This is a genomic window from Arthrobacter sp. Y3221087 (assembly GCF_059089905.1).
Window position 1 is genome coordinate 1 of sequence record NZ_JBNHFE010000003.1, and the last position, 55,844, is coordinate 55,844.

General features: G+C 65.2%; 54 protein-coding genes and 1 pseudogene (1 of these 55 running past the window's edge). 30 read left to right on the forward strand and 25 right to left on the reverse strand.

Annotated features, from left to right (window positions below; translation table 11 throughout):
- From AC5RUO_RS11795 to AC5RUO_RS11820, 6 genes are all read right to left on the reverse strand, one after another.
- On the reverse strand, positions 1–583 hold a 583-nt coding region (locus tag AC5RUO_RS11795; RefSeq protein ID WP_494103588.1), incomplete at its 3' end, for an aldehyde dehydrogenase family protein.
- Between the two features lie 31 nt (positions 584–614).
- Entirely contained in the window at positions 615–2,318 is a 1,704-nt protein-coding gene (gene betA, locus AC5RUO_RS11800) for a choline dehydrogenase (RefSeq protein ID WP_494011245.1), read from the reverse strand.
- Between the two features lie 361 nt (positions 2,319–2,679).
- A complete protein-coding gene (locus AC5RUO_RS11805; protein WP_494011246.1) occupies positions 2,680–3,273 on the reverse strand; it encodes a TetR/AcrR family transcriptional regulator in 594 nt (197 codons plus the stop codon).
- Positions 3,274–3,342: 69 nt separating this feature from the next.
- Positions 3,343–3,672 (reverse strand): DMT family transporter, encoded by a 330-nt coding sequence (locus AC5RUO_RS11810; protein ID WP_494052780.1) that lies wholly within the window; start codon positions 3,670–3,672, stop codon positions 3,343–3,345.
- Positions 3,669–4,022 carry a DMT family transporter gene (locus tag AC5RUO_RS11815; protein ID WP_494011248.1) on the reverse strand — a complete coding sequence of 118 codons (354 nt, stop codon included), beginning with the start codon at positions 4,020–4,022 and terminating at the stop codon, positions 3,669–3,671. The genes AC5RUO_RS11810 and AC5RUO_RS11815 overlap by 4 nt, the downstream gene beginning before the upstream one ends.
- Positions 4,019–4,561, reverse strand: coding sequence for a TetR/AcrR family transcriptional regulator (locus AC5RUO_RS11820; RefSeq protein ID WP_494052778.1), 543 nt, complete (start codon positions 4,559–4,561; stop codon positions 4,019–4,021). The genes AC5RUO_RS11815 and AC5RUO_RS11820 overlap by 4 nt, the downstream gene beginning before the upstream one ends.
- 263 nt (positions 4,562–4,824) lie before the next feature.
- Here AC5RUO_RS11820 and AC5RUO_RS11825 point away from each other — a divergent pair, with 263 nt between their 5' ends.
- Positions 4,825–5,955 carry an ABC transporter substrate-binding protein gene (locus AC5RUO_RS11825; RefSeq protein WP_494103784.1) on the forward strand — a complete coding sequence of 377 codons (1,131 nt, stop codon included), beginning with the start codon at positions 4,825–4,827 and terminating at the stop codon, positions 5,953–5,955.
- Between the two features lie 87 nt (positions 5,956–6,042).
- Here the strand turns inward: AC5RUO_RS11825 and AC5RUO_RS11830 are convergent, their stop codons facing one another.
- Both AC5RUO_RS11830 and AC5RUO_RS11835 read right to left on the reverse strand, forming a co-directional pair.
- Entirely contained in the window at positions 6,043–6,981 is a 939-nt protein-coding gene (locus AC5RUO_RS11830) for a carbohydrate kinase family protein (protein ID WP_494103589.1), read from the reverse strand.
- A gap of 42 nt (positions 6,982–7,023) precedes the next feature.
- Entirely contained in the window at positions 7,024–7,824 is an 801-nt protein-coding gene (locus tag AC5RUO_RS11835) for an alpha/beta hydrolase (RefSeq protein ID WP_494103590.1), read from the reverse strand.
- A 101-nt stretch (positions 7,825–7,925) separates the two neighbouring features.
- On the opposite strand from AC5RUO_RS11835, the gene AC5RUO_RS11840 reads away from it, so the two are divergent.
- Together AC5RUO_RS11840 and AC5RUO_RS11845 are read left to right on the forward strand one after the other, a co-directional pair.
- Complete coding sequence (locus AC5RUO_RS11840) at positions 7,926–8,246, forward strand: hypothetical protein (RefSeq protein WP_494103591.1); 321 nt, start codon at positions 7,926–7,928, stop codon at positions 8,244–8,246.
- Between the two features lie 52 nt (positions 8,247–8,298).
- A complete protein-coding gene (locus tag AC5RUO_RS11845) occupies positions 8,299–8,955 on the forward strand; it encodes a cyclodeaminase/cyclohydrolase family protein (protein ID WP_494103592.1) in 657 nt (218 codons plus the stop codon).
- Between the two features lie 64 nt (positions 8,956–9,019).
- Here AC5RUO_RS11845 and AC5RUO_RS11850 read toward each other — a convergent pair whose 3' ends face one another.
- Positions 9,020–10,408 carry an APC family permease gene (locus AC5RUO_RS11850; protein WP_494103593.1) on the reverse strand — a complete coding sequence of 463 codons (1,389 nt, stop codon included), beginning with the start codon at positions 10,406–10,408 and terminating at the stop codon, positions 9,020–9,022.
- A gap of 301 nt (positions 10,409–10,709) precedes the next feature.
- Here AC5RUO_RS11850 and AC5RUO_RS11855 point away from each other — a divergent pair, with 301 nt between their 5' ends.
- Entirely contained in the window at positions 10,710–11,816 is a 1,107-nt protein-coding gene (locus AC5RUO_RS11855) for a GTP pyrophosphokinase (protein ID WP_494103594.1), read from the forward strand.
- On the opposite strand, the gene AC5RUO_RS11860 is transcribed toward AC5RUO_RS11855, so the two are convergent.
- Positions 11,779–12,876 (reverse strand): LacI family DNA-binding transcriptional regulator, encoded by a 1,098-nt coding sequence (locus AC5RUO_RS11860; RefSeq protein ID WP_494103595.1) that lies wholly within the window; start codon positions 12,874–12,876, stop codon positions 11,779–11,781. The two genes, AC5RUO_RS11855 and AC5RUO_RS11860, sit on opposite strands and share 38 nt — an antisense overlap.
- Positions 12,877–13,111: 235 nt before the next feature.
- Between AC5RUO_RS11860 and AC5RUO_RS11865 the strand changes: the two genes are divergently transcribed.
- The 12 genes from AC5RUO_RS11865 to AC5RUO_RS11920 all read left to right on the forward strand — a co-directional run bounded on the left by AC5RUO_RS11865 (position 13,112) and on the right by AC5RUO_RS11920 (position 25,050).
- A complete protein-coding gene (locus AC5RUO_RS11865) occupies positions 13,112–14,440 on the forward strand; it encodes an extracellular solute-binding protein (RefSeq protein ID WP_494103596.1) in 1,329 nt (442 codons plus the stop codon).
- Complete coding sequence (locus AC5RUO_RS11870) at positions 14,437–15,372, forward strand: carbohydrate ABC transporter permease (protein ID WP_494103597.1); 936 nt, start codon at positions 14,437–14,439, stop codon at positions 15,370–15,372. The genes AC5RUO_RS11865 and AC5RUO_RS11870 overlap by 4 nt, the downstream gene beginning before the upstream one ends.
- A 79-nt stretch (positions 15,373–15,451) precedes the next feature.
- Positions 15,452–16,279, forward strand: coding sequence for a carbohydrate ABC transporter permease (locus AC5RUO_RS11875; RefSeq protein ID WP_494103785.1), 828 nt, complete (start codon positions 15,452–15,454; stop codon positions 16,277–16,279).
- 14 nt (positions 16,280–16,293) lie between these two features.
- Positions 16,294–17,487, forward strand: a complete 1,194-nt coding sequence (locus AC5RUO_RS11880) for a Gfo/Idh/MocA family protein (RefSeq protein WP_494103598.1) — start codon at positions 16,294–16,296, stop codon at positions 17,485–17,487.
- Positions 17,488–17,525: 38 nt separating this feature from the next.
- On the forward strand, positions 17,526–18,530 hold the full coding sequence (locus tag AC5RUO_RS11885; protein ID WP_494103599.1) for a sugar phosphate isomerase/epimerase family protein: 1,005 nt from the start codon (positions 17,526–17,528) through the stop codon (positions 18,528–18,530).
- 24 nt (positions 18,531–18,554) lie between these two features.
- Positions 18,555–19,253, forward strand: coding sequence for a ThuA domain-containing protein (locus AC5RUO_RS11890; protein WP_494103600.1), 699 nt, complete (start codon positions 18,555–18,557; stop codon positions 19,251–19,253).
- A complete protein-coding gene (locus tag AC5RUO_RS11895) occupies positions 19,238–20,362 on the forward strand; it encodes a Gfo/Idh/MocA family protein (RefSeq protein ID WP_494103601.1) in 1,125 nt (374 codons plus the stop codon). The genes AC5RUO_RS11890 and AC5RUO_RS11895 overlap by 16 nt, the downstream gene beginning before the upstream one ends.
- Before the next feature lie 2 nt (positions 20,363–20,364).
- Complete coding sequence (locus AC5RUO_RS11900) at positions 20,365–21,366, forward strand: sugar phosphate isomerase/epimerase family protein (protein ID WP_494103602.1); 1,002 nt, start codon at positions 20,365–20,367, stop codon at positions 21,364–21,366.
- A gap of 53 nt (positions 21,367–21,419) precedes the next feature.
- A complete protein-coding gene (gene dhaL, locus AC5RUO_RS11905; protein WP_494103603.1) occupies positions 21,420–23,204 on the forward strand; it encodes a dihydroxyacetone kinase subunit DhaL in 1,785 nt (594 codons plus the stop codon).
- Entirely contained in the window at positions 23,201–23,695 is a 495-nt protein-coding gene (locus AC5RUO_RS11910) for a ribose-5-phosphate isomerase (protein WP_494103604.1), read from the forward strand. The genes dhaL and AC5RUO_RS11910 overlap by 4 nt, the downstream gene beginning before the upstream one ends.
- A gap of 2 nt (positions 23,696–23,697) precedes the next feature.
- A complete protein-coding gene (locus tag AC5RUO_RS11915) occupies positions 23,698–24,684 on the forward strand; it encodes a 3-hydroxyacyl-CoA dehydrogenase family protein (RefSeq protein ID WP_494103605.1) in 987 nt (328 codons plus the stop codon).
- A 117-nt stretch (positions 24,685–24,801) separates the two neighbouring features.
- A complete protein-coding gene (locus tag AC5RUO_RS11920) occupies positions 24,802–25,050 on the forward strand; it encodes a hypothetical protein (RefSeq protein WP_494103606.1) in 249 nt (82 codons plus the stop codon).
- Positions 25,051–25,074: 24 nt separating this feature from the next.
- Here AC5RUO_RS11920 and AC5RUO_RS11925 read toward each other — a convergent pair whose 3' ends face one another.
- Positions 25,075–25,503 (reverse strand): CBU_0592 family membrane protein, encoded by a 429-nt coding sequence (locus AC5RUO_RS11925; RefSeq protein ID WP_494103607.1) that lies wholly within the window; start codon positions 25,501–25,503, stop codon positions 25,075–25,077.
- 280 nt (positions 25,504–25,783) lie between these two features.
- Here AC5RUO_RS11925 and AC5RUO_RS11930 point away from each other — a divergent pair, with 280 nt between their 5' ends.
- The 5 genes from AC5RUO_RS11930 to AC5RUO_RS11950 all read left to right on the forward strand — a co-directional run bounded on the left by AC5RUO_RS11930 (position 25,784) and on the right by AC5RUO_RS11950 (position 31,000).
- Positions 25,784–26,173, forward strand: a complete 390-nt coding sequence (locus AC5RUO_RS11930) for a helix-turn-helix transcriptional regulator (protein WP_494011419.1) — start codon at positions 25,784–25,786, stop codon at positions 26,171–26,173.
- Positions 26,161–26,580 carry a VOC family protein gene (locus AC5RUO_RS11935; protein ID WP_494103608.1) on the forward strand — a complete coding sequence of 140 codons (420 nt, stop codon included), beginning with the start codon at positions 26,161–26,163 and terminating at the stop codon, positions 26,578–26,580. Before AC5RUO_RS11930 ends, AC5RUO_RS11935 begins: the two co-directional genes overlap by 13 nt.
- Positions 26,581–26,656: 76 nt before the next feature.
- Positions 26,657–29,047, forward strand: coding sequence for an ATP-binding cassette domain-containing protein (locus AC5RUO_RS11940; protein ID WP_494103609.1), 2,391 nt, complete (start codon positions 26,657–26,659; stop codon positions 29,045–29,047).
- Between the two features lie 34 nt (positions 29,048–29,081).
- A complete protein-coding gene (locus AC5RUO_RS11945; protein WP_494103610.1) occupies positions 29,082–29,654 on the forward strand; it encodes an MOSC domain-containing protein in 573 nt (190 codons plus the stop codon).
- A 287-nt stretch (positions 29,655–29,941) separates the two neighbouring features.
- Positions 29,942–31,000 (forward strand): TerC family protein, encoded by a 1,059-nt coding sequence (locus AC5RUO_RS11950; protein WP_494103611.1) that lies wholly within the window; start codon positions 29,942–29,944, stop codon positions 30,998–31,000.
- Between the two features lie 129 nt (positions 31,001–31,129).
- Here the strand turns inward: AC5RUO_RS11950 and AC5RUO_RS11955 are convergent, their stop codons facing one another.
- The 3 genes from AC5RUO_RS11955 to AC5RUO_RS11965 form a co-directional block, all read right to left on the reverse strand.
- Positions 31,130–32,089, reverse strand: coding sequence for a 2-hydroxyacid dehydrogenase (locus AC5RUO_RS11955; protein ID WP_494103612.1), 960 nt, complete (start codon positions 32,087–32,089; stop codon positions 31,130–31,132).
- Positions 32,086–33,285, reverse strand: a complete 1,200-nt coding sequence (locus AC5RUO_RS11960; protein ID WP_494103613.1) for a pyridoxal phosphate-dependent aminotransferase — start codon at positions 33,283–33,285, stop codon at positions 32,086–32,088. Before AC5RUO_RS11960 ends, AC5RUO_RS11955 begins: the two co-directional genes overlap by 4 nt.
- A gap of 189 nt (positions 33,286–33,474) precedes the next feature.
- A complete protein-coding gene (locus AC5RUO_RS11965) occupies positions 33,475–35,691 on the reverse strand; it encodes a catalase (protein WP_494103614.1) in 2,217 nt (738 codons plus the stop codon).
- 356 nt (positions 35,692–36,047) lie between these two features.
- Here AC5RUO_RS11965 and AC5RUO_RS11970 point away from each other — a divergent pair, with 356 nt between their 5' ends.
- The gene (locus AC5RUO_RS11970; protein ID WP_494103615.1) at positions 36,048–36,602 is read left to right on the forward strand and encodes a hypothetical protein; all 555 of its coding nucleotides are present in this window, start codon (positions 36,048–36,050) and stop codon (positions 36,600–36,602) included.
- Here the strand turns inward: AC5RUO_RS11970 and AC5RUO_RS11975 are convergent.
- A complete protein-coding gene (locus tag AC5RUO_RS11975; protein WP_494103616.1) occupies positions 36,599–37,066 on the reverse strand; it encodes a GNAT family N-acetyltransferase in 468 nt (155 codons plus the stop codon). The two genes, AC5RUO_RS11970 and AC5RUO_RS11975, sit on opposite strands and share 4 nt — an antisense overlap.
- 381 nt (positions 37,067–37,447) lie before the next feature.
- Between AC5RUO_RS11975 and AC5RUO_RS11980 the strand changes: the two genes are divergently transcribed.
- Positions 37,448–37,846 carry a VOC family protein gene (locus AC5RUO_RS11980; protein WP_494103617.1) on the forward strand — a complete coding sequence of 133 codons (399 nt, stop codon included), beginning with the start codon at positions 37,448–37,450 and terminating at the stop codon, positions 37,844–37,846.
- On the opposite strand, the gene AC5RUO_RS11985 is transcribed toward AC5RUO_RS11980, so the two are convergent.
- Positions 37,797–38,495, reverse strand: a complete 699-nt coding sequence (locus tag AC5RUO_RS11985; protein WP_494103618.1) for an IS110 family transposase — start codon at positions 38,493–38,495, stop codon at positions 37,797–37,799. The genes AC5RUO_RS11980 and AC5RUO_RS11985 overlap by 50 nt on opposite strands.
- Positions 38,468–38,653, reverse strand: a complete 186-nt coding sequence (locus AC5RUO_RS11990) for an IS110 family transposase (RefSeq protein ID WP_494103619.1) — start codon at positions 38,651–38,653, stop codon at positions 38,468–38,470. Before AC5RUO_RS11990 ends, AC5RUO_RS11985 begins: the two co-directional genes overlap by 28 nt.
- A 274-nt stretch (positions 38,654–38,927) precedes the next feature.
- On the opposite strand from AC5RUO_RS11990, the pseudogene AC5RUO_RS11995 reads away from it, so the two are divergent.
- The 6 genes and pseudogenes from AC5RUO_RS11995 (at position 38,928) to AC5RUO_RS12020 (ending at position 44,625) form a co-directional block, all read left to right on the forward strand.
- Positions 38,928–40,177 (forward strand): annotated as a pseudogene (locus tag AC5RUO_RS11995) (IS256 family transposase).
- A 279-nt stretch (positions 40,178–40,456) separates the two neighbouring features.
- On the forward strand, positions 40,457–40,588 hold the full coding sequence (locus tag AC5RUO_RS12000) for a hypothetical protein (protein WP_494103620.1): 132 nt from the start codon (positions 40,457–40,459) through the stop codon (positions 40,586–40,588).
- Between the two features lie 816 nt (positions 40,589–41,404).
- Positions 41,405–42,169, forward strand: coding sequence for a CHRD domain-containing protein (locus AC5RUO_RS12005; RefSeq protein WP_494103621.1), 765 nt, complete (start codon positions 41,405–41,407; stop codon positions 42,167–42,169).
- A gap of 18 nt (positions 42,170–42,187) precedes the next feature.
- Positions 42,188–42,889 carry a class F sortase gene (locus AC5RUO_RS12010; protein WP_494103622.1) on the forward strand — a complete coding sequence of 234 codons (702 nt, stop codon included), beginning with the start codon at positions 42,188–42,190 and terminating at the stop codon, positions 42,887–42,889.
- Positions 42,890–42,936: 47 nt separating this feature from the next.
- The gene (locus AC5RUO_RS12015; RefSeq protein ID WP_494103623.1) at positions 42,937–43,578 is read left to right on the forward strand and encodes a hypothetical protein; all 642 of its coding nucleotides are present in this window, start codon (positions 42,937–42,939) and stop codon (positions 43,576–43,578) included.
- 495 nt (positions 43,579–44,073) lie between these two features.
- Positions 44,074–44,625 carry a hypothetical protein gene (locus tag AC5RUO_RS12020; protein ID WP_494103624.1) on the forward strand — a complete coding sequence of 184 codons (552 nt, stop codon included), beginning with the start codon at positions 44,074–44,076 and terminating at the stop codon, positions 44,623–44,625.
- Positions 44,626–44,653: 28 nt separating this feature from the next.
- On the opposite strand, the gene AC5RUO_RS12025 is transcribed toward AC5RUO_RS12020, so the two are convergent.
- The 7 genes from AC5RUO_RS12025 to AC5RUO_RS12055 all read right to left on the reverse strand — a co-directional run bounded on the left by AC5RUO_RS12025 (position 44,654) and on the right by AC5RUO_RS12055 (position 54,332).
- A complete protein-coding gene (locus AC5RUO_RS12025) occupies positions 44,654–45,745 on the reverse strand; it encodes a saccharopine dehydrogenase family protein (protein WP_494103625.1) in 1,092 nt (363 codons plus the stop codon).
- Positions 45,746–46,124: 379 nt separating this feature from the next.
- Complete coding sequence (locus AC5RUO_RS12030) at positions 46,125–46,556, reverse strand: acyl-CoA thioesterase (protein WP_494103626.1); 432 nt, start codon at positions 46,554–46,556, stop codon at positions 46,125–46,127.
- Positions 46,557–46,759: 203 nt separating this feature from the next.
- Positions 46,760–48,292 carry a carboxyl transferase domain-containing protein gene (locus AC5RUO_RS12035; protein WP_494103627.1) on the reverse strand — a complete coding sequence of 511 codons (1,533 nt, stop codon included), beginning with the start codon at positions 48,290–48,292 and terminating at the stop codon, positions 46,760–46,762.
- A gap of 2 nt (positions 48,293–48,294) precedes the next feature.
- On the reverse strand, positions 48,295–49,557 hold the full coding sequence (locus AC5RUO_RS12040; protein WP_494103628.1) for a CaiB/BaiF CoA transferase family protein: 1,263 nt from the start codon (positions 49,555–49,557) through the stop codon (positions 48,295–48,297).
- Positions 49,558–49,752: 195 nt separating this feature from the next.
- Positions 49,753–51,435, reverse strand: a complete 1,683-nt coding sequence (locus tag AC5RUO_RS12045; protein ID WP_494103629.1) for a thiamine pyrophosphate-binding protein — start codon at positions 51,433–51,435, stop codon at positions 49,753–49,755.
- A 117-nt stretch (positions 51,436–51,552) separates the two neighbouring features.
- Positions 51,553–52,989 (reverse strand): amidase, encoded by a 1,437-nt coding sequence (locus AC5RUO_RS12050; protein ID WP_494103630.1) that lies wholly within the window; start codon positions 52,987–52,989, stop codon positions 51,553–51,555.
- Between the two features lie 23 nt (positions 52,990–53,012).
- The gene (locus AC5RUO_RS12055; RefSeq protein WP_494052717.1) at positions 53,013–54,332 is read right to left on the reverse strand and encodes an Nramp family divalent metal transporter; all 1,320 of its coding nucleotides are present in this window, start codon (positions 54,330–54,332) and stop codon (positions 53,013–53,015) included.
- Positions 54,333–54,453: 121 nt separating this feature from the next.
- Between AC5RUO_RS12055 and AC5RUO_RS12060 the strand changes: the two genes are divergently transcribed.
- Positions 54,454–55,440: an Lrp/AsnC family transcriptional regulator gene (locus tag AC5RUO_RS12060; RefSeq protein ID WP_494011318.1), complete on the forward strand. Its 987-nt coding sequence runs from the start codon at positions 54,454–54,456 to the stop codon at positions 55,438–55,440.
- 91 nt (positions 55,441–55,531) lie between these two features.
- On the opposite strand, the gene AC5RUO_RS12065 is transcribed toward AC5RUO_RS12060, so the two are convergent.
- Positions 55,532–55,844, reverse strand: partial view of a RidA family protein gene (locus AC5RUO_RS12065; RefSeq protein WP_494011319.1) — the 3' portion only. It continues 71 nt past the right edge of the window; 313 of the gene's 384 nt are visible here — the last part of the coding sequence; its start codon lies beyond the right edge, outside the window; it ends in the stop codon at positions 55,532–55,534.

The following is a 55,844-nucleotide window of genomic DNA, read 5'->3' on the forward strand; positions in this document are numbered from 1 at the left end:
TGAGCTCGCTGGGCTTCAGCACGAACGAGTTGCCCGCGACGAGCGCCGGGGCCACCTTCCAGGCCGCCTGGAGAAGCGGGTAGTTCCACGGGGCGATGAGGGAACAGACGCCCAGCGGCTCGTACACCACACGGCTGATGGCATCCTTCCGGCCCGTGTCGATGACCCGGCCGGCATCGAGCCCAGCGATCTTCCCGTAGTACCGGAAGCACGCGGCAATGTCGTCAATGTCGTACTCCGCTTCGACGAGGCGCTTGCCGGTATCGAGCGCCTCGGCCCGGGCATAGGCGGCCTTGTCCCGCTCCAGCAGTTCGGCCACGCGGAGCATGACCGCCCCGCGTTCAAGGTCGGTGAGCCGCCGCCAGGGGCCGCCATCGAAGGCTGCACGTGCACTGGCGATGGCCCGCTCCGCGTCCTCCGCCGTCGACTTGGCGACAACTGCCACCTCGCTGCCGTCCGCAGGGCAGCGCACGACAGTTGTGCCGCCGTCGGACGCCTCCTGCCAGGCGCCGTCGATGTACAGGCCTTTGACAGTGTCGTGCCCCTGCCCGGCCTGGTGGACCTGCTCAACGGTGGCTGTCATTATTTCTCCTTTTCCTGTGCATTAATCATGCCTAGGCCCTGCCTGCCGGGGCAGCGGCGGCGTTCCGATCCAGCGGGCTGATGCCGTGGCGGTAGAACTCCGCCTGTTGCGGCGCCAAGGGTGCCTTGCCGGCGATCAGGTCGGCGGCCTTTTCCGCCAGCATCATCACGGGTGCGTAGATGTTGCCGTTGGTGACGTAGGGCATGGCGGAGGCATCCACCACGCGGAGGCCCCGGGTGCCGTGCACGGTCATGTCCAGGGGGTTTACCACGGCCATCGGATCGGAATCCGGGCCCATCTTGGCGGTGCAGGACGGGTGCAGCGCCGTCTCGGCGTCGCGGGCTACCCAGTCCAGGATCTCGGCGTCGGTCTGGACCGCACGCCCGGGCGAGAGCTCACCGCCGTTGAAGGGGTCCATGGCGGACTGGCCCAGGATGTCGCGGGCCACGTGGATCGCCTCGACCCACTCACGGCGGTCCTGGTCCGTGGACAGGTAGTTGAACACCATGGAGGGATGCACCGTGGGGTCCGTGGACTTGATCTTGAGGGTGCCGCGGGCGTCGGAGTACATGGGCCCGATGTGCACCTGGTAGCCGTGCTTGGCATCCGCCTTCTGGCCGTCGTAACGGACGGCCACCGGGAGGAAGTGGAACATCAGGTTGGGGTAGGCCACGTCCTCGTTGGAGCGGACAAAGCCGCCGCCCTCGAAGTGGTTGGTGGCGGCCGGGCCCTTCCGGCCAAACAGCCACTGCATCCCGATCCACGGCATGCGCCAGACGTCCAGGGCCGGCTGCATGGACACCGGCTGGGTGCAGGCGTGCTGGATGTAGACCTCGAGGTGGTCCTGGAGGTTTTGTCCGACGCCGGGCAGGTTCACCACGGAGTTGATGCCCAGGGAGTTCAGGTGGGCGGCGTCGCCCACACCGGAGAGCTGGAGCAGCTGCGGCGTGTTGATGGCACCGCCGGCCAGGATAACCTCGCCCGCGTTCACCTGGTGGGTCTTGCCGTTGCGGCGGTAGGTGACGCCGGTGGCCACGTTGCCCGTGAAGTTGATCTTGGTGGCCAGAGCCCGGGTCAGGACGGTCAGGTTGTTCCGGCCGAAATTGGGCCGCAGGTAGGCTCGCGACGCCGAGAGCCGCTGGCCCTTGTGCACGTTGCGGTCAAAGGCTGCGAAGCCTTCCTGGCGGTAGCCGTTGACGTCGTCCGTCAGGGGATATCCGGCTTCCTGCGCGGCGGCGAAGAACGCCTGGAAGAGCGGGTTCGTGGCCGGACCGCGTTCCAGGACCAGCGGGCCGTTGTGACCGCGGAGTTCGTCGTCCGGGTCGGCGGCGAGCGCGTTTTCCATCCGGTTGAAGTACGGCAGGCAGTGCGCAAAGTCCCAGGTCTCCATGCCGGGGTCGGCGCCCCACCGCTCGTAGTCGAGGGGGTTGCCTCGCTGGAAGATCATGCCGTTGATGGAGCTTGAGCCGCCCAGGACCTTGCCGCGGGCATGTGCCACGCGGCGGCCGCCCATGTAGGGCTCGGGGTCCGACTCGTAGCGCCAGTCATAGAGCGGGTTGCCGCTGGGGAAGGTGAGCGCGGCGGGCATCTGGATGAAGAGGTCCCAGGGGTAGTCGCTCCGTCCGGCCTCGAGGACCAGGACGCTGGACTGGCCGCCGTCGCTCAGCCGGTTGGCGAGCACGGAGCCCGCGCTTCCGCCGCCGACGATGACGTAGTCGTAGTGGGTTTTTGTCATGCTGCAAACTCTCCTTCTACCTGGCACCGGTCAGTGGCCCAGGGCAGGTCGTCGTTTCTTCCGAATACGAAAGGTTGACCGTGTTAGCCGGAGAATCCGCGGTATTCCCTGGTGTGGCGTAGGTCATAACCAAGGAGAGTAGTGCAGTTTGAACAAGTGTTCAATAGGAAAACTGGACATTTGTTCAAAAATTAACGGCGCCGAAACATCCGGCTGCGTTTGGGTGCGGAAAGAGGGCGGCGGGATGTGGCATATGTCGGACTTCCGCCCGAATGTGACAGCGCCATGACGGGGGCAAAAGGGCGCCGGCTTACGCCATGGAGGCCGGGCCTCTCCAGGTGACGGTGCCGCGTAGAGACTGCTAGGCGGCGAAGGCGATCTCTTCGGTGCGGGTGATGCTCCGCCGGATGGATTCCTTGTCCACGCCGAGGAGCGCAGTCAGCCACATGCCGTTCTGCACAACGACGATGTCGGCCGCACGCTCCCTGCATTCCTTGCCGGACAGCTCCGGCCTGGCATTGGCTATCAGGGCTGCGAGCCCGTCCAGGTAGCGGTCAAAGGCCGCCGCGTTGATCAGGGCAAAGTCTTCGTGGGCCCTCGCGAGCGCCCACAGGTGAAGGCGCAGGGACAGGTACCGTGTGGTCAGGAGTTCCGGGCCGGCAACGCGTCGAAGGGCGTTCTGGAGCTGCTCGTCCGGAGGCAATGCAGGGTCCGGCGCAACGAGCGCGAGGTCGTGTTCGTCGACGCTGTGCAGCACGGCACGGATCAGGCTCGACTTGTCTTCGTAGTAGTAGTTCACCAGCCCGAGGGCGACCCCTGCCTCCCGGGCCACGGCACGCATGTTCACACCTGAAATCCCGTGGCGGGACAGCAGGTCTAGCGCCGCTTCAAGAATGCGCTGCTGCCGGTCAACCTGCTCGCCCTGTTCACGGGAGTTCACGGTGCTTGTGTCCACCCGGCCAGAATATGGGGAAACCGCGGCTGCTGCACCTCGGCGTGCCCGGTGATGATCCCGCCCCTGCCACTAATGCGCCTGGCCGGCGCCTATTTCGACGATAAGAACGCCGGCGGAAATGAGCAGGATCCCGAAAGCCATGGTGGGCGTCAGTGGCTCCTTGAACAGCACACGGCTGGCCGCCGCTGTCAACGCCACGCCGCAGGCCACCCAGATGCCATACCCCACGCCAAGGGGCATCCCATGGTCGAGCGCCAGGCTCAGGAAACCGAAGGCGGCAACATAACCCAGGACGATGGGAACCAGCCACAGCTTCTTTTTCAGGCCCTCCGAGGCGCGCAGGGACATGGTTGCCGCAACTTCGGTGAGGATGGCCAGGCCGAGGAAAAACCAAGTCATGCCTGCTCCTCCCCGCGGCCTGCACGGTGCGCTTTTTGCGACCCGGCTTCGACCGTGATGACGCCCGCCAGGATCAGCGCGATGCCGAAGCCCATCAGCCAGGTCAGCGGCTCGTCGAAGATCACCGCCGACAGCACCGCAGTCGCGGTGACGCCGCCGGCGCCCCAGGCGCCGTAGGCGACGCTGATGCTCATTCCCAGCCGCAGGCAGACGGTCAGCAGGAAGAACGCGGCGGCATACCCGGCCACAACCAGGACATACCAGCCCGGCGCTTCCAGGGCCGCCTTCAGGGCAAGGGTGGCACTGACTTCCGTGACGATGGCCCCGCCGAGGTAAAGCCAGCGCTTCACTCCGTTCCCCCTTCACCGATCAGGCCGAGGAGGTGGGCCACGATTGCCGCCCTGTCCGCTTTCCCGGGAGCACCCACGCCGCTGGCCTGGGCAGCCCACAGTCCATCCGCCGCCAGCCGGGCAGTCAGAAGCCTCGTCCGCTGTGCAGGTGGCGTCCCGTCAGGGATCAAGAGCCAGTGATCCAGATGCCGGGCCCAGGCCTCCTGCAGGTCAGTCCGGCATGATGAGTGGAACCACAAGGCCCACTCCGCGCGCATGTTCTGCCCGTCAGCCGCCGCCTGGACATAGGAGCGGTACCGTTCCTCCACCGTTCCTTCGCTGCCGCCGACGAGCGCGGCCATTCTGCGCTCCAGCTGGCAGGCAGCGTACTCGACCAGGGCGACCATCAACGCATCCCGGTTTGGAAAGTGGTACATCAGACCGGGCTTGGTGACGCCTGCCTCCGAAGCCACTGCATCGAGGGTGATGGCGGCACCCTGGCTGCGCGAGGCCACGCGCAGGCCCGCTTCAAGGATTTGGGGACGCTGGCTCTCTCTCACACTCAAACTTTACCATCTGGACGGTAAAGTTTGAGCGCCGTTCACGCCCTCTGCAAGCCGTCCCAAAAAGACGCAGCGCGACGTTTCTTGACGCTCCACTACGCCGTGTTGAGCGTCCGCGTCGTCCCGTGAACGCCTGCTACAGGAACGATTGTGGCCCCGCTGGGGGCTCCGTACTCTCAACTCAGCATCAGACCCAGCAAAGGAATTCCAATGTCAAAACCAACAGAGAAGAGCCCGCAGAACGCGGGAAACTCCACCGCATTGTCGCCGGCCAGGCAGCACCCAAGCGGCCCCTTGGGCTGAAGATCGGTATCGCCGCAGCAGTCCTCGCCCTCGTTGGCGGAGGCGCCGCCGTCGCCTCCGCCGTCAGCAGCAACAACTCCGGCACTGCCCCGGCCGCCGAGGCCGCCCCCGCCGGTAACCCCGCAGCCGAACTCAAGCTTGGCTACTTCGGCAACGTCACCCACGCTCCGGCACTGGTGGGCGTGAGCCAGGGCCACATCGCCAAGGAGCTCGGGGACACCAAACTCAGCACCCAAGTGTTCAACGCGGGCCCCGCAGCGATCGAGGCGCTCAATGCCGGAGCCAATAACGCCACCTACATCGGCCCCAACCCGGCCATCAACTCGTTCGTCAAGAGCCAGGGCGAGTCGATCCACATCATCGCCGGCGCAGCCGCAGGAGGCGCGCAGCTGGTGGTCAAGCCTGAGATCAACTCCGCGGCCGACCTTAAGGGCAAGACGCTCGCATCGCCGCAGCTCGGTGGCACGCAGGACGTGGCCCTCCGCGCCTGGCTCGCCTCCGAGGGCTACAAGACCAACGTGGACGGCAGCGGCGACGTCGCGATCAACCCGACCGAAAACGCCCAGACGCTCAAGCTGTTCCAGGACGGAAAGCTCGACGGCGCGTGGCTGCCGGAGCCGTGGGCGTCGCGGCTCGTGCTGACCGCCGGAGCGAAGGTGCTGGTTGACGAAAAGGACCTCTGGGACGGTTCCCTTTCCGGCAAGCCCGGCGAGTTCCCCACCACCATCCTCATCGTGAACCAGAAGTTCGCGGCCGAGCACCCGGACACCGTGAAGGCGCTCCTCAAGGGCCACGCGAAGTCGGTGGAGTGGCTGAACAGCGCGTCCGGCGCCGAGAAGGCCAGCGTCATCAACGCCGCCCTTAAGGAGGCGGCCGGCGCGGAGCTGAAGGCGGACGTGATCGACCGCTCGCTGAAGAACATCGTGTTCACGGTGGACCCGCTGGCCGGAACCTACCAGAAGCTCCTGGCCGACGGTGTCACTGCCGGGACCACCAAGCAGGCCGACATCAACGGCATCTTTGACCTCACAGCACTCAACGAGGTGACGGGCGGGAAGACCTCCGCGGCCGGCCTCGGCAAGGAGTAGCGGCGGCAAGACAGCGTTACCCGAACAGCGCCCGCTTTGGCAGGACGGTAAGCCGTCTCTGCTGAAGCGGGCGTTTGCCGCTCCGCCCTACCCGCCCAGGCCCCCGTTCATCTCAGCACGCGTGGGCGGATTGGCTCCGCGGCGGGAGACGGTAACGGCGGCTGCCCGGGCAGCGTGCTCAAGCAGCTCGGCGAGGCTTTCGGCAGGCAGTTCGCGGAGGTCCTTGCGGTTTTGGGCGCCGTCCAGGCCGCGGTCCACGATGCCGGACAGCAACGCGGCCATGAAGGAATCCCCTGCGCCCACGGTGTCTGCCACGTCCACCTTCGGGGCCGGGCACTCCGCCTCGCCGGCCGCCGTGATGCCCCAGGGCCCGGCCTCACCGCGGGTGACCACCACCATTGACGGCCTTTCGGTCCTGCCGAGGGTCATCCACCGGCGGGCCGATTCCAGCACATCCTCCCCCGGGTACAGCCAGGCCAGGTCCTCGTCGGAGGCCTTGACCACGTCCGCGAGGGACACGAACTTCTCAGTATGGCGGCGGGCGTAGTCCACGTCCGTGATGATGCTGGGCCGGCAGTTGGGATCAAAGCTGATGGTGGCGGACGGGTGCGCGTATTCGACGGCGGCGAGGACGTCGGTTGCGCCCGGCGCCAGCATCGTGGCAATGGACCCGGTGTGCAGCAGGGTGGTGCCTTGCAGCATGAAGCCCAGCCGGTCGGCGATGCCGGGAAGCTCCCAGGCGAGGTCGAACGTGTAGGTGGCGGCGCCGTCGTCGTCCACCAGGGCGGTGGCCACGCTGGTGGGCAGGTCATCCGGGCCGAGCGGAAGCATCACTGAACTGGCGCGCAGGTGCGCAGCCACGGAATCGCCGTAGGCGTCCCGCCCGTAGCGGCCGATGAACTGCACCGGGTGGTCCAGACGGGCCAGGCCCACCGCGACGTTGAGCGGGCTGCCGCCCACGTGTGCTTCGATTCCCGAGGCGCGCTGGACAACGTCAACAAGGCCTTCGCCAATAACAGTGAGCATGGTCATACTCTGCCAGACATGGGCCGCTGCCAGCAGTTCGTGTCAGCGCAGCAGCGCCGCCACCAGTTCCCGGCACGTCCGGTAGGCCTCCGCGCCGGGATCGATCAGCGCGAAGTGGTCGCCGGGGACGCTAACCAGCTGCGGGGGCACCCTGCTGGAGCGGCCCGCGTCAACATACGCTGCGGACATGGCCGGCGGGACGTCGTCGTCATCCTCGGCATGGACGGCGAAGACGGGGACGTCCAGCGGCAGCGCGGCCACCGGATCCGCGTACCGGTACCGGCCGGGAAAGTCCGACGGCGGTCCGCCCAGCAGGTTGGCTACCGCACCGTCGCTGAGGCGGAGCCTTTCGGCCCCGGCCAGATCCAGGACGCCGGACTGGCTCACCACGCCGGCGAGCCGGACGCCCGCGTGGTCCGCCCGGACCTCCCGGTCTTCTTCCGGCAGGCCCAGAAAGCCCAGCCTGTCCCTTCCCGCCGCCCAGACCGCGAGGTGCCCGCCCGCCGAATGGCCCAGTGCCACGACCTTTGCCAGGTCCAGTGAGTGAGGCCCCGCCAGTTCACGCAGGTTGTCGATGCCGGCCAGGATGTCCTGGAAGGTGCCCGGCCAGCCGCCGCCGTTGCCTGCCCGCCGGTATTCCAGGTTCCAGGCCGCGACGCCATGCTCGGCCAGGTCCAGCGCCAGCGGTTCGCCCAGTTCCGCGCCGTACGTTGCGCGCCAGTAGCCGCCATGGATGACCACCACCACGCCCAGCGGCCCCGTGCCGGCGGGCCGTGCGGGCAGGAAAAGTTCGCCCCATTGACTGGAGTCCGGGCCGTATTGGTAGCGGTGGCGCTCGATCATGAGCCGAGACTACAGCGGGCGCGGCACCTCCGCCGTGCCTTGCCGGGGCTTGCCCTGCATGGTTAGCTGGGGGTCCATCCGGCACATCATTGGGGGGAATCATGAGCCAGGTCCGCACCTCGTCTTTGTATACGCGCACGCTGTTCAGCGGCATCGCCCTCGGCGTGCTCGCAGTTCTCATCATGTTGTCCTCGAACTGGTTCATGCAGGGGATCGGCATCAACGCGCTCAACAGCGGCAACCCCGTGGCGGCCTTCCTCGCCCAGCTGTACGGGTTCCTGGCACTGGCGTGCCTGCCGTTTTCAGCCGCGCTTATTTCCGCTGCACTGGTGATGCGGTTCCTGGACCTCCGGCTGCTCAGCCATGGACTGCCCGCACCGGCCGCCGGCCGCGAAGGCGTGCCGGACGGCAACGGCGAGTAACGCCGTCGTTCTTTAGCGTTTGGCAGGGGACCTTTGTGGGCACGTTTCTGTCATGGATTCCTCTGAAACGGTCACCACCCACGATTCGACGGTCGTCGACTGGACCCGCGCCCTGGCCGAGTCCACCGGCTCGCCCGGTGGCGGCGCCGGCACGGGCGTCATGCTGGCCATCGCTGCGTCCCTGACCTCTATGGTGGCCGGCTACTCGGAGAAAGAGGACAACGGCGGCATGGTCGCCTCCATCAGGGAACGCGCCCAGCAGCTCCGCCGGGAGGCCCTCAAACTTGCCGATGACGACTCCGCGGCATCCCGGGCCTTCGGCGCCGCGTTCCGGCTGGACCCGGGACCGGAGCGGGACGAGGCCATCCGCAACGCATCCGTGGACGCTGCCAAAGCCTCGGCCGTCCTCGGCGAGCGCGCCATCGAAGCCATTGATGACCTCGCCTGGCTGGCGGACAAGGGGAACCCTGCCTTGGTCGCGGACGTCGTCGTCGCGTTCGGCGCCCTGCGCGCGGCGGTGGCCGGGGCGCGTACAAACGTCAGCTTCGACTTGGGGTCGCTGCGGTCCGCCGGCACCTCGCTGGAGGATGTCCGGGAGCAGCACCCGGACCTGTGGGCCAATGTGGAACGCCTCACCGCCGCCCTGGACCGGATCGACGGCCTGGCAGCCCGGATTGATGACCGCGCCGCCCCCACCGATAGCATCTGAGGCGGGGGTGGTCACCTCGGCCCTGGCCGTCCCGCTGCTGGGGGCGGCGTGGGTGTTGAACTAGTTAGGCGTCCTCAAGCTGCAGGTGTGGTGTGGGCCGGCGGAACCCGCGGGTCAGGAACGCCAGGTACACCAGCCCGAGCCCTGCCCAGGCCAGGCCCAGTGAGAAGGACAGGCTGCTCAGGCTTGTCCAGAGCCAGACGGTCAGCACCAGCCCGGTACCGGGCAGCACCAAATTGTTGACCAGGCCCTTGGGTCCCCGCTCCTTCCGGTTGATGAAGTAGTGCTTGATGACGGACAGGTTAACCACCGAGAAGGCAACGAGGGCGCCGAAACTGATGAGCGACGAAACAGTGGGGAGGTCGAGCACCAGGGCAAGCAGTGCCACCGCTGAGGTCAGGACGATCGGGACCACCGGTGTGCGCAGCCGCGGGTGGAGCCGTCCCAGGACTGCGGGCAGGACGCGGCTGCGGCCCATGGAAAAGATGATGCGGGAAACCGACGCCTGGGACGTCAGCGCCGACCCCAGGCTGCCCGCAATGTAGGCGGCGGTAAAGAATGCCACCAGGAAGTTGCCACCCGCAGTGCCCACTACTTCAATCGCCGCGGAGTCCGGGCTGGTGAAGGTGCCCACCGGAAGAAGCAGGTGGCTGATGTAGGCAAGGCCCAGGAAGATCAGGCCGGCCAGGACGGTGGTCAGCATGATGGCCCGGGGGATGCTCCGCTGCGGGTTCCTTGTCTCCTCGGCGAAGGTGGAAACCGCGTCAAAGCCCAGGTAGGACAGGCACAGGATGGCGGCGCCGGCCAGGATGGGTGACAGTCCGCCCGCACCGTCCACTCCCGTGAAGGGGGCCAGGAGGTCAACTGTTCCCGAGCCGCTGACCGAGACCCAGGCGAGGACAACGAAGAGCACGATGAACAGGCCCTGGAGTCCCACCACCACGAAGTTGGCCCGGGCCACGGCGGTGATGCCGACGATGTTCAGCACGGTGACGGCCACGATTGAGACAACGATGAACAGCCAGGCCGGCACGCCCGGGAAGGCAGCGTTCAGGTAGATGCCGATCAGCAGGTAGTTGATCATCGGCAGGAGCAGATAGTCGAGCAGCAGGGACCATCCGGCCATGAAGCCCAGCCCCGCACCGAATGACCTCGTTGCGTACGTGTAGGCGGAGCCGGCAAACGGGAAGGCCTTGGCCATCCGCCCGTAGGAACGGGCGGTAAAGAGCATAACCACCAGCGCGGCAGCGTAGGCCGCCGAGAGGCGCCCGCCGGTCAGTTCGACGACGATTCCGTAGGTGCTGAAGATGGTCAGGGGAACCATGTACACCAGGCCGAGCAGCACCAGCGAAGGAACCCCCAGCACGCGGCGCCAGCCGGTTCCGTTCCTTTCGGCCTCAGTTTCGGGCGGGCTCCCCTTCGCGGGGTTCTGGGTATCAAAGGCGGAGGTCATGGGGGGTCCTAAAGGTTCAGGCCTGCGAAGTCGGGGCGGTACAGGGAACGGGAACGATCTGGGGAGGACGGGCGCCCGGGATTCTGGCCGCGCCGTTCGTGGCCACTTTCCTTCTGTTGACTTCGATGCTTGCGAAAGTCCAACCGGCACTCCATAAATGAATGGTGTTCATTTAGTAAACCAGTGACGCCGGTCACGGGTCAAGAGCCTGCGTCGTGTTACGTCCGCGTCATGCGGGGCGGGCCAAGGCCTCCAAGTCGCATTCCCGTCCCCCGTCCTGCCCCCGCCGTAAGCTGGGAGCATGCCTAGTAACTGGGAAAGCCTTGACGCGCCGCTGCGTGATTCCGTGCAGCACAACGTGGAGATCTACCAGCGCGTCCGCCCCGCCCTGAAGCTTGTCACCAAGGACGTCCTGCTGATCATGCGGGACATGTTGAAAGACACCGAGGTCACCCCACTCTTCGTCACCGGCCGGACCAAAACGGTGGAATCGTTCAAGGAAAAGATCTCCCGGACCGAGGAGCCCCTGGAGCCGGGCGGGCCCCGCGTCCTGAAATTCCCGGACCCATTCCGGACCCTTAATGACATGGTGGGGATCCGGGTGATCACCAGGCTGCCGGCCGAGAACGCGACCGTGGCCAACCTGATCAAGCGCCAGCGCCAGCTGTTCGACTGCCGCGGCGACCGTGAGAAGGACATCGGTTCCATCGAATCGGGCACCTACGGGTATTCCAGCCGGCACCTGATCCTGCGGACCATCCAGAACGAGGCCGTGAAGGAATACCAGCAGGTCTTCAACCCGGACGCCCAGCCCAACGGCAGCTACTTCTTCGAGTGCCAGATCCGCACCATCTTCGCCCATGCCTGGAGCGAGATCGAGCACGACATCCGCTTCAAAGCCGAGGACCCGCGTGCCTGGACGCCGCACTTCGACCGCCAGTTCACTGCCACCGCCGCCATGCTGGAAACGGTGGAGACTGCCTTCGCGGACCTGCATGAACGCTATGAGGAAGTCCGCAGCTTCTGGGACATGGACGGCGAGGGTGCCGCACCGCTCACTCCCAACCGGATCCGCGACGTCTGGCGGACCCTGCTCCCCCACGTCGACCGCAAGGTGGACGACGACTGGGGCTGGGCTGCCGAACTCCTCGCCGCGCACAGCCTCAACCAGACCATGCAGCTGGCCGGACTGCTCAGCGCCAACCGCATCACTGAGGTCCGTAAAGCGCTGGACCACCGCTACTCCCCCGGCCCGGACCGCCTGCTCGATGACCTGCTCTTGTGGCAGTACGGCAAGAAGCACATCGAACTCACCGCGGAGGCGCCCGACGTCGTCCCGCACCCCCGGCGCGACAGCCTCCTGCGCCGGCTCAAACAGATCGAGCGTTACCGACTGACGAAGAAGTAGGGCCGCGGCGGGCCGGGGTGCCCGCAGGAGGGGCGGTGGAGTCCCGGACTATCAGGTGGGTGGCAAGTTCAACGCGGTGGGAATCCAGGACTTCCCCGCGCGCCTGGCGCAGCAACGACCGGAGCGCTGCACGCCCCATCTCCTCCAACGGCTGGGCCACGGAGCTCAGGGCAGGCACGGATTCCTCGCCCTGCTTCGTGCCGTCAAAGCCAATCAGGCTCATATCTTCCGGAACGCGGATGCCATGGCGGCCTGCCTCGCCCAGGACCCCGAGCGCGATGGCGTCGCTTCCGGCGAATATGGCGGTGGGGCGCTTTTCCAGCTGCAATAACGCTTTCAGCCCGGCAACTCCGCTCTCCCTGCGGAACCGGCCGCCGGAGACAATGTAGTCGGGGTCCACCGTAAGGCCACGGGCCATCAGGGCGGCCATGTAGCCGTGCAGCCGGGCCTGGTTGCATTCGGCCCTTTCGATGCCTCCGATGTAGGCGATGCGCTGATGCCCTAGTTCGAGCAGATGTTCCGTTGCGGCCTTGCCGCCGGCCCAGTTGGTTGCCCCTACGCTGACGACATCGGCCGAAGGCGGGTTCAGCGGGTCGATCACGACGACGGGAATCTTTCGGCGCCGGAAGGCCTGCAGCTGCCCGGTGCTGAATGCCGAGGTGACCACGATCATCCCTGCCCTGCCTTCTTCCAGCATGCGCTGGGCACGGCGTTCCGGGCTCTGCAGGTTCGAGGGTGACGGTCCGGTGACGCTGACCAGGATCTCGACGTCGGCGGCTGCGGCGGACTGCAGGATGCCGTTGAGGACCTCAATCATGTAGGCAGAGTCGAGCACGTCGATCACCACCTCGATGACGGTTCTTACTTCCGCAGCGGACCGGCGCTGCAGCGGGGACTGGTATCCGGCCTGCTCCAGCGCGGCCAGGACGCGGGCACGCGTTTCCGGTGCCACGTCTTCACGGCCGTTCACCACCTTCGAAACGGTCGGGGCCGAGACGCCGGCCTGCAGCGCCACCATCGCGAGCGTGGGCTTGGCCCGCTCCGGAATCTTCATTGACATCGAGGCTCGCAACCTTTCGAAATTTTCGTGAGCTTCATTCTGCAGATGCATCCGCAACACCGTCAAGAGCAGCACCGGGCGCGAGAGAATTTCGCCCTGAACCTCTTGACCTTAGGCTATCCGGCCCTTTAGTTTAGAGCGTGATCTAAATCACGCGTTCGAAATATTTCGAACAAGGTCATTCTGAGCCTACCCCCCAAATATTTGCGAAGAAGCAATTTCAGATGGAGAAGCAATGAAGCAGCCCCAGACCTCCCGCCGCTCTTTCCTCGCCCTTGCAGCCCTTACTCCGTTCGCCGTCGCAGCAACCAGCGCGTGCGGTACCTCCGGGCCGGGAACCTCGAGCGCAGGCGGGGGTGCCAGCATGTGGTACCTGTCCGGCGAGCCGAACCAGACCACCATGCAAAAGGCCGTTGACGCCTTCAATTCGGCGAACCCGGACAACAAGATCCAGGTCACCTATTTCCAGAATGACGCCTACAAGACCAAGATCAAGACCGCTATCGGAGCCGGCCAGGCACCCACCATCATCTACGGCTGGGGCGGCGGCACGCTGAAGACCTACGCGGAAGCCAGCCAGGTGGAGGACCTGACCAGCTGGTTCGAGGAGAACAAGGACCTGAAGGAAAAGTTCTTCCCCTCCTCCTTTGGCGCAGCCACCGTGGACGGCAAGATCTACGCACTGCCCAACCAGTACGTTGCCCCGATCGTCCTGTTCTACAACAAGGAACTGTTCGAGAAGGCAGGCGTGCAGCCACCCAGGACCTGGGACGACGTCATGTCGCTGGTCAAAACCTTCAATGACATGGGCGTGGCCCCCTTCTCGCTCGGCGGGCAGTCACGCTGGACCTCCATGATGTGGCTTGAATACCTGCTGGACCGCATCGGCGGCCCGGAAGTCTTCAATGCCATCTTCGAGGGCAAGCCGAACGCCTGGATGGATCCCGCAGTCATCGAGACCGGCACCAAGATCCAGGAGCTCGTCTCGGCGGAAGGCTTCATCAAGGGCTTCTCCTCCATAGCGGCCGATTCCAACGCGGACCAGGCCCTGCTGTTCACCGGCAAGGCGGCCATGATGCTGCACGGCTCCTGGACCTACGGTGCCATGAAGAAGGGCGGCCAGAACTTCGTCCAAGACGGCAAGCTCGGCTTCGTCCACTTCCCCACGGTTGCCGGCGGCAAGGGCGACGCCAAGAACGGCGTCGGAAACCCTGCCCAGTACATGTCCATCTCCTCCAAGGCCACGGATCAGGAAAAGGAGTCCGCCAAGAAGTTCTTCAAGGACGGGATACTGACCGAGACGGTCATCGACACCTACATCAACTCCGGCTCCGTTCCCATCGTCAACGGCATCGAGGACAAGCTGGACACGTCCGAGGACAAGGAATTCCTGAACTTCGTCTACGACCTGGCCAAGAACGCCCCGAACTTCCAGCAGTCGTGGGACCAGGCCCTGAGCCCCACCGCAGCCGAGGCCCTGCTGAACAACATCGACCAGCTGTTCCTGAAGTCGATCACGCCGCAGCAGTTCGCCGAGAACATGAATGCCACCCTCGGAAAATGAGTAACGCCGTCTCCACCGCGCCCCGGACCCCTGGCGTAAGGGGTGAGTCCGAGCAAACCGAAAAGCGCAAGGCCGCCCTCGCGTGGCTGACCGTGCCCGCTTTGTTCTTCTTCCTGGTCTTCGCCGTGGTGCCGCTGGCCGGCGTGTTCATCCTCAGCTTCGCCGAATGGGACGGGATCGGCGCCATTGGCGTCGCAGGCATGGCCAACTGGTTCTCCGTCCTCGCGGACCCAGGCCTGTACAACGCCCTGGGGCTGACCTTCCTGATCATGATCGCCTCCTGGCTGGTGCAGACTCCGATCAGCCTCCTCCTGGGGGTCTTCACGGCAGGAAGCCAGCGTTACCGCGCAGCCCTGGCAGTGCTGTACTTCCTGCCCCTGCTGCTCTCCTCAGCGGCGGTAGCCATTGCGTTCAAGGCCCTGCTGGATCCGAACTTCGGCCTGGCCACGGGTCTCGGCCTGCCGTTCCTTGCGCAGGACTGGCTTGGTGTCCCGCACCTGGCCCTTGGCCTGGTCATCTTTGTGATCGCCTGGCAGTTCGTGCCGTTCCACACGCTGATCTACCAGGGTGGCGTGCGGCAGATCCCCAAGTCCCTGTACGAGGCGGCGGAGATCGACGGCGCGGGCATCATCAAGCAGTTCTTCCACATCACGCTGCCCCAGTTGAAGTACACCATCATCACCTCGTCCACCCTGATGGTCGTGGGATCGCTCACCTACTTCGACCTGATCTTCGTGCTCACCGGCGGCGGGCCCGGAAACTCCACCCGGATCCTGGCCCTGGACATGTACCTGCGGGGCTTCCGGGCCAACCTGATGGGCCCGGCGAGTGTCATCGCCGTCATTCTCGTCATCATCGGCCTTGCCCTTGCCTTGCTCCTCCAGCGCCTCGGAGGCAAGGACAAGCAGGGCAGCCAGTTGGAAGGTCTGTAGCGTGAGTACCGTCTTGAACACCAGCACGGAGGAAGCTAGGGCGGGTTCCCCCGCCAACTCACCAGCCCGCACACCCGGCCTGAGCTCCAGGCTCCGGCGGCTCAACATCCCGGCAGGGCTGGGCGGCTGGTTCTGGCTGGCCATCATCATCATCCCGGTCTACTACGTGGTGATTACCAGCCTGAAGACCCAGGAGGGCTACTTCGGCCAGAACCCGCTGGCGCTTCCCACCTCGCCCACGCTGGAGAACTACCAGCTGGTCCTTGAGGCGGATTTCGCCAGGTACTTCATGAACAGTGCCATCGTCACCATCGGTGCCGTGGCCCCCGCGGTGCTGATTTCCTTCATGGCCTCCTTCGCCATCGTGCGGGGCAACGGCAGGTTCCTGAAACTGGTCAACGGCATGCTCCTGATGGGCCTGGCGATTCCGCTCCAGGCGACGATCATCCCCATCTACCTGATGATCATCCGACTCAACCTGTACGACAGCCTCCTGGCACTGATCCTGCCGTCCATTGCCTTCGCCATCCCGCTGACGGTCCTGATCCTGTCCAACTTCATCCGCGACGTACCGAACGAACTGTTCGAATCGATGCGGCTGGACGGCTGCAGCGAATGGCAGATCATGTGGCGGCTGGCCCTCCCGCTGACCCGTCCGGCCATCGTGACCGTCGCCATCTACAACGGCCTGCACGTCTGGAACGGATTCCTGCTTCCGCTGGTCCTCACCCAGAGCCCCGAACTGCGCGTCCTGCCCCTGGCCCTGTGGACCTTCCAGGGTGAGTACAGCGTCAACATTCCGGCGGTGCTCGCCTCGGTGATGCTGAGTACGCTGCCCATCCTGGTGCTCTACGTCGTGGGCCGCCGCCAGCTGCTCAGCGGCCTGACCGCCGGCTTCAGCAAATAGAAAGGACTTCTCCTATGACCACCGCGAAACCCCTGCGGGTAGGCATGGTGGGCTACGCCTTCATGGGCGCCGCCCACTCCCACGCCTGGCGCACCGCGCCCCGGTTCTTCGACCTGCCGCTGCAGCCGGAACTCACCGCGGTTGCCGGCCGGAACGCCGAGGGCGTACGCGCCGCAGCGGACAAGCTCGGCTGGGACTCAGTCGAGACGGACTGGCGCCGCCTCATCGAGCGGGACGACATCGACCTCATCGACATCTGCACGCCGGGCAACACCCACGCCGAAATTGCCATCGCAGCCCTCGAAGCCGGCAAACATGTGCTGTGCGAAAAGCCGCTGGCGAACTCCGTGGAGGAAGCGGAAAGGATGACACTGGCCGCGGAAACGGCCGCCAAGCAGGGCATCATGTCGATGTGCGGCTTCAGCTACCGCCGCACCCCGGCACTGGCATTGGCCAAGCGGTTAGTGGAACAGGGCCGGCTCGGCGACGTCCGCCACGTCCGGGCCCAGTACCTGCAGGACTGGCTGTCCGACGCCAGCGCCCCCATGACCTGGCGGCTGGACAAGAGCAAATCAGGGTCCGGTTCATTGGGAGACATCGGAGCTCACAGCATCGATGCGGCCCAGTGGGTGACCGGCCGGAACATCAGTGGCGTGTCCGCACTGCTCGAAACGTTTGTCACTGAGCGCCCGCTGGCGGGCGAGATGGTGGGCCTGGGCGGCCACGGCGACCTGAGCGGCGACGCGCCCCGGGGCGCCGTCACGGTTGACGACGCGGCGATCTTCAGTGCAAAGTTCGACGGCGGTGCCGGCTCCACGGGCACGATCGGCGTCTTCGAAGCAACGCGCTACGCCCTGGGCAGGAAGAACGCCATGCGCCTGGAGGTCAACGGCACCAAGGGCTCCCTCGCCTTCGACTTCGAGGACATGAACGTCCTGAACTTCTACGACGCCGCTGAATCCCCCGACGCCGGTTTCCGGCGCATCTTCGTCACCGAGCCCGAACACCCGTACGTGGGTAACTGGTGGCCCACAGGCCATGGGCTGGGCTACGAGCACGGCTTCACCCACCAGGTGGTGGACCTGGTCACGGCAATCGGCGAAGGCCGCCAGCCCGAGCCGTCTTTCGCGGACGCGCTGCAGGTCCAGCGGGTCCTCGCAGCCGTGGAAGCAAGCGCCGCCAACTCCAGCCAGTGGCAAAAAGTATGAGCAACACAGCCCAAGCTTCAGCAGAGCGAGGAAACCCCATGACCCGACCCATCACACTGTTCACCGGCCAGTGGGCCGACCTCCCGTTTGAGGAGGTGGCACGCCTCGCCGGCGAATGGGGCTTTGACGGCCTGGAAATTGCCTGCTGGGGCGACCACCTGGACCCGCGCCGGGCGGCGGAAAACGACAACTATCTCCAGGGCCGGCTGGACATCCTGGAGAAGAACCACCTGCAGGTCTTCGCCATCGCCAACCACCTCACCGGCCAGGCCGTGTGTGACGACCCCATCGATGAGCGCCACCAGGGCATCCTGTCCCCGGAAATCTGGGGAAACGGCGAACCGGAAGGAGTCCGCCGCCGTGCAGCGGAGTCTATGAAGGACACCGCCCGGGCAGCCGCCCGCCTTGGCGTCAAGACAGTGACAGGGTTTACAGGCTCTTCCATCTGGAAGGCAGTGGCCATGTTCCCACCCGCCTCGCAGGCAATGATCGACGCCGGGTACCGGGACTTCGCGGACCGCTGGAATCCGATCCTGGACGTCTTCGAGGAAGAGGGTGTCCGGTTCGCACTGGAGGTGCACCCGTCCGAAATCGCCTACGACTACTGGACGGCCAAGCGAACCCTGGAAGCCATCGGACATCGCAAGAGCTTCGGGCTCAACTTCGATCCGTCGCACTTCATCTGGCAGGACCTTGATCCGGTGATGTTCCTGCAGGACTTTGCCGAACACATCCTGCATGTCCACATCAAGGAATCCGTCCGGCAGCTCGACGGCCGCAACGGGCGGCTCGGCTCCCATCTGGCCTGGGCGGATCCGCGGCGCGGCTGGGACTTCGTCACGGCCGGGCACGGGGATGTGCAGTGGAACCGGATCTTCCGGACGCTGAACGCCATCGGCTACACCGGCCCCACGAGCATCGAATGGGAGGACGCTGGCATGGACCGCCTCGTTGGTGCCCCGCAGGCACTGGCCATGGTCAAGGAACTGTCCCGGATCGCCCCGCCCGCAGCGGCCTTCGACGCCGCCTTCGCCAGCCGCTGACCAGCCAACCAAAGGAAACCTGACATGACAGATCGCAAGAACGCCCTGGTGGTCCGCGGCGGCTGGGACGGCCACCAGCCCTACGAGGCCACCGAGCTCTTCATCCCCTACCTCAAAGACAACAGCTACGACGTGCGGGTGGAGGAGTCCCCCAAGGTCTACGCCGACGCCGAATACATGGCCGGTGTGGACCTGGTCATGCAGTGCATGACCATGAGCACCATCGAGAAGGACGAGTTCGCCGGGCTGCGCGCCGCCGTTGAGAACGGCGCCGGGCTTGCCGGCTGGCATGGCGGGATCGCCGATTCCTACCGGAACACCTCCGACTACCTGCACCTGATCGGCGGCCAGTTCGCCTGCCATCCAGGCAAACACCCTGATGAGTGCGTCGGTGAACAGTCCGACAACTATGTGCCCTACACCGTCAACATGCTGCCGGCAGCAGCGGAGCACCCGATCACCAAAGGCATAAGCGACTTCGACCTGGTCACAGAACAGTACTGGGTCCTGTCCGACGATTACATCGACGTCCTCGCCACCACCACCCAGAAGGTCCGGGAATGGGATCCATGGAACCGCGAAGTCACATCCCCGGCCATCTGGACCCGGCAATGGGGCAAGGGCCGGATCTTCGTAGCCACTCCGGGACACCGGGTGGAAATCCTCCAGGACACCAACGTCCGCACCATCATTGAAAGGGGCCTGTTGTGGGCAAGCCGTTGAAAGTAGGAATCATTGGCTGCGGGGCCATCATTGCGCAGTACCTCGCCAGCTTCCGCAGGCTTCCGGACCTCGAACTCGTGGCCGTGGCGGACCTGGACCTGAACCGCGCGCAGACCGTGGCGGAACAGTACGACGGCGTCCGTGCCCTCTCCGTTGAGGAACTCCTCTCCGCCGACGACGTCGAACTGGTCGTGAACCTCACCATCCCGGCCGCGCACGCGGACGTGGCACTGAAGGCGATCGCCGCAGGAAAAGGCGTGTACGGCGAGAAACCCCTTGCCGCCACCACTGACGAGGCACGCCAGGTACTGGACGCAGCGCGGAAGGCGGGTGTCGCCGTCGGCTGTGCACCCGACACCGTACTCGGCACCGGCATCCAGACTGCGCGCAAGGCGATCGATGACGGCCTTATCGGTGCGCCCATTTCCGCCACCGCCACCATGGTCACACCCGGCCATGAGCGCTGGCACCCGAATCCGGACTTCTACTACCAGCCCGGCGGCGGCCCGCTCCTGGACATGGGCCCCTACTACGTGACCGCCCTGGTAACCCTGCTGGGCCCCGTTGTCTCGGTGATGGGAGCCGCGAGCCATACCCGCAGCGAGCGGACCATCGGTTCCGGGCCCCGCCAGGGCGAAAAGGTCCCGGTGAACGTCGACTCACACGTGACCGGCATCCTGGTCCACGCCTCCGGGGCACTCTCCACCCTGGTCATGAGCTTCGACGCCGTGAAGTCCAAGTCCCCCAACATCGAAATCCATGGCGAGCGCGGATCGCTGATCGTGCCCGACCCCAACCACTTCGACGGCGACGTCCAGCTGTTCCCCCTGGGCGCCGGCGGCTGGGAGACCCTCCCGGTGTCGGCCGGATACGTTGATTCCGGCCGGGGGTTCGGCATTGCGGACCTGGCTGCCACCCCGCCGGGCCGTGAACCGCGGGCGGGCGGCGCCTTGGCATTCCACGTCCTTGAGGTCATGGAGTCCGTCCTGGCGTCAGCCCATACCGGCTCTTCCGTACGCATCAGCAGCACCGTGGAGCGGCCGGAGAGCGTCGAACTGACCATGGTGGCCGAGGACGCCGACGCGCTCCAGGCGCAGGAAGCATCCTAGGTATGGCCTACACAGCGGAAAACTGGCCCGTCGCCGCGGCGATGCTTCCCTTTCCGGGTACCAGCCCGGACGGAACACACGTCAACGACGCGGCTCCATCCGCGTGGGCCGAGGCGCTGGCTGAGGTGAAGGATGCCGGGTTTGCCAACGCGGACCTGACGGACAGCTGGCTGCGGCCCGGCGACCTGAGCCGGCACCGACTCGCCGAATTCAAGCAGGCGGCAGAGGAAGTGGGCATTGGCATCCCGGCCATTTCCGCCATCCGGCGCAGCGTGATCGATCAACGCAACTGGGAAGCCAACCTGGCCTACAGCCACCGCACCATCGACGCCGCTGCAGAATTGGGCTGCGAGGTTGTCTCCTTCGGGCTCCACCAGGCCATCACCCCGGAGCAGCAGAAGCAGTTGTGGTTCTGGACGGTGGAAGGGCACAAGGACCCGTCGGGAGACAAGGAAGCGTGGGGTGACGCCGTCGCCCGCCTTCGCGAACTCGGCCGGCACGCCGCGGGGGTAGGTGTCCTGGTTTCGCTCGAAATGTACGAGGACACCTACCTCGGCACCGCGGACTCGTCCGTGCGCCTCCTCCAGGACATCGGGCTTCCGAACGTGGGCCTGAACCCGGACCTGGGCAACCTGGTCCGGCTGCACCGGCCGGTGGAGGACTGGCGTGAGATGGTGGCCAAAACCCTGCCCTACTCCAACTACTGGCATATGAAGAACTACTTCCGGGACGAAGACGCCGCGCGCGGCACGTATGTGACCATTCCGGCTCCGATGGAAAGCGGCCTCATTAACTACCGCGAGGCCTTCAAGCTGGCGCTGTCCGCCGGCTTCCAGGGCATCCTCTGCACCGAGCACTACGGCGGGGACGGCTTGAGCGTCTCCGCCAGCAACCAGGACTACCTCCGGCGCCACGTGCTTCCCAAGCGGGACGGTTATGCGCTGGGCGAGAGCCATGTTGCGCAGGGACGGCAACAGCCGACGGCGGACCTCGTCAACGCGTGACTGCCCAGGGCCTGAAGGCCGGCCTTCCTACAAGGATCCAAACGAGGAAACCCATGACCCAGATTTTTGACGACCCCGCCGACTTCGTGGAGGAGGCACTGGACGGCTTCGTGGCCGCCAACCGCGGGTATGTGGCCCGCGTGGACGGAGGCGTTGTGCGTTCCACCGAAATGGCGCACCGCCAGGTGGCGGTGGTGGTGGGCGGCGGTTCCGGTCACTACCCCGCCTTTGCCGGCCTGGTGGGCCCCGGCCTGGCTGCAGGTGCGGTGTGCGGCAACATCTTCACCTCACCTTCCGCCGGCCAGGCCTACCGCGTGGCCAAGGCGGCGGACACCGGGGGCGGAGTGCTGTTCAGCTTTGGCAACTATGCGGGGGACGTGATCCACTTCGGCGAAGCCCAGCAGCGGCTTAACGCCGAAGGCATCGAAACGCGGACGGTCCTGGTCACGGATGACATCGCCAGCGCCCCCCTGGATGAAATTGATAAGCGCCGTGGAATTGCCGGTGACCTGACCGTCTTCAAGATCGCCGGCGCCGCGGCGGAAGCAGGACTGGACCTGGACGCCGTCGAACAGCTGGCCATCCGCGCCAACTACTGCACCCGAACGCTCGGCGTCGCCTTCGACGGCTGCACGCTTCCCGGTGCTGCCGAACCGCTGTTCAGGGTTCCGCCCGGCCAGATGTCGCTGGGTTTGGGCATTCATGGTGAACCAGGGATCTCCGAGCACCCGCTGCCTACGGCCTCCGAACTCGCCGAACTGCTCGTCTCCCGGCTGCTCCAGGACAAGCCTGATGGGGCCGGCAACCGCGTGGTGGCCATCCTCAATGGCCTGGGCAGGGTCAAGTACGAGGAACTGTTCCTGCTGTTCGGCAAGATCGAGAAACTCCTCACCACTGCGGGACTGGCGATCGTGGAGCCGGAGTGCGGAGAGCTGGTCACCAGCCTGGACATGTCCGGGCTGTCCCTTACGCTGCTGTGGCTGGACGAGGAACTGGAGCGCTACTGGGCAGCCCCGGCCGACACCCCCGGGTTCCGCAAGGGCAGTATGGCAGGGCGGGAACGCCGGGCACGGCGGACCCTGGATCGGGGCGAACAGGAGGGAACCGCGGCTGCTGAGGAGGAAATTGCGACGGCGGCAGCGGCTGAGCTGGGCCGGCTGGCAGCCGTCGTGCTCGCGCAGGCGCGGGCCGTCGTCGTCGAGCATGAAAAAGAGCTGGGCAGGTTGGACGCGATAGCCGGCGACGGCGACCACGGCATCGGCATGCGACGCGGCGCGGAAGCGGCAGCGGCAGCCGCCCTGCACGCCACGGCTGCCGGCGCCTCCGTGCAGCGGGTGCTGACCGCGGCCGGGGAGGCTTGGAGTGAACGCGCAGGCGGAACGTCGGGGGCGTTGTGGGGATCTGCCCTCGCGGCGGCCGGGCATGCCCTCGGCAACAAGGACTCGTACAGCGGCGGGGACGCGGCGGCCGCCGTGAACGCCTTCGTGGAGGCCGTCACCAGCCTGGGCAAGGCTGATATGGGCGAGAAGACAATGGTGGACGCGCTGCTTCCCTTCCGGGAGGCCTTCGTGGCCACGTTCGAAGTCGGGGCGCCAGTGACCGGGGCGCTGGCCTCCGCGGTGACCGCCGCGCGCCAGGCTGCCGACGCCACCGCATCCCTGCGCCCGCTGAAGGGGAGGGCACGGCCGCTGGCCGAAAAGAGCCTGGGCCACCCGGATCCCGGAGCAGTGTCCTTTGCCCTGATCGTGACGCGCGTTTCTGATTACTTGGATCCTTTACAGCCGCTGTCCTATCCCAGGCAGGCATCTGCCCTGGCCGGAAATGAAGTCCGCGCATGAGGACGGATGAAGGCGCAGCCGCGGGTTGGCGCATCGTCATCGGCAATGACGAAGCGGGCGTCGAATACAAGGAAGCGCTGAAGGCGCTGCTCGAAGCTGACAGCCGTGTTGCCTCCGTGGCGGACGTGGGCGTCGGTGCGGACGACCCTACTGCCTACCCGCACGTCGCCGTCCGCGCCGCCCGGAAGGTGGCAGCCGGCGAGGCGGACCGTGCCCTGCTGATCTGCGGCACCGGCCTGGGCGTGGCCATCGCTGCCAACAAGGTGCCCGGCATCCGGGCCGTCACCGCCCACGACTCCTACTCCGTGGAACGATCCGTCATGAGCAACAACGCGCAGGTCCTCACCATGGGCCAGCGCGTCATCGGCCTGGAACTGGCCAAGAAGCTCGTGGGCGAGTGGCTCAACCACCGCTTCGATACAACGTCACCTTCCGCCGCCAAGGTGGACGCCATCTGCTCCTACGAGCCCGAATCCACGAAAGCAGTCTGAACATGCCTGAAGCAGCAAACAGCGCAAGCCCCGCGAACGTTACCCGGCACGTCGCCGTCGTCGGATCGGGGTACATGGGCGGCGGGATCGCCCAGGTCCTGGCGCTCGGTGGAGCACGCGTGGCACTCGCCGACGTGTCCGCTGAAGTGGCGCGGAGCAACTACGACCGGCTCCTGGCGGAGTCGGACCAGTTCGTGGCCGACGGGCTGTTCCCCGCCGGTTCCACGGAAATCCTCAAGCAGAACCTCTGGGCCGCCAGCGACATCGAGGAAGCCGTTGCCGAGGCAGATTTCATCGAGGAAGCGGTCCCCGAGATTATTGCGGTCAAGCACCAGACGCTGTCCCGCATCAGCATGGCGGCCCGGGCGGACGCCGTCATCGGGTCCAACACCTCCACCATCTCCATCGGTGAACTTTCCCGGCCGGTCACCAATCCGGAACGGTTCCTGGGCGTCCATTTCTCCAACCCGTCACCCTTTATCCCGGGCGTCGAGATCATTGCGCATGCGGGCACTTCGCCGGAGGTTGTGGGGACGGCCCGCGACCTGGTCCACGCGGCCGGAAAGCAAACAGCAGTGGTCAAGGACGCCACCGGGTTCGTCCTCAACCGCCTGCAGTACGCGCTGTTCCATGAAGCCGCGCAGCTGGTGGAGCAGGGCATAGCAACCGCGGACGACGTTGACACCCTGGTCCGCACCACTTTCGGCTTCCGGCTGCCCTTCTTCGGGCCGTTTGCCATCGCGGACATGGCCGGGCTGGACGTCTACGACTTCTGCTACAAGTCCCTGCAGAGCGATTTTCCGGAGCGGTTCGCCACGCCGAAAATCCTGAGCGACCTGGTGGACGCCGGAAAGCTTGGCACCAAGACCGGCGCCGGGTTCCTCAACGTCCCCGCCGAACGCATCCCCGAGCTGATCGCCTACCGCAACAAGGCGTACGTAGCCATGCAGAAGCTGCTTGACGAGCTGGGTCCCGCACCGATCAACTGAGCACTTCGTGGGTGTCCGATCGCGTCAGCAGAAGATCACCCCAAAGACACCTTGCGGACACCTGCGCCCGGGAGAATCGAACCAGGAAAACTCCCATGCGAGAGGCGGGGAAAGGTCATGGCCAGCAATGACCACATCGACGTCGATTTCTGTCGGGAACTCGCGTCAGGCGATGCCGTCGAAGCGTATTACAAGAACACCCTGGTTCACCGCGGCCCGGTGACGGGCACTGCCCCGGACCAGGGGCTCGTCTGGATTCTCGACACCTTGACCGGCGACAGGCGGCTCCTCGACCTGGCCGAACTTGAGATTGTGCGCATTCCCCCGCGCTACCGTGAGGTCCGGGTGGAGGCACCCCGCCCCTAGCGCGGGGTGGACAAGCGCACGAGCCTAGACGGCCAGCCGCTGCCCCTCAGCCAGGGCAGGTGCGGAACACGCAGCCGGTGCCGGCGCAATCGCGGGGCGGGGAGCCACCACGGGGATGGCGCCCGTCAGGACCTCAACCACCGCCATCTGGCCGGTGGTGTCCGGGACGCCGGGGTACTGCACCTGGGGAGCTTCGGCGGGAGCGGCAGCGGGGCCGTCCGTTGCCCGCATACGGACCAGTGCGACCGCGGAGATCAGGAACCACGCCACGTTGGTGAACACCGAGGGCCAGGCCCCGTGCAAGGTGCCGTTGATAATGAAGGCAACGGCACCGAACAGGTTCGCCACCTGGAAACCCTTGCCGGCCTTCAACCAGCCCATGGACACGGCCAGGTATGCACTGAGAATCGCAGCCGCGCCTGCCCAGCCGGCAATTTCCCACAGCAGTTCCATGGCGTCCTTTCAAGATGTCCCGGACAGTATCCGGGCAGGGGTTTCGATAGCAATGAAGGTTCGGTTTTGCCGGTGCTGCGTTTTCTCAAGCCCTGTCCGGGCGAGGGCCTCATACTGGCCGGCGGCACAATCATATCCCGCGGGGAACCGGCCGTTTTCACTGCTGAACCGTGATGCTGCACACCTCTGGACAACTCCCCTGCCCCGTAGCACGATCTGAGGTGTGACCTCCGACCCCTACCTCCGCGAACTCACCCAGCTTCGCCGCGTCAAGGACCGGATGGACCGGGAGTACGCCCAACCGCTGGATGTTGAATCGCTGGCCAGGGACGTCCATATGTCCGCCGGCCACTTCAGCCGCCGCTTCAAGCTCGCCTACGGCGAATCGCCCTACAGCTACCTCATGACCCGGCGGATTGAACGCGCAATGGCGCTGCTCCGCAAAGGCGACCTCAGCGTCACTGAGGTGTGCTTCGCCGTCGGCTGTTCCTCCCTGGGCACCTTCAGCACCCGCTTCAGCGAGCTGGTGGGGATGCCTCCCAGCACCTACAAACAGGAGGCGGAACGCTCGACGGCGGGCATCCCCGCCTGCGTTGAAAAGCAGGTCAGCAGACCGGTCAGGAATCGAGAAGCGCCGCTTGCGGAGCCGCAACTAGCATGGCTGCCATGAACATCACCATCTCCTCCAGCTTCCTTCCGCACACCGATCCGGACGCCTCGATGGCGTTCTACCGCGACGCCCTGGGCTTTGAAATCCGCAATGACGTTGGCCGCGGCGCCATGCGCTGGATCACCGTGGGCCCGGCAGGCCAGCCGGACGTCTCCATCGTCCTCTACCCGCCCGCCGCGGACCCCGGCATCACCGACGACGAGCGCCGCACCATCGCCGAAATGATGGCCAAGGGCACCTTCGCAACGGTGGTCCTGTCCTCCCCGGACGTGGACGCCGCCTTCGCCAAGGTGGAGGCGAGCGGGGCCGACGTCGTCCAGGAACCCATCGACCAGCCGTACGGGATCCGGGACTGTGCCTTCCGCGACCCCGCCGGCAACACCGTCCGGATCAACCAGCAGCCCTAAGCTTGAACCCAGCGACGCCAAGGGAGGCTCCAAACCGGCCTCCCTCCGCCCAAACGGCCGAACAGATGGAGACCTCATGAGCACGGACACGAGCACCAGCACCCCCACAGCCGGAATGCACGTCGCTGACAGCCACGACACCATCCGTGTCCAGGGCGCGCGGGAAAACAACCTCAAGGACGTCAGCCTGGAACTGCCCAAGCGCCGGCTGACGGTCTTCACTGGAGTCTCCGGGTCAGGGAAAAGCTCGCTGGTGTTCGCGACCATCGCCGCGGAGTCGCAGCGGCTGATCAACGAAACGTACAGCGCGTTCGTGCAGGGGTTCATGCCCAGCCTGGCCCGTCCCGACGTTGACCGGCTGGAGGGCCTGACGACGGCGATCATCGTGGACCAGGAACGGATGGGCGCCAACCCGCGCTCCACGGTAGGCACCGCCACGGACGCGAACGCCATGCTGCGCATCCTGTTCAGCCGGCTGGGGAAGCCCTACGTGGGGCCACCCACCGCCTTCTCCTTCAACGTCCCCACCCGCAAGGCCAGCGGCGTGATGAGCACGGAGAAGGGCGGCCGCGTGGAGAAGAGCGTCGTCCAGCAGGTGACGTACCTGGGCGGGATGTGCCCGCGCTGCGAGGGCATGGGCAACATCAGCGACATCGACCGGACCGCCCTCTATGACGACTCCAAGTCCCTAAACGAAGGTGCCCTGACCGTGCCGGGCTACTCCATGGACGGCTGGTACGGGCGTTTGTTCGAGGGGATGGGCCTGCCGATGGACAAGCCCATCGCGTCCTTCACCAAGAGGCAGCTGGACACCATGCTGTACGCCGAGCCCACCAAGATCAAGGTGGAAGGCGTCAACCTCACGTTCGAGGGCATCATCCCCAAGATCCAGAAATCCATGCTGTCCAAGGACGTGGAGGCCATGCAGCCGCACGTCCGCCGCTTCGTGGAGCGGGCTGTCACGTTCGACACCTGCCCGGAGTGCAAGGGCACCCGGCTGACGCCGGAGGCGCTGTCCTCGAAGATCAAGGGCAAGAACATCGCGGACCTCTGCAGCATGCAGATCAGCGACCTCGCGGAGTGGATCCGCGACCTGGACGAGCCCTCGGTCCGGCCGCTGCTCGCCGGGCTCCGGGACCTGCTGGACTCCTTCGCGGAGATTGGCCTGGGCTACCTGTCCCTGGAACGGCCCGCCGGCACCCTGTCCGGCGGCGAGGCGCAGCGCACCAAGATGATCCGCCACCTGGGTTCTTCCCTCACCGACGTCACCTACGTCTTCGACGAGCCCACCATTGGCCTGCACCCGCACGATATCGAGCGGATGAACAACCTCCTGGTGCAGCTGCGCGACAAAGGAAACACCGTCCTGGTGGTGGAGCACAAACCCGAGACCGTCGCCATTGCCGACCACGTCGTCGACCTCGGACCGCTGGCCGGCTCCGGCGGCGGCCAGATTGTCTACGAGGGCGATGTCGACGGGCTGCGTTCCAGCGACACCGTCACCGGGCGGCACATCGGCTACCGGGCCCGGCTCAAGGAGGCGGTCCGCTCATCGGCCGGGGCACTGGAAATCCGCGGCGCGTCCACCAACAACCTGCGCAACGTGGACGTCGACGTGCCGCTGGGCGTCCTGTGCGTGGTCACCGGCGTGGCCGGCTCCGGCAAGAGTTCGCTCATCCACGGCTCGCTCGCGAAGCGCGAAGGCGTCATCACCATCGACCAGGGCGCCATCAAGGGCTCCCGGCGCAGCAACCCGGCCACCTACACCGGGCTCCTGGAACCCGTGCGCAAGGCCTTCGCCAAGGCCAACGGGGTCAAGCCGGCACTCTTCAGCTCCAACTCCGAGGGCGCCTGCCCCACCTGCAACGGCGCCGGCGTGATCTTCACCGAACTCGGCGTCATGGCCACGGTGGAATCCACCTGCGAGGACTGCGAGGGCCGCCGGTTCCAGGCCGCCGTGCTGGAGTACACGCTGGACGGCCGCAACATCGCCGATGTGCTGGCAATGTCAGTCGAGGAGGCACTGGCCTACTTCAGTGAAGGCAAAGCCAAGACACCGGCCGCCCACAAAATCCTGGAGCGGCTGGCGGACGTGGGCCTCGGCTACATCACGCTTGGCCAGCCCCTCACCGCCCTGTCCGGCGGCGAGCGCCAGCGGCTGAAGCTCGCGACGCAGATGGCGGAGAAGGGCGACGTCTACATCCTGGACGAGCCCACCACGGGCCTGCACCTTGCCGACGTCGAGAACCTGCTGGGCCTGCTGGACCGGCTGGTGGAATCGGGCAAGTCGGTGATCGTGATTGAGCACCACCAGGCCGTGATGGCGCACGCCGACTGGATCATCGACATTGGACCCGGAGCAGGGCACGACGGCGGCAGGATCGTTTTCGAGGGCACCCCGGCTGACCTTGTGGCCAAGCGGGCCACGCTGACCGGGCAGCACCTGGCCACCTACGTGGGGGCGTAGCCCGCTCCCGCGCGCAACCGCCTACGGTGGAGGCATGGCCGAAAACTACCGGTACGACGTCGAGATCCTGCACCTGCTGGTGTCGCCCGGGCATGCCTACTTTGGCCGTGCCCGGGACGGCGCCGCCAACGTGCCCACGGTGGACGCGGAAAAGGCTGAGGTGGTGGCGGGCAAGGGCATCGTGGGCGACCGTTTCTTCGGCAAGGCGGCCCACATGGATGCCGCGGTGACGTTGTTCGCCGTCGAATCCCTGGAGGCGATCGCCGCCGAGCTGGGGGCCGGACCCTTCGATCCGCTGCTGACCCGGCGGAACGTGGTGCTCCGCGGGGCGCAACTGGCTCCCCTGCTGGGGCAGGACTTCGTGCTGGAGTCGGGCGGCTCGGCGGTAACGCTGCACGCCGGCCGGCACGCCCAGCCGTGTGCGTGGATGGACGGGATGCTCGCCCCGGGCGCCCACGCCGCGATGCGCGGGCGCGGGGGCATCCGCTGCCGCGTCCTGTCCGGCGGCTTCCTGCACCGCGGCCCGGCAGTCCTGGTCAGCCCGGTACCGCTGGACCCCTCGCAGGCCGGCGCGCCCAGCGTGCTCCGCCCGTCGCGGCTGCCCTAACCATTCCAGCTGCACACCCCGGAGCAGCACGAGCGTTCCGCCCACCGCTGCCGCCGAGGCAAGGAAGACGCCGGCCGTGCCAAGCGCGGGAAGGCAGTTCCAGCCGGCGAGCGGGCCATGGCAGTTGCCAGCGCGCGGAAAAGCAGTTAACTTGGTTTCTCCGGAGGGGAGTATCCCTACTCCGTCCATCGTCAGTACGTAGGCCCCAGCGCCTTCCGGTGGACAGGCCAGCCCATGGCCCGGGAGAGACCTCCAGTTGGTAACTACTGACTGGAAGCAGGTGCTCCATGAATATTCCCCTGTGGATGTGGTTCGCTGTCATCGGATTCATCCTCCTCATGCTCGTCGTCGACCTCGTCGCCCACCGGCATGCGCACGTCATTTCAGTACGTGAAGCGGTTGCATGGTCAACGCTGTGGGTGCTGTGCGGCGTCGCGTTCGGCGGCATTGTCTGGGTGATGTACGGCGCGGAGTTCGGGCAGCAGTACTTCGCGGGCTACCTCATCGAAAAATCGCTGGCGGTGGACAACGTGTTCGTCTGGGCGATCATCTTCACCTTCTTCGCCGTCCCGCGCGAGTACCAGCACCGGGTCCTGTTCTTCGGCGTCCTGGGGGCGCTGGTGTTCCGCGGCCTGTTCATCGCGGCCGGATCGGCGATCATCGCCAGTGCAGGCTGGGTCCTCTACCTGTTCGCCGCTTTCCTGCTTTTCACCGGGCACCGGATGCTCAAACAGCGCAATGAGCACATCGACCCGGAGAAATCGCGGGCCCTGAAGCTGTTCCGCCGGCATGTGCCGATGACGGACGCATTCCATGGCCAGCGGTTCCTCATCAGGCGGAACGGTGTCCTGCTCGCCACTCCCCTGCTGGCGGTCCTTGTCCTGGTGGAGGTCACGGACATCATCTTCGCCGTCGACTCCATCCCCGCCATTTTCGCCGTGACAGACGAGGTCTTCCTGGTGTTCACGGCCAACGCCTTTGCCATCCTGGGCCTGCGCGCCATGTACTTCCTGCTGGCGGACCTCATCCACCGGTTCGTGTACCTGAAGGCCGGCCTGGCGCTGGTGCTCGTGTGGGTGGGCATCAAGATGGCGCTCAAGATCGACGTCTACTACATCCCGACGCCGGTCTCCCTCGCCGTCATCACCGCCATCCTCGGGGTCTCCATCGCCGCGAGCCTGATCGCCACCCGCGGCCAGGCCCGGCATGAGCCGCCCGCGCCGGCCGTACCGCCTTTCCGTAATGCCACACCGGAGGAGCTCGAGGCGCTGCAGCCTGTGTGGCGCCGCCGGACTGCAATCCGGGGCAAGGAGGACGTCCCGCCCGCCGAGGCGTCCGTCCGGTAGCCCTCGGTCCGGAGGCGCCGTCAAACGTTTGGCAACAAAAGAGGGCCCGCCGTGTGGCGGGCCCTCGTTGTTGTGGCCGTGCCGCAGATCCGTTCCCCCGGAAATCTGCGGCACGGCGGCTGTGGCCTGCTACCCGATCGGGGCAGGCGGCTGTTCCCCGCTGAGCACGGCGAGCGCATTGTCCGCGGCGAGCATCGCCATGGCGGTGCGCGTCTCCACGGTGGCAGAGCCCAGGTGCGGCAGCAGGACCACGTTGTCGAGGTCCAGCAGCCCGGGATGCACCGTCGGCTCCTGCTCGTAGACGTCCAGGCCCGCTCCCGCGATCACGCCGTCGCGCAGTGCGGTTGCAAGCGCCGCTTCGTCCACGATGGGTCCGCGGGCGGTGTTGACCAGGTACGCCGAGTCCTTCATCGCTGCCAGCTGCTCCGCACCTATCAGGTGGTGTGTGGCAGGTCCGTAGGGGCAGTGCAGCGAAACGACGTCGGAGACGGCCAGCAGCTCGTCGAGGTCCACCCGCCGGGCACCCAGCTCAGATGCGATGGCGGGATCGATTTCGCTGCGGGACTGGTAGACGATTTCCATGCCGAAGGCCTTGGCACGGCGTGCGGTGGCCTGGCCGATGCCGCCCATGCCGACCACCCCGAGGGTCTTGCCCTTGAGGCTGCTGCCGAGGAGGAAGAACATGCCCCACTTCCAGGCCTCGCCGGAGCGGATGAGCCGTTCGCCCTCGCCGAGCCGGCGCGTGGCCATGAGGATGAGGCTGAGCGCGATGTCGGCTGTGGCGTCGATGAGCACGCCCGGGGTGTTGGTGGCCACGACGCCCCGCTCTGTGCAGGCCGGGACGTTGATGTTGTCGTAGCCGACGGCTACGTTGGCGACGACTTTGAGCTGCGGACCGGCGGCGTCGAGCAGTTCGGCGTCGATGCGTTCGGTGAGCAGGCTGACGACGGCGTCTGCGCCGGCGACCCTGCGCAGCAGTTCCTCGCGGCTGATCGATTCCGGGCCTGCCCAGGCGTCGACCTCATGCTCGGCGCGGAGTTTCTCGAGTGCTGGTTCGGGGATGCGTCCCGTGACGACGACGCGGCTCATGCGGTTTCGATCCATTCCCGCAGGCGGCCGAGGCCTTCACGGATGTCCGGAACGTCGATGCCCGAGTACGCGAGCCGAATGTACTGCCGGTCTTCGCCAGGCTGGCGGCGGCCGAAATGCTCACGGGTACAGAAGGAGACGCCGGTCTTGTACAGGGCCTCGGTGGCGAAATCGCCCACTGCAGTGAAGCCCATGCGTTCCATGGCGTCCGTGACGTCCGGGAACAGGTAGAACGTGGACTGCGGGACGGCGACGTGCATGCCGGGGATGCCGTTCAGGAGTTCACAGGCTGCGTCCCTGCGGGTTTTCAGGACGTCGAGCATCTGCTGCACCGGTTCCTGGGGGCCGCGGAGTGCTTCGATGCCGGCCCACTGCACGTAGTGCGTGGTGCAGGACTCATCGTTGGTGTTGAGCGTACTGAGCACCTTGGCAATCTCGACCGGGGCGACGGCGCAACCCAGCCGGGAGCCCGTCATGGCGAACTTCTTGCTGAAGGTGTAGAGGATGACGGTGCGCTCTGCCATGCCGGGCAGGGACGCGATCGAGTGGGAAACCCCTTCGTAGCGGGTCTCGAAGTACGCCTCGTCGGAGAGCACCCAGAGATCGTGCTCGATCGCGATTTGGGCGATGGCCTCGCGTTCAGCGGCAGTGGACTCAGCAGAGATCGGGTTCTGCAGGTCGTTGTAGATGATGGCGACCGTGTTGGGGGTGATCGACGCACGGATCTGGTCCAGGTCGATGGCAAAGCCCGTGGAGGTGGGCACGTAGCGGTAGGCAACGGACGTGCCGCCGAGGTATTCGATCTGGGATTCGTAGATGGGGAAGCCGGGGTTCGGGTAGAGCACTTCCTGGCCGGGGTTCATGACCGCCTGGAGGAACTTGGTGATGACGGGCTTGCCGCCAGTCATGACCACCACGTTGTCCGGCGAGAACTGGATGCCGCGGCGCGAGCCGAGATCATCGGCGAGGGCCTCCCGCAGCTGCGGGATGCCGGGGCCCGGGCAGTAGCCCGTGTAGCCGTCCGCAATGGCCTTGTTCATCGCCTCGACGATGTGCGGGGCGGTAGGGATGTTGATATCGCCGAGATGGAACGGGTATACCCGGTTCCCCTGCGCCTTCCAGGACGCGGCGGCCTGCGCGACGCTGAAGGCAGTCTCGGTGCCCAGCCGGTCGAGCCGGTGTGCGAGTTGCTGCATGCTGTTCCACTCCTCATCGAGTTGACAATTGGTACTGTCGATCCGCTGGCTAATATATCAGAATGCGGGCTTTGATATATAGACTTGCTCGAAGATTTATGGATACGCAGGCAGCGGCAGGGAGGGGAACGCCTGCCGACGGAACGACGGCGGCACTCCCCTCCCTTGGTTGGCTTTCCTTGAGTGCGCCTAGGCGGACGTCACCGGGAACCGTTCCCAGACCCGGTGGGATGCCAGCAGCCCGGTCAGTTCCGTGACCAGGGCTTCAGCGTTCTCCCCGGTAACGATCCCGGGTGCATCCTCGGGCATGCCCGTGGCCGTCAGGACATCCGTGCTGGTGGCCAAGGAGCCAATGGCCTTGGCATGACGGAACGCTTCGGTAAGCAGCAGGACCGCCCGTGGATCCAGTGCACTTCCGGGGGTGCCGGCCTTGGCGTCGAGTCCAGGTTCGGCGTCGGGTGCCGGAGCGGCAGAAGCCGCAACGATGACGGCGTCGAACTCCGTGGAGCGGGCGGTGAGGTACGTCCGTTGCACGGGGACCCCGCCGTCGTTCTCTTTTCCCAGGAAGCCGCCCTGGGGGGCGATGACCAGGGGGACGATCCCCTCGGCGTCCAGCGCCTTTCGTGCTGCGTTCACGGCAGCAAGGTCGCTGTTCCCATCGGCGAGAATCCCGACAATGCGGCCGGCAACGGGCCAGGTTTTGCCCACCTGCGACAAAGCGGGGCTGGGGTCGGACTCCGGAACTTGCTCTGTTGCCTGCGGGGCGGGGAGGCCCAGGCCCTTGGCTACCGCTGCGCACAGGCCGGCGTCCACGTTGGCCAAGGCTGCAAGCTGCCGTTCGCGGATGGACTTTTCGTAGCATTTGCCGAGCTCGAAGGTGTAAGCCTGGATCACGTGGTCCTGCTCCACCGGGCTCAGGCTGCGGAAGAAGAGGCCCACCTGGCTGTAGTGGTCATCGAAGGATGCCGGGTTCTTCCGTTCCTTGATGGAGGCAGCCACTTCCTCCGGCACGTCGATGAAAGCACCAAGATCCTGTCCGGGGAGGAACGGGCAACCGCCGTCGAGCGAGTTGGGGTGGTACGGAGCCGCTCCCCCGTGGACCCCCTGTTGGTGCATGCCGTCCCGCAGCATGTCATTCACAGGGGATTGCGGACGGTTGATGGGAATCTGGCCGAAGTTGGGCCCGCCCAGCCGGGAGATCTGGGTGTCAAGGTATGAGAAGAGGCGCACCTGGAGCAGGGGATCATTGGTGACGTCGATCCCGGGGACGAGGTGGCCGGGGTGGAACGCCACTTGTTCTGTTTCGGCGAAGAAGTTGGTGGGATTGGCGTTGAGGGTCATGACGCCGATTGGCTGGACAGGGGCCAGTTCTTCAGGAACGAACTTGGTGGGGTCCAGCAGGTCGATGCCTTCAAACATCTGGTCCTCGGTGTCCGGGAAGGTCTGGACGCCGAGCTCCCACTCAGGGTAGGCGCCTGCTTCGATGGCGTCGGCGAGGTCGCGGCGGTGGAAGTCCGGATCCATGCCGTTGATGATCTGCGCTTCTTCCCACACCAGTGAGTGGACGCCCTGCTTTGGCTTCCAGTGGAACTTCACCAGGGTGGTGCGGCCTTCGGCGCTGATGAACCGGAAGGTGTGGACGCCGAAGCCCTCCATGGTCCGGTAGGAACGCGGGATTCCCCTGTCGGACATGTTCCACATCGTGTGCGCCTGGGCCTCGGTATGCAGGGAGACGAAATCCCAGAACGTGTCATGCGCACTCTGCGCTTGGGGAATTTCCCGGTCCGGGTGCGGTTTCGCGGCGTGAACGATGTCCGGGAACTTGATGCCGTCCTGGACGAAGAAGACGGGGATGTTGTTGCCCACCAGGTCGTATGTGCCCTCATCCGTGTAGAACTTGGTGGAAAAGCCCCGGGTGTCCCGGACCGCGTCAGCAGAGCCACGGGAACCCAGGACGGTGGAAAAGCGGACAAAGACCGGAGTCTCCACGTCCTTGGCCAGGAAGCCCGCGCGGGTGATGTTTGCAGCAGTGCCGTAGGAACGGAAGACACCGTGGGCCCCGGCGCCCCGGGCATGCACCACGCGCTCGGGAATGCGTTCGTGGTCAAAGTGCGTGATCTTCTCCCGCAGGTGGTGGTCCTGCAACAGGATGGGTCCGCGCGAACCGGCCTTCAAGGAGTGGTCGGTGTCGCGAACGCGCAACCCCTGGGCGGTAGTCAGGTACTGACCGGACTGGGCGCGTGACGTGGCCGGCGCCCCTGTTGGGCTTCCAGTAGGCGAAACCGCTTCAGGTCCTCGCTGGTCCGGCTTTGGCGGCAGCGGCTCCCGTGGAGTGGTTGGTTCCTCCAGGCTGGCAGGCTCGCTGGCGGGGACGCCGGGGATGTGGATGTTGCTCTCTTCTGGCACGAATTCTTCTCCTCGGGATGGGAAATCTGGCAGTCCGCTGTCGAAACCAAGATACTAAGCGTGCTTAGTACCCTAGGCAACGATGCTTTCTGCCACAAATCCTTCACACGAACCGGCAAACACGGCCCGGTGACGAGCCTTCCTGTCTTAGAACGGGTTCCTGCGTAGATACATCTGCAACGTCCTCGTCGACCGGGGTCCCGGACGGTGCTCAGAGCGGAATGATCGAGTACCGAGTACTCGTGCGCTTCAGCGCGCAGTGAGTTGTACTGGTTTCTGTACCGGAGCGCTGCCCAAATGCCGCTGCGCAAGCGTCGGGATGCAGTGGCAAGACAAGTTGAAGGAGGACGGTCAGGATGACCCCAAGCGAAGCACGAGTCCCCGAGGTCAGGGGCGGGGAGAACGAGCTGGCGCAGTACGAAGCTTCAGGGCGGTTGAGGCCGCGTCCATGGCCCGTTGGCCCGAATGAGAGCTACGGGAAAGTGGACTTTGATGACGGCGATGGAAAGACCGTCCTCACCGCCTACGTACAACGCCGGGCCGAAGAAGGTTACATCCTGCACATCGAGCACCTAACCGCACCGCTGCGGGTGGATGGCACGCTCCTTCGCCTGAATCCGGCGCCTCGCGCTGACAGGGACGCCGCGGACTTCCGCCGGATCACCGCTGCCCGGACGGCTGCTGCGAAGGCCGAGGCCGAGCTGGAAGCCGCCGTCCGGGCTGCCCGCGCGAAGGGCGACTCCTGGGAGGCTATCGGCGCAGCCCTCGGCACGTCCGCCCGAACTGCGCAGGAGCGGTTCGGCCACGCACCTAGACGACCGCGAAACCGCCAGCCGGCAGGTCTTGATGGACAGCTGCCGCTGGCGAAGCCTCCGAGCGCGATCGGTGCGCTGATTTTAGTGCGGTCTTAGAGTTCGCGCAGGTAGCACAGCATCCGGTAATCCGCGCCCGGTTGGAGGTTGGTGAAGCCGTGGCGTTCGTAGAAGCGGCGGGCGTCAGTGTCCACTTCATCGACGTTGATGTGAATTTCCGCTCCGCCGCGGTCCCGGACCTCCTGGACCGCGGTTGTCACCAGTGCCGTGCCGATGCCTTGGCCACGCAGGCGCGGCTGGACGTAGAGTTCCTCAAGCTGGGCCAGTGATCCGTCATAGTAAGGGGTGGGCCTCAGGGTCAGGAACGCCAAACCGGTCGGCGCGGCCGGGGCGCCGGCGAGGAGGACAAGAACGTCAGCGCGGGCCAGGAGGACCCTGAATCGAGTGGCAAATTCCTCGACGGTTGGACCGGGTGTTTCAAACTCAGCGTTAAAGTCATACAGCAGGCGCCCGACCACGCCCGCCTGCTCGGTCGATGCAATGAACACGTCTGGGGTGGCCATGTACCAATTGTGCGCACCAGCTATTACAGCCAGAAGCCCTGACATCGGTACAGGCGACGGACCCGCGACCGCACCCGTCGTCAGTAAGGACCAACCCTGTCGTGGCGAGGCCTGTCAAAACGCACCGCTCGTGACCAGCGTTTCATCTTGATCGACCGGCGATGTAAACCGGGGCTGAGCTTGCGGAGTGGGTGCCACAAAGTTGATCCATGACTGCCAGGTTTCGCGAAGGAGTACACCGCGGCAGTTTTCACTTGTCGCACCTCACGCTAATTGCGGCACCCTCGCGGGCCAGGCCTGGCATCGGGCTCTTGCCGGACTCCGTGTGAGTGAGCAGGATGGACCAAGCCGAGCTGACTAGTTACAGGGAAGGCAGGATCTATGCGCTTGATTCAGGTTGCCCAGTACGCCGGTGATCTTCGTCGGGCGGCGGCGTTTTATTCTCATCTGCTGGCGGTTCCGCCAACAGCGATGTTTGACCCGCCCGGCCTTGTGTTTTTCGATCTCGACGGCGTGCGGCTGCTGCTGGAAGCAAACGCCCCGAGGGAGCTTCTGTACCTCGGCGTTCCCGATGTGAGGAAGACCGTGGACGAGCTCACGGGCAGGGGAGTAGAGCTGGTGACTGCCCCGCACATCATCTACAGGCACAGGAACGGGATGCTTGGTCCGCCCGGCATGGACGAGTGGATGGCCTTCATACCGGACAGCGAGGGAACCACGGTAGGACTCGTCAGCCAGCCGGCGGCAGGAGCATCAGTTGCCGGGATTCAGGAGGTGTGATGCCAGTGCGCTGGCAAAATTCTTTTGTATCCGCCCATGGTCGGTGTTGTGCGTAGGCGTCCTTCGAGCGGAACCGTGTGACGCCGGCGGTCTCTCCCAGGATCTTCGCCGCCGTCAAGGACCCGCAGCCGACGATCGCCATCAGTGCCGGAGCGATGGCTGTGATGCGGCGGCTGAGTTCGACTGTGAGTTCATCGATCTCCTCGGTGAGGCGGTGCAGATGGGTGAGAAGCCGTTGAGCGAGGTCGGCGACGATCCCGGAGAAGTCGTCCAGGTGGAATTTGATTCGTGCGAACGCGCTGGCCCGGTCGAAGTTGGCCGGGGCTGTCCATGCAGGATCGAGCTCGTGTAGGTGCCAGCGGAGCCGGCTGATCACGCGGGTCCGTTCAGCGACGAGATCCTCGCGGTGGTCGACCAGGAGGCGGACCTCTCGTTCGGCGCCGTCGAGGCGGGCGACGGGCAAATCGGGTTCTCGCAGGGCGGCACGTGCGATTGAAAGAGCGTCGATGGGGTCAGACTTGCCGAACGTGCGGGCGCTGTCCCGAACGTGGGACATTAGCTTTGAAGGCACCCGCACGACCTGTTCGCCCGCCGCGAGGAGGTCGCTTTCCAATCGTCTACTCAGATGCCGCAGTCCTCGATCGCCCATAGCCGTTCCTGATCATCTTGTTTGTTCGCCCATGCCAGCAGGGCGAGATGGTCGTTGCTGGTCGTGCCGATCGTCTTGACTGCGATCTGCCTGCCAACCGTGTCCGCGATCACGGCCGTGTGGGAGCGCTTGTGCGCATCGATTCCGATGATGACCATGGTTTTGTCTCCTTTCCGTCTACGGGTAGGGGGCCAGGACCGGTCGGTCGGCATATCCCAGTCAGGGGCGATGCCACGCTCCTCTCAAGCCAGGCCGGTCGGTCCCTCCGTGCCAGCCGGCCGCACTACAGACATTAGCCACGGAGGCGAAAAACGATGGAGCGAACCAACCGGCACACCAAAATAGTGACACTGGGAATAACGGTGTGTGGGGTCCGGCCTGATCCGAAAGGAGACGGCCGTGTCAGAGTCCACGACCGAGATGACAGGGGTGATGATCGATCCTGTGACGGGAGAGATCATCGATCAGAAGGAACTTGCGGAGCGGTTGCTCGCGCAGGCCAAGGAACAGGGCGTGACCCTGGTGGGCCCCGGCGGGCTGCTGAACCAGCTAACCAGGAACGTGCTGGAGACCGCGCTGGAAGCCGAGCTGACCGAGCACCTCGGGCACGAGCACGGCCAGACCCCGGTCGCCGCCAACATGCGCAACGGCACCAGGTCAAAGACGGTGTTGACCGAGATCGGTCCTCGAGATTGAGGTGCCCCGGGATCGGGACGGGTCGTTCGAGCCGGTAATCGTGCCCAAGCGGAAACGGAGGCTGGACGGGATCGATCAGATCGTGCTCTCGCTGTCCGCGCGGGGGCTGACCACCGGGGAAATCGCGGCGCACTTCGAGGAGGTCTATGGCGCCAAGGTCTCCAAGGACACCATCAGCCGCATCACGGAGAAAGTCGCCGGGGAACTGGCCGAATGGTCGGCCCGGCCTTTGGATCCGCTCTATCCGGTGCTCTTCGTTGACGCGGTCGTGGTCAAGGTCCGTGACGGGCAGGTGCGCAACACCCCGTTCTACGTCGTCATGGGGGGTCACCACCAACGGGGAGCGGGAGATTCTGGGCATCTGGGCCGGCGACGGCGGCGAGGGTGCACGGTTCTGGCTGCAGGTCTTCTCCGAGCTGAAGAACCGGGGCGTGGAAGATGTGTTGATCGCCGTCTGCGACGGGCTCAAGGGCCTGCCGGAGGCGATCACCACCACCTGGGAGCGAACGGTCGTGCAGCAGTGCATCGTGCACTTGATCCGCAACAGCTTCCGCTACGCCGGACGCCAACACCGGGACGGTATCGTCAAGGCGCTCAAGCCCGTCTATACGGCCCCGTCCGAGCAAGCGGCGAAGGACCGGTTCGCCGAGTTCACCGCCGAATGGGGCCAGCGATATCCGGCCATCGTGCGGCTCTGGGAAGCCTCGTGGGCCGAGTTCGTGCCGTTCCTGGAGTACGACGTGGAGATCCGGAGGGTGATCTGCACGACGAACGCAATCGAGTCGATCAACGCACGCTACCGAAGGGCAGTAAGGGCCCGCGGGCACTTTCCGAATGAAACCGCTGCCCTGAAATGCCTGTACCTGGTCACCAGATCTCTTGATCCCACCGGCGGCGGCCGGGCACGCTGGGTGAGGAGGTGGAAGCCTGCGCTAAACGCGTTCGCGATTACCTTCGCGGGCCGGTTCGAAAGAACCACTCAATAATGAAAACCGGCCGGACTCCACCCACCGTTCATCGGACAGTCCCTGGGCCTACGCCTGTTTTCGGTGCAATTCGTCCTTGACTACGTCCAGCTACGGTTTGACGCTGCCGGCTCGCCAGATTACCCCGTGCTCACTTGTAATGTGCTGCCGACCGTCGTAACCGGCGAGCGTCAGGTTGCGTCGACGGAACCAGGCTGGGCCGACGCGCTTCTCGCGCTCATCGGCCAGGATGTGTCAGCTACGCACGAAGCGACTGGCGTCGGTCTCAAGCTTGACTTCTTGACCGGATCGGTCCGTCTCCACCCCACGAGCGACGAACTCGTCGGGCCGGAGATCGCCGTGCTTGGCGGCTTCGAGGACAGACAATGGATGGTCTGGCGCCCCGGCGAAGTAGCTTTCGAATACCTGTAGTCAGACGGTTCGACCTCCTGGTGGAGAATGAGACCATGAACGGTGTGGCAATCGGACATCAGGGGACGCTGATCTTCGGAGTTATAGGGGAACATCGCGGCCCAAACGCAACAACCGACAGCCTGACAGTCACCGCGGAACTGCAAGGACTTCGAGCCAGTAAAGACGTCTACGATATCGCCGGATGGTCGGCGCTCCTCTCCTTTTTCGAGGAGCTCGCACCACCTGGTGCGGCTGGGACGGGGACAAGACCTTCGACTCCCCATAGGGAGATTTTCAACTGTCCGCGAAGCACGACGGACACATCCGGATCTCCTTCGAGCTCGCGTAGTTCGAAAGGCCAACCACATGGGCGGTCCAGGGGGAACTCACCCTAGATCCGGGTGAAGAACTGACTGCAGCGGTCGACGCACTCCGGGACTTGCTGGCCACCCGAAAACCATGAGCCCCTGAGAGTCCACTCCTGGACAGATGCTCATCACCTTCTCGGCGCGGAAGCTACTCCCGGCTCATGAATACCCGCGCATGCCAGTTAAAATTAGGCGGGGGAGTGCTTGCAAAAGGGGCTGTTTTGGCCATCCTTCGTGGCATCTTTTCTCCAAGCTCCATCCGGCGGCGCGGCGCCCCGGCTGCCTGATCCTTCCTCCGGTGACCGCCCGGAAGGGCCCTTTTGGGCGCCCGCACGGCGGTGGCCTGCAGAAATATGTGAACCCGGCCACATTGGCACCCATCCTTTCCGAGAGCGGGTGCGAAGTACTGTTGTCCCCTCTTTGGGGGCATCAACATCACACGCCCGTGTATGAGGAGATTTTTTCAATGAATAAGACACTCCGCTTTATGGCTGTCCCTACCCTCGCTTTGGGCGCCCTTGCCCTTTCCGGTTCCCCGGCGATGGCCGCCGACGGCTCCTACCAGTCCACCCTGAAGCAGCTCAACGGCAGCGCAGGCTCGGGCACGGTCACTCTTGATGTCACGGGCAACCAGGCCCATGTTGTCCTGAACGTTTCGGGCCTGCCGGCGACGTTCATGGACGCCCCGTACCCGCACGTCCAGCACATCCACGGCGGCAAGCTGGGTGTTTGCCCGGACCCGTCCGCCGATAAGGACGGCGACCAGGTCATCTCCACCACAGAAGGCGATCCGTCTTACGGACCCATCGTCACCACCCTGTCCACCAGCGGCGACACCAGCCCGGCAGCAGGCCTTGACCTCAAGGTCGGCGGCCAGGGCGCCGCCTACACCGTGGACCGCACGTTCGAACTGAACGCCGAAACCAAGGCCGCCCTGGAAGCAGGCACCGCAGTAGTGGTTGTCCACGGCCTTGACCCCGCAACCCTCAGCCCTGCCGGGCAGGCAGCCAAGAGCGACCTCGCACCGACCCTCCCGCTGGCCGCCACCTCCCCCGCCCTCTGCGGAACCTTGACGGCCGGGCAAATGAAAATGCCCGCAGGCGGCGCAGCAACCGGCATCGCCACCGAAACCGGCACCGACACCGGAGCCCTCGCCATCGGTTCCGGCCTGGCACTTGTCGCCCTCGCCGGCGGAGCGTACGTCGTCCGCCGCCGCAACGCCGCAGCCTAAGCACAGGAGATCAGCACTGTGACAACACAGAACCCCGGCCGCCGTGGGAGTCTAGGGGCCTCCACGGCGGCCGGGGTTCTGCTCCTGCTCACCCTCGCCGGCTGCGCCGGGCCCGCCACCACTCCGGACGCCGGATCGGCACCTCCGGCCTCGGTCTCAGCCCCTGCTGCACCCGGCACTCCCAGCGCTCCCCCGCCTGCGGCAGCCCCGACACCGGCCGCCCCCGCTGCGGCCCCGCCCGCTCAACAGCTTCCCCCGGTCATGGCCGCTTCGGCTCCCGTCACCCTGACCATTCCCTCCATCGGGGTCCGCACCGACCTTCTTCATTTGGGGCTGGAGGAGAACGGCTCCCTCAAAGTCCCGGAGGACACCGGCAACGGCGCACCCGCGAGCTGGTACGACGGCTCCCCCACCCCCGGCGAACGCGGACCATCGGTGCTGCTGGGCCACGTCAACTCACCCAACGGGCGCGGCGGCGTTTTCGCGGACCTGCCCAAACTCATCCCCGGCGCTGACATCACCGTCTCCCGGGCCGACGGCAGCACCGCCGTGTTCACAGTTGACCGCGGCGCCCTCTACCCCAAAGACAAGTTCCCCACCCTTGAGGTCTACGGGAACACTCCCGGGTCCGAGCTGCGGCTGATCACCTGCGACGGCTACGACGCCGCCACCGGGGAGTTTGATGACAACTACGTCATCTACGCCACCCTTAAAGCCTGACAACGGCCGCACCCCTGAAGAAGCAGGCGGCCAGGATGGAAAGAGCGATGAAACAGCACAAGCCCGTAATGGCCTCCCTTGCACTCTCGGCCCTGCTGCTCTCCGGCTGCGCCACAGCCGCCGGATCCGTCATCGCACCAACAGACCTCCCAACCCCGGCGCCCTCAGTTGCTTCGACAGGGGCTGGGCATACTGACAGTCACGGCGGCGGGCACCACGGTGGATCATCATCACCCGGCACCGCCACGGCCGATGGGCCCAGCGAGGCTGCCAAGATGGTCTGCGGGGACCAGCCGATGGACCGCCTGACAGCCATCCTGGACCTTGAGCAGGACCCGCACACCATCAACGACTGGGCCGACAGCACCTTCACCTGCACCTACCACCTGGACGAAGGAGACCTGGTCATCTCCGTCCAGGAAGCCAAGAACAAAGCCACCGCACTGACCTACTTCGACGCGATGCAGGCCCTCGCAAAAGACGCCACGCCCATCGAAGGCCTCGCCAACCTCGGCTTCCCCGCCTACGAAACCGCCGACGGATCAGCAGTCTTCCAAAAAGACAGCTTCATCCTGCACGTGGACGCGACCGATCTGCCCGCCACCCTGGGACCGGACAACATCACCCGCAACGCCCTCGCCTACCAGCTCTCCACCACCATCCTCGCCTGCTGGGTAGAACACCACTGACACACAAGTTCCGCACCCGCTCATCGCATCCCCCGACAAACCCGTTATCAGCACGCACGGGTTCGCCCGGCGGAGGCAAGTTGACGGAATATCCGTTATAGGCGAAATGGGCGTCCCATGACTATTTCGGCGTTTTCGCAGGTCAGACCGCCTCCGTGGGCACGGGAATGCGGCGGCCGTGGACGGGCGTGAGCTCGCGGCTGTCCACACCTTTCGGTGGGCACACGCCGGGTTCGATCGCGATGGCGTACCGGGGCCCGAACGGCCCAGCATACATTTTATCCGCCATTTGCTGTCCCCGCGCAGGCCTTGGAGGGTAACTCGCCGTACCACCGAGCTGGCGGTTAGGTACCCGGGGCCCTTCACTTCCCGGGTCGTCAGGCGTAGCTTTGACGCCACGCATGGAGATCCCGCGAGTGTCCACTGGCTCAGCGGCGTTTAGTTTCCTCCAAGAGCTAGCAGGGCTACCGGGGTCATAACCTGGAAGGACCGATCATGGATATGAAGAAGGTGCTCTCTGTCCTGGCCGTCGCTGGCCTGACGTCCTTGGGCACGACCGCCGTGGCGGAGGCGGCACCTCCACCAGCCAAGTGCAGTGAGGCCGAGAACAAGAAGGACTGCAAGCCGGGGAAAGACAAGAAGGCTCCGCAACTCACCCCGCTGGCCGACACGGTGTGCGACGTTGTGGAGACCCGTGGCCCCGACACGTCAGGCCGTTACGGGGTTGTCGTCGCCGTCCCGGAGATTCCTGGCTACCGAATGTCTGTCGGCGGTGCCACCCTGGAGGAGGCCTATGCGCTGGCCAGCCGCTGGTGCGAGCGGCAGACCAACCCCGCCCTAACCGAGGACCGGTTCACTTCGACGGCGGACGTGTCGTGCGACTTCGTTCGGTCGCTTGATCTAAGTTCATTCCACGAGGTTCCCGAGCCGCAGTTCTTCGTCTATTACACGGACCTGAGCGGGCAGCTGCGGTACGCGCGCTCGTTCGTCAGCCTGGACGACGCTTGGCACCGGGCTAACACCAACTGCGGCGACCCCGGTCTCTGACCTGCGGCAGGCAGAACAACACCACGCTTTATCTTGCCGCAGCTAGGGTGCGGGCATAGCCGGGATCACCGGGGCCGGCAGCAATTGCCTGGTATCGGTGCCCGTGTTCGGTGCGGGCGGTTACCTGGGAGTGGAACCAGCCCGCGCGCTGGGTGCTGGTGCTCGGACCCATGCCTGGTGCCGGCAGACAGCGGTCGAGCACCCGCCGGGTGGGCGGGAACGCCATCGCGCCGGTGAATGCCCGGAGCCCGAGTGCCGTTGCCCATGCGATGACTGCTCCTGCCGGTCCGGGGGCCACCCCCATCACCTCGCGGTACTGAAGGGAGCGGCCGTAGGCCCAGCCCTGCAATGCGTTGCTGCGGCGCACTATCCGGGTGTTGAACGGGGCCATGATGAAAGGCGCGGTCCAGGTGCCGTCGTCGGAACGGCGCACAGGGCCGGCGTCAGGAGGCTGTTGTGTCGTCGGCTCCCTTGTGCGGTCGGGGCTCAGCGCGTAGGGGTCCGCGGCTAATGACCTCAGGGCGGTGTTCGATCGCATCGTGTCGAGCTGCCCGCGCATCGATTCGAGCGTGCCGCCGCTGATGCCAGCCTTGGCCGTAGCAACGAGTTGGACCTCGACCAGACCGCCAGCGCCATCGGCTTGTGCCGCCTGATGAAGCAGCAGTACGGCGAGGCCGGACGGCACGGAGTCGTAGCCGCAGGAGTGCACGATCCTGGCCCCGCTCGTCCTGGCCGGAGCGTCGTAGCGATCGATCGCCTCCCGGACGAAGGACACCTCACCGGCGAGGTCGGCGTAGTGGGTACCGGCCCGTGCGCAGGCGTCGACGACCGGTAGTCCGTGTTTCGCGTATGGACCGACGGTTGTGAAGAGCACGCGTGTGTCCGCGGCCAGGGCGGCGATCGAGTCCGCGTCCTCCGAGTCGGCCTCGATGAGGTCCCAGTCGTGCGCCGCGACCGGCAACTGCGACCGAACGGCCCCGAGTCTGGACCTGGACCGGCCCGCGAGTCCGACCCGCATACCGGCCGGTGCATGCTCCGCGACGTAGCCGGCGATCAGTCTGCCAACGAAACCCGTCGCTCCGTAGAGAACGAGGTCGTGTTCCCGAGATGAGTTGTCCATAACCGCAGCCTTTCACAGCGGCAACTCCAAGCTGACACACGGCGCCTTGCCTTGATCCTCGAAACAACCGGAACTGATCTGCGTTCGAACGAGAAGTCCGGTCCGTCCGCTCACAGCCGGGGACAATTCCCGTAGGTTATCCACCGCTACTGCTGCCAGGGAGCTACCCAACGGCTCCCTACTCCAGCCGTGGATAACCAGAATTGACCCCAGCCATGGGCGGAATGAAGTCGCCACCACTTCCGGCCGCGTGATCAGCAAGCACGCGTTTGCCCGGCCGACTCGGGTTGACGGAATCTTCATAATCGGCGCGTTGGAAACGGGTTGGGGAGTCGCCTAGAACCTGCAAGCCAACTGGAACGAATGTGAGTTTTCTCCGCTAGCCTTGCAGTGTTTTTGTGAAGTGATGCGTGGGAATTCTGTCTCTGTCGTAGGTGATTTCTTTGTAGCCGTGGGGTTCGGGCTTGCCCTCGCTGTTCAAATTCACGAACACGATCTCCTCGATTATGAGAATGCTTCGCCGCGTGATCATGTTTCGGACTTCTGCTCGCATGGTCAGTGAGGTCGAACCGAACTTCGTTGCCGTGAGACCCATTTCTATGAGGTCACCCTGCACAGCGGAGCTGACGAAGTTGATTTCCGAAATGTACTTCGTCACGGCCCTGCCATTGCCGAGCTGGAGGATGGCATAGATTGCTGCTTCCTCATCGATCCATCTGAGAAGGCTCCCACCGAACAAGGTGCCGTTCGCGTTCAAGTCTTCTGGCCGCACCCACTTTCGAGTGCGGAAAGTTATATCTGAGGGTTCCATGGTGAGACCTTACTTCTGAGGCGGACCTGACTTGGTTTTATGCCGTCTGAGGGAACGTGCGTTGTTTAGCGGCTGGCCCATCGGGCGGCCTGTCGGGCTTTGGCTCTCTGCACGTTTCTGCTTTGGCTGCTGCTGTGGAAGCCGGCTCTGGGTGTTGTCCCCTCGAAGCGGAGGCAGAACGACGGATGAGGCTTGCGCACCGGTTATGCCTGAGCTCCGGTAGCGGAGGTGGGCAGGCCGAGGTTGCGGTACTTATTGAGCCGCTGCGGCAGCAGCTCGCCGATGCCGGCTGAGGACAGGGTGGCAAGTTCGTACTCGATGGCCTGCCCCAGCCGCTGGCAGAAGGCCTTGGCCTCCAGTGCTGCGTCGCCGCGCTCGTCAATGACGTGCTGGACAAGCCCGTTGGCGAAGAGGGTCGCAACGTTGACGCCTTGGGCTTCGGACATGGCCGGCGCGAAGTCTGTGCTCCGGTGAACGATGGCGCTGGCGCCTTCGGGCGGGAGCGGAGCCAGCCACGCGTGCTGGGCCGCGATGGTCCGGTCTGCCGGCAGCAGGGCCAACGCACCGCCGCCTGCGCCCTGGCCGAGCAGCACGGAAACTGTGGGCGAGCTGAGCCCGATCAGATCATGCAGGGACCTCGCGATTTCGCCTGCAAGGCCGCCTTCCTCGGCTTCCTTGGACAGCGCAGCGCCACCGGTATCAATGACTGTCAGCAGTGGCAGGCCGAGCTCCTCAGCCAGCCGCATGCCACGGCGTGCCTCGCGAAGTGACGCCGGACCCATCGCCGTCTGCTGGGAGGGCCGCGGCCGGGTGTGGCCGATCACCACGCAGGACTTTTGGCCGAAGCGGGCCAGTGCCAGAAGCAGGCCCGGGTCTTTCTCGCCCTGTCCCGTCCCGTTGAGCGGAAGCACATCCCGGGCCCCGTGCGCCAGCAACTGGCGCAAGTCCGGGCGCCGCGGATTGCGGGAGATTTCAATCGACGCCCAAGCGCCGGCCTCCGACGGTTTCACAGACAGCGTCCGAGGCGGAGCGACCTGCGGATTCGGGCCGGTGACCAGAATGCTCAAGGCCCGGTCAATGACGTCGGACAGCTGCCAGGGCGGGACAACGGCATCCACGAGCCCCTTGTCGAAGAGGTTCTCTGCCACTTGGACATTCTCTGGGAAGGGGATGCCGTAGAGCACCTCGTAGACCCTGGGTCCTAGGAATCCCAGCAGGGCGCCAGGTTCGGCCACTGTGATGTTCCCGAGGGATCCCCAGGATGCCATGACGCCGCCAGTAGTGGGATGGCGGAGGTAGACCAGGTAGGGCAGCCCAGCCTGCCGGTGTGCCCGCACGGCCGCGCTGATTTTGATCATGGACAGGAAGGCGATGGTGCCTTCCTGCATACGCGTGCCGCCGGAGGCAGGTCCAGCCAGCAGCGGAAGCCCTTCCTGCGTTGCCCGTTCGACGGCGTTTACGATCCGTTCGGCGGCCGTGAGCCCGATGGAGCCGGCCAGGAAACGGAACTCGCTGACGATGACGGCCACCCGGCGGCCGCGGATGAGGCCCTCACCGGTCAGGACGGATTCATCCACGCCGGTTTTAGCCCGGGCCGCCGCCAGCTCCTGCCGGTATTCGGGACCCGGGTCAGCGTCCACGACCGGGCCGTCCCAGCTCCGGTAGGAGCCGGGATCCAGCACCGTAGCGATGAGCTCAGTGGCGTTCAGGTGACGGACCTTCTGTTGTGTCGGCATCCTCAGCGGCGTTCCTCATTCTGGCCTGTTCTGGCGGCTGCGCGCCCGGCGCTTCCGGCGCCGGCTTCGGAAACCAGACCAAGCCACTGCCGGATCTGCTCCCCGTCCTGGTCCAGCAGCGGCGGGGCAATATGCGTCTTGAGCGTCGTTTCGGCAGTGTCCGCGGCGCTGAAAAACCGCAGCGGCGGGCCGGGGAGGCTCACATTGCCGAGGATCTTGTGGTCGACGTCGATCACGAGTCCCTGCGAGTGGACCTGGTCCCAGGCATACACTTCGTCCAGTGTCCGGACTTTGCCCGCCGGAATGCCGGCCTGGTTGAGCTTGGCCAGCAGGGGTTCGGCCTCAAAGTCGGAGAACACCCGCTCCACCTCTTCAATGACTTTCTCCCGGTTGCGCACCCGGTCCGCGTTGCTGGCGAACTCAGGCCGGGCGGCGTTGATCCCGAATGCCGCGGCGAACGTAGCCCATAGTTTTTCACTGCCCACACTGATCTGCACCCGGCCCTGCCGGCAGTGGAACAGGCCATAGGGGGCGATGGAGGGGTGGTGGTTGCCTTGGGCCTTCGGGACCTCGCCGGCGACCGTCGCCCGGGTGCCCTGGAAGGCGTGGACCCCGATCAGTGCGGCGAGCAAGGAGGTGCGGACGATCTGCCCTTGGCCGCTGCGTTCGCGCTGCAGCAGCGCGGCGAGCGTCCCGAACGCCCCGTACATGCCGGAGAGCAGGTCCGCGATGGGCACTCCCACCCGCTGCGGATCCTCCGGGCCGGATCCGGTCAGGGACATCAGGCCGGCCTCGCCCTGAAGGATCTGGTCGTAGCCGCTGCGCCGGGATTCTGGCCCGTCGTGCCCGAAGCCAGTGATGGACAGGACCACCAGTGCCGGGTTGAGGGCGTGCATTTCCGCGGCTGAGAATCCAAGCCGGTCCAGTACGCCTGGGCGGAAGTTCTCGATCACCACGTCCGCCCGTTCCAACATCTCCCGCAGGACCGCCCGGCCGTCATCGCTCTTCAGGTCCAAGGCGATGGATTCCTTGTTGCGGTTGCAGGACAGGAAGTATGTGGCCTGGAGATCATCCTCGGGACCTACGAACGGCGGCCCCCAGCCGCGCGTATCGTCCCCGGTGTCCGGGCTTTCGACCTTGATGACGCGCGCCCCGAGATCGGCCAGCATCATGCCGGCATGGGGCCCGGCGAGGGCCCGACTCAGGTCCACCACGAGGTAGCCCGACAGCGGGCCTTCGGTGCGGAGGGTGGATTCTGCGCTCATGGGGATCTTCCTTCTGTTGCTTGGTTTGCATGCTGCGCATGCGATGCTGCTGTTCGTTGCCCTGTTTTGTCACCAGCATTCAGCTTGCAATTACGACGGCCTGGGTGTGCTCGGATTTGCAGTCCTATGCGTCGTAGTAACGCATCTTGTTTGTGTCTGGTTGCTGGGGTGGCTGCAAGCCGGCGGTTTTCCGGTTTAGGTTGCTGCTACGGAGGCGGCCATAAACTCGACTACGACTTTTTGGGAAATCGCAATGTCGAGGACGAAAACACCAGTCTCGTGGGTGGCCAGCCAGTCCTTGAGTACTTTAAGGTCGGTAAGATTGTGGGCCTTAGCGCCGTCGGCGCCCAGAGCGCGGCCAACCGCGGCGAAGTCGACTTCGTCAATGAGCATGGCCATGTCGTGCAGGCCCTTGGCGGCGTACTGGTGCAGCTCGGCGCCGTAGGCCGAGTCATTGAGCACAACCACCACTCCCCGGCGGGTGACACGGAGGAAGGTCTCGAAGTCAGCCATGCCCATGAGTGCCCCGCCGTCGCCGGTGATAAACACGGTCGTGCGGTCGGGACGGGCCACTGACACTCCCGGGGCAGAACCGAATCCCAGCCCGATGGACTGAAAGGTTGAGCCCACCAGCACCATCGCGTGCGGGTCCGGCACCGACAGGTACATGGGTGCCCAGCCCATGAAGTGGCCCCCGTCCATGACCACTGACCGTTCAGAGGGGAGTATGTCCTCCAGGGCGGCGACGGCGGCCCGGGGGTTGAGCCGGCCGTCGGGTCCGAACTCTGCTGGGTCCTCTGTGGGAGCAGATCCTTGGAAGGCTGCGGTGGTGACCTGTGGTACCTCTGCACGCCATGTTGCTTTCCCTTTTGCGGGGATGTGGGCGGTGAGTGATGTCAGTGCTTCTGCGAGGTCGGCTCGGACGTAGTCTGTCACTGCGGGGTGCTCAGCTTCGGGCTCGTTGTCGATGCGGATCACCCGGGCTCCCGGGGCAAAGAGTGTGCCGTAGCGGAGTTGGAAGTCGTTCAGTGACGCGCCGGCCACCAGGATGACGTCCGCTTCCCGGGCCAGGGCTAGGCGATGGTCCCGCGTGAAGCCGCCGGCGATGCCCAGGTTCCAGGAGCTCTTGATTACGTTGGCGGCCATCACTGAGGTCATGAACAGTGCTCCGAGCCGGTCACCAAGCGCCTTGGCTGGGGCCGCCGCGTTGGCCAGCAGGACCCCTCGTCCGGCCAGCAACAGAGGACGTTGCGCGCCGCGAAGGATCAGTGCTACTCGTTCCAGCTCCTCGTGCGAGGCGCTCCAGGCGGGTTTGGCTGGCAGGGGTTCCAGATCCGCTTGCTTCACCAGAGGTGCGGTGGCGACGTCGTACGCGATGGCCAGTACGACGGGCTGGACGGTCTGGGCGGCGAGGTCGAAGGCCCGGTGAGTCATGGCGGTCGCATTTTCTGGTCTGGCCATGAGTGTGGTGACGCCGATGGCGGTTGCGGCGCTGGTCTGGTCGATGTCGAAGGCCCGCCGCCCGGTGGTTGGGGCGTCGCCGACGATGAGCACCAGTGGGATACGGGCCAGGCGAGCTTCCGCCAGCGCGGTGTAGGTGTTTGTGAAGCCCGCCCCGTAGGTGGTGGTGGCGGCCGCAATGCGCCCGGTCGCGCGATGGTAGGCGTCGGCCATCGCGACTGTGGCGACCTCGTGTCGGGCGGAGGTGTAGGGGAATCCCGAGGAGGTGAGGTGGCTGATTAAGTGGGCGTTGCCGTTACCCATCAGCCCGAAGAGATGCTCCGTGCGCTCGGCCACGACGTCGGCGACGGCCGTCGAGACGGTCGGGCCGGAGCCGAGGGCATGGGTCGGGAGGGAAGTGGTCGCTGCGATGGTCATTGCGTTGTCCTTGTTTAGTTCCGGGCAGAGTCCGGTGGTAAGAAGCGGGCACCATTTATGCGAGGACGTTGTGGTGGGGCTTCCGTTGCTGAACGCTCGATTTCCGTGCGGGTTCTTTCAAAGGGTGGTGGTCATCTCCAAAGACCTGGCATCAGGGCGACGCGCCCCGGCACCGTTCCTTTGCTCGAATGCGTAGGCGATCTGCAAGAGAGCCTTTTCTGCCCGGGGTGGTGCGATGATCTGTAGTCCGATGGGCAGTCCGGCGGGTGTGAAGGCGGCAGGCAGCGATATGGCGGGGCAGCCGGTTACCGAGATTATGGATGGCAGTCTCATCCATTCCAGGTAGTTGTCCATGACGTGACCATTGATTTCCTGCGGGTAGGGAAGTTCAGCGTCGAATGGTGCCACCTGGCTGACCGGGGTGATGAGGAAGTCATACTGTTGGAAAAACAGGCGCATGGTGTGGTGAAGCGTTGTCTGCGCTATTTCAGCTTTTCCTATGTCATTCCCGGTGAGACGCCGCCCCTGCTCGATGTTCCATACTGCATCGCTCTTGAATTGGCCCGGGTTCCGGTCCAGCAGGGGCCCGAGGGTGTACTCGAGCTGCCATGCCCGCAGCGTATCGAATACTGAGTCGGCACCTGCAAGGTCCGGGGCTGCTTCTTCCAGATGGCAGCCCAGATCCGTGAAGGCTTGAAGTGCGGGATGCAGCGAGTGGACCACCTCGGGTGCGACGGGGACAGAGCCGGTGAGGTCTGCCGACCATGCGATGCGTGCGCCGTGCTGATCTGTGGTGAGCGGACCGGCGAAGGCCTGCCCGGGGGTTTCCAGAGACATTGGACTCCTGGGGTCCGGTCCGGCGAGCACGGAAAGTAACAGCGCAGTGTCCTGTACTGTGCGGGCCATTGGGCCTTTGACGGACAGCCGCCCCCATGCCGCGCTTTCGGGCCATGAGGGTACACGGCCGGGTGTGGGCCGCAACCCGACCACGTTGCAGAAGGAGGCTGGGTTGCGGAGAGAACCACCGGTGTCGCTGCCGTCCGCGATGGGGATCATGCCCGCTGCGAGGCTTGCGGCGGCACCTCCGCTGCTTCCGCCAGCGCTCTTCGCCAGGTCGTAGGGGTTGCGGGTGAGCCCGTAGACGTCGTTGTAGGTGTGGGAGCCTAACCCGAATTCGGGCACGTTCGTTTTTCCCAGCGTGAGCGCCCCGGCCTTCTTCATGCGTTCGACGACGATGTGGTCAACGGCGGGCACGTCCGTGGCGAAGAGTTTTGAACCGCGGGTGGTGCGGATCCCCTTTGTGGGCAGGATGTCTTTATGTGCGGTGGGTAGCCCGTATAAGGGTCCCTTGTCGGTGGTCCTGCTCCACTGTCGATCGAGCTGCGCGGCCTGGTCCATGGCCTGGTCCAGGTCCATGGCGACGAGGGCGTTGACCTTTGGATTGGTCTGTTCGATGCGGTCGATGTGGGCCGCTAGGACTTCGGTGACGGATAAGGTTCCGTTGCGCATGGAAGTGGTGAGGTCAGTGGCGGTCATGAATGGGATGTCGGACATGTCTGCTCTTTCGGTAATCTCGGTCAGTTTGAACCGGAGAGGACTTGAACGACTTGGTTTACGCACAGGCTGCCGAACAACGCGAGCCCAAGCCCGAGAGCACAGTTGCTGAGGATGCCGTTGCGGAAACCTCGGTTGAGGCTGCGACGGTTGAGCAGCACGAGCAGGCTGCCACAAAGCACAGGCAGGATGAACGCCGACAGGGTCGCATAGATCACCACCAGGGTCACGGGGCGCCCGACGAATTGGAAGGCGATGGCGCTCAGTACGCAGTAGAGGATCACCGAGCGGAATACGGGGGTAGAACTGGACATGTGGGCGTCAGCATCCTCGTCGGGAACCTTCCGCAGAACACGGATGGCATCGGCAATGAGATAGCCCATGGCGCTGAAACCTCCAAGGATGGAACTGAAGACAACCGCCAGTAGGCACAGAAGGAAGCCGATCCGACCGATTTCCCCGGCCATGTCGGCCATGGGGCCAGCGATCGTGGCCAGGCCCGCATTGCCGGCGATGCTCTTACCGGTGCCGTAGATCAGACCTGTACCGAGGATGCTCATTGCGACCGCGAACACAATTACCCCGATGTAGCTGGCTGCCGTGTCAACCCGGAGGTGGGGCAACCATTCTCGTCCCTGCCACCGCTTTTCCCGCACCCAGTATGCGTAGGCGAGGATACCGGCGGCCCCACCCACGCCACCAATCAGTGCCAGGACGGCCAGGATGGATCCTGTGGGCAACTGGGGCACAATGGTTTTGAACGTGACCTCAGGCGAGTCAGCGTCCGCCACGACCATGACGGCGCTGACGAGGACGGTCACGAACATGAGTAACCCCAAGGCGACCATGACTCGTTCGAAGAGGGAATATCGTCCCAGCGCTACCATAGCTCCTGCGGTGACGGCAATGGCGATGGTCACGGGGACCACAGGAGCGGCGGGAAGAAGTTCCACGACGGCGAGTGCCGCCACTGAGCTCAGGCCCGCCCCGTAGAAGAGGCCGATGACGACCATGAAAAGCAAGAAAACCACAGGAAGCACTGGTCCGCTGATGTCGGCCATCTGTGAGAGCATGGTCCGCCGGGAACTTAGCTGGAGGCGCCCCACGCACTCCGTAAGTGCGAACTTGATCAGCACTCCAATCACGATCGTCCACACGAGAGCCATGCCGTAGGCGGAGGATCCATTCAAGGTGGTAACCATGTCACCGGCCCCGACACTGGTAACAGCCAGAACCATGCCGGGACCCATGGCCCTGATGCGGGTGGCCACGGTGCGCGGAGGTCGCGGCGAGTGCTGGGCATCGCGCTGTTGATCTGTCTGCTGAGAGGGGTGAGTTGTCATAGCGACCTGGCTTCCCGGGATGGTGTTTCCTCGAATGAAGGGCATATTTGATATTGGTCACGCTGATTCGCACGGTCAATGGGCTGGTGTAATTCGACGGAATCTGACATACGATCGGCCAATGACTTCAGTTTCTCGCCCCGAAGTGACGCACCTCATCGATGATCTGGACCGTAGGATCATCGGCGCCCTGCAGCTTGACGGGCGCGCTTCCTGGTTGCGGGTCGCAAGGGCATTAGGAGAAAACGAGCGGACAGTGGCCCGCCGTGGAATGCGCCTGCTGGACAGTGGCATCATGCGGGTCACGGGCATGCAGCTCAAGGCCAACGGCACGATTCTGGCCCTGAAGTGCGGCCCAGGACACGTACGGATGTGCTCCCGGGCCGTTAGTGCCCGACCCGAAACGATGTGGTCCCACATGGTTGCCGGTTCTCACGACATCGTCGCGGAGGTCAGTCACTCCCGGGCCGAAGAGCTGACCTTCCTGTTCGAAGAGTTGCCGGCTATTCCCGGGCTTACATCAAGCAGTACCTATCCGGTCCTGCGGTACCTAAGAACCGCTCACCAATGGCGCCCCGGGGTGCTTAGTGACGCCGAGTGCGAGGAGTTGGAGTCCGGAGCCCACGTGGATCAAAGACTGCATATCGGTGAATTGGAGGGCGTCTCGCCCGGTGACCGAATCATGCACTCCGCCCTGATGGAGAACGGGCGCAGGACCTACGAGGAACTGGCCCGGCTTGCCGGTGTATCGGAAGCCACTGCGAGGAGGCGCATCGATCAAATGCGGCAGGACGGGCAGCTGGTCGTGCGCGCCGTGGTTGACCCAGCGGTGCTCGGTTTGCCCATCAAGGCGTTGATCTGGGCGCGGACTGCGCCCCGGGAGCTCGACCAGTTGGTCGCTGCCATTGAGGGCACCCCCCGCATCCGATACGCCAGCCGAATCACTGGACCTTACCAGGTCTTGATCGCGGTGGACCTGGCGTCACGTTCTGACTTGGATGACTTTATTAGCCATGCAGAATGGGCACAACATGCCGACAGTATGGATGTGGGAGTCGTGGTAGCGACAGGGAAACGAGGCGGCTTGCTCAGCGACGCCCTGCGCTGACAGCGTTCGCCACCGGGCTGCGGGCAAAGATTGCCGGCCGCCGGGACGCCCTAAGACTCGCGTCTGCCGCATGGACCCCATCCAGCGGAATCTAGGGACCGATCACAGCTATGGCATCGATCTCGAAACGCAGACTCATTGCCAGAGCTGCCTGGACGGTAGTGCGGGCCGGACGGGGTTCAGCAAACCTGGTCACGTACACGGCATTGAACAGATCCAGATCCTCGATGTTGCGCAAGTAACAAGTAGTTTTCACAACGGATTCCAAACCACAGCCGGCCGCGGCCAAAACAGCCTCGAGCGCGTTGATGGCCAGCTCGATTTCGTCCTCCAGCTGCACCGGAGCGCCTGGAGCTCCAGGCGTGATGCCCACTTGGCCGGAGACGAACAAGAAATCGCCGATT

Excerpts from the sequence above, each read along its gene's own strand:
- AC5RUO_RS11925 (WP_494103607.1), bottom strand. The coding sequence starts at position 25,503 with ATGGAACTGCTGTGGGAAATTGCCGGCTGGGCAGGCGCGGCTGCGATT.
- AC5RUO_RS11930 (WP_494011419.1), top strand. The coding sequence starts at position 25,784 with ATGGACCGGGAGTACGCCCAACCGCTGGATGTTGAATCGCTGGCCAGG.
- AC5RUO_RS11960 (WP_494103613.1), bottom strand. The coding sequence starts at position 33,285 with ATGCAGCAACTCGCACACCGGCTCGACCGGCTGGGCACCGAGACTGCC.
- AC5RUO_RS11950 (WP_494103611.1), top strand. The coding sequence starts at position 29,942 with ATGAATATTCCCCTGTGGATGTGGTTCGCTGTCATCGGATTCATCCTC.
- AC5RUO_RS11975 (WP_494103616.1), bottom strand. The coding sequence starts at position 37,066 with ATGGCCACCCCAGACGTGTTCATTGCATCGACCGAGCAGGCGGGCGTG.
- AC5RUO_RS11940 (WP_494103609.1), top strand. The coding sequence starts at position 26,657 with ATGAGCACGGACACGAGCACCAGCACCCCCACAGCCGGAATGCACGTC.
- AC5RUO_RS11980 (WP_494103617.1), top strand. The coding sequence starts at position 37,448 with ATGCGCTTGATTCAGGTTGCCCAGTACGCCGGTGATCTTCGTCGGGCG.
- AC5RUO_RS11855 (WP_494103594.1), top strand. The coding sequence starts at position 10,710 with ATGCCTAGTAACTGGGAAAGCCTTGACGCGCCGCTGCGTGATTCCGTG.
- AC5RUO_RS12030 (WP_494103626.1), bottom strand. The coding sequence starts at position 46,556 with ATGGAACCCTCAGATATAACTTTCCGCACTCGAAAGTGGGTGCGGCCA.
- AC5RUO_RS11945 (WP_494103610.1), top strand. The coding sequence starts at position 29,082 with ATGGCCGAAAACTACCGGTACGACGTCGAGATCCTGCACCTGCTGGTG.
- AC5RUO_RS12020 (WP_494103624.1), top strand. The coding sequence starts at position 44,074 with ATGGATATGAAGAAGGTGCTCTCTGTCCTGGCCGTCGCTGGCCTGACG.
- AC5RUO_RS12055 (WP_494052717.1), bottom strand. The coding sequence starts at position 54,332 with ATGACAACTCACCCCTCTCAGCAGACAGATCAACAGCGCGATGCCCAG.
- AC5RUO_RS11880 (WP_494103598.1), top strand. The coding sequence starts at position 16,294 with ATGACCACCGCGAAACCCCTGCGGGTAGGCATGGTGGGCTACGCCTTC.
- AC5RUO_RS11840 (WP_494103591.1), top strand. The coding sequence starts at position 7,926 with ATGAGCCAGGTCCGCACCTCGTCTTTGTATACGCGCACGCTGTTCAGC.
- AC5RUO_RS11920 (WP_494103606.1), top strand. The coding sequence starts at position 24,802 with ATGGCCAGCAATGACCACATCGACGTCGATTTCTGTCGGGAACTCGCG.
- AC5RUO_RS11810 (WP_494052780.1), bottom strand. The coding sequence starts at position 3,672 with ATGACTTGGTTTTTCCTCGGCCTGGCCATCCTCACCGAAGTTGCGGCA.
- AC5RUO_RS12045 (WP_494103629.1), bottom strand. The coding sequence starts at position 51,435 with ATGACCATCGCAGCGACCACTTCCCTCCCGACCCATGCCCTCGGCTCC.
- AC5RUO_RS12005 (WP_494103621.1), top strand. The coding sequence starts at position 41,405 with ATGAATAAGACACTCCGCTTTATGGCTGTCCCTACCCTCGCTTTGGGC.
- AC5RUO_RS11845 (WP_494103592.1), top strand. The coding sequence starts at position 8,299 with ATGGATTCCTCTGAAACGGTCACCACCCACGATTCGACGGTCGTCGAC.
- AC5RUO_RS11935 (WP_494103608.1), top strand. The coding sequence starts at position 26,161 with ATGGCTGCCATGAACATCACCATCTCCTCCAGCTTCCTTCCGCACACC.
- AC5RUO_RS11910 (WP_494103604.1), top strand. The coding sequence starts at position 23,201 with ATGAGGACGGATGAAGGCGCAGCCGCGGGTTGGCGCATCGTCATCGGC.
- AC5RUO_RS11860 (WP_494103595.1), bottom strand. The coding sequence starts at position 12,876 with ATGTCAATGAAGATTCCGGAGCGGGCCAAGCCCACGCTCGCGATGGTG.
- AC5RUO_RS11850 (WP_494103593.1), bottom strand. The coding sequence starts at position 10,408 with ATGACCTCCGCCTTTGATACCCAGAACCCCGCGAAGGGGAGCCCGCCC.
- AC5RUO_RS11870 (WP_494103597.1), top strand. The coding sequence starts at position 14,437 with ATGAGTAACGCCGTCTCCACCGCGCCCCGGACCCCTGGCGTAAGGGGT.
- AC5RUO_RS11990 (WP_494103619.1), bottom strand. The coding sequence starts at position 38,653 with ATGGTCATCATCGGAATCGATGCGCACAAGCGCTCCCACACGGCCGTG.
- AC5RUO_RS12025 (WP_494103625.1), bottom strand. The coding sequence starts at position 45,745 with ATGGACAACTCATCTCGGGAACACGACCTCGTTCTCTACGGAGCGACG.
- AC5RUO_RS12050 (WP_494103630.1), bottom strand. The coding sequence starts at position 52,989 with ATGTCCGACATCCCATTCATGACCGCCACTGACCTCACCACTTCCATG.
- AC5RUO_RS12015 (WP_494103623.1), top strand. The coding sequence starts at position 42,937 with ATGAAACAGCACAAGCCCGTAATGGCCTCCCTTGCACTCTCGGCCCTG.
- AC5RUO_RS12040 (WP_494103628.1), bottom strand. The coding sequence starts at position 49,557 with ATGAGCGCAGAATCCACCCTCCGCACCGAAGGCCCGCTGTCGGGCTAC.
- AC5RUO_RS11890 (WP_494103600.1), top strand. The coding sequence starts at position 18,555 with ATGACAGATCGCAAGAACGCCCTGGTGGTCCGCGGCGGCTGGGACGGC.
- AC5RUO_RS11885 (WP_494103599.1), top strand. The coding sequence starts at position 17,526 with ATGACCCGACCCATCACACTGTTCACCGGCCAGTGGGCCGACCTCCCG.
- AC5RUO_RS11865 (WP_494103596.1), top strand. The coding sequence starts at position 13,112 with ATGAAGCAGCCCCAGACCTCCCGCCGCTCTTTCCTCGCCCTTGCAGCC.
- betA (WP_494011245.1), bottom strand. The coding sequence starts at position 2,318 with ATGACAAAAACCCACTACGACTACGTCATCGTCGGCGGCGGAAGCGCG.
- AC5RUO_RS11955 (WP_494103612.1), bottom strand. The coding sequence starts at position 32,089 with ATGAGCCGCGTCGTCGTCACGGGACGCATCCCCGAACCAGCACTCGAG.
- AC5RUO_RS11830 (WP_494103589.1), bottom strand. The coding sequence starts at position 6,981 with ATGCTCACTGTTATTGGCGAAGGCCTTGTTGACGTTGTCCAGCGCGCC.
- AC5RUO_RS11985 (WP_494103618.1), bottom strand. The coding sequence starts at position 38,495 with ATGGGCGATCGAGGACTGCGGCATCTGAGTAGACGATTGGAAAGCGAC.
- AC5RUO_RS11970 (WP_494103615.1), top strand. The coding sequence starts at position 36,048 with ATGACCCCAAGCGAAGCACGAGTCCCCGAGGTCAGGGGCGGGGAGAAC.
- AC5RUO_RS12035 (WP_494103627.1), bottom strand. The coding sequence starts at position 48,292 with ATGCCGACACAACAGAAGGTCCGTCACCTGAACGCCACTGAGCTCATC.
- AC5RUO_RS12060 (WP_494011318.1), top strand. The coding sequence starts at position 54,454 with ATGACTTCAGTTTCTCGCCCCGAAGTGACGCACCTCATCGATGATCTG.
- AC5RUO_RS11835 (WP_494103590.1), bottom strand. The coding sequence starts at position 7,824 with ATGATCGAGCGCCACCGCTACCAATACGGCCCGGACTCCAGTCAATGG.
- AC5RUO_RS11900 (WP_494103602.1), top strand. The coding sequence starts at position 20,365 with ATGGCCTACACAGCGGAAAACTGGCCCGTCGCCGCGGCGATGCTTCCC.
- AC5RUO_RS11915 (WP_494103605.1), top strand. The coding sequence starts at position 23,698 with ATGCCTGAAGCAGCAAACAGCGCAAGCCCCGCGAACGTTACCCGGCAC.
- dhaL (WP_494103603.1), top strand. The coding sequence starts at position 21,420 with ATGACCCAGATTTTTGACGACCCCGCCGACTTCGTGGAGGAGGCACTG.